Source organism: Manganibacter manganicus (genome assembly GCF_002075885.1).
GTDB classification, from domain to species: domain Bacteria; phylum Pseudomonadota; class Alphaproteobacteria; order Rhizobiales; family Rhizobiaceae; genus Mesorhizobium; species Mesorhizobium manganicum.
Map to the genome: position 1 here is coordinate 1 of NZ_MDET01000023.1, position 55,344 is coordinate 55,344.

Below are 55,344 nucleotides of genomic sequence, written 5' to 3' on the forward strand. Positions count from 1 at the left end.
CGCCTTTATCAACCAAAGACAGCAATATCGTTGTGATCCCGCACTTTTCATGCGATTCTTCCGGCTGGTCTGAAGGAGATGAAAATGCCTGAAACGATGCTTGCGGCGCTATCTAACATTCGGACCGTCGAAGACATGATTTTGGCGTTCCGTAGTGAAGATCATTGTCGTCGGCTGCTGGAAAGCATGGTGTGGCCGGATGGCAGGATTTGTCCCGCCTGCGGTTACAAGCGCTCGATCGCGATCGCCGGCCGGGATGTGGGTAAGCGGCGCGCCCGACCGGGGCTGTATCAGTGCTCGAGCGGCGACTGCCGGTTCCAATTCACAGTGACAACGCACACGCCTCTGCACTCCACGAAGCTTCCTCTACGGGTCTGGCTGAAGGCCATGTGGTTGATGCTGCAATCGGACAAGGGCATGTCCTCGGTGCGCTTGGCCGAAGCTCTCGGAGTGAGTCAGCCAACGGCCTGGCGGATGGGACATGCGCTGCGTCTCATGGTGGCGCGGGAGCATATGCTCGACGGTACGGTGGAGATTGATCATTTTCATCTTGGCGGAAGACCCAGAAAGCATCCCGATGACCAGCCTTCGGGAAGAGGCCGGAAAGGTCAGGCGAACACGCAGAAAACACCGGTGATGGCAATGGTGCAGCGATCGAGTGACATCACGCCGGGCACGCTTGCCGGTGACGCGCGTGCTGCGGTCGTTACCGGCCTCTCGGTGCGAGCAAGCGAACGCGTCATTGAGGCGCAGATCGACTTGGGATCTCATTTGATGAGCGACGAGTGGAAGGCATTCCTCGCTATTGGCCAGAGCTTTGCCAAGCATGAGACCGTGAAGCATTCCGACGGTGAATACGTCCGTGACGCTGTCCACGTCAATTCGGTTGAAGGGTTCAATTCTCGTGTCCGCCGTACTATCGTCGGCGTCTTTCATCATATCAGCCCGCAGCATGCCGACCTGTATTTCCATGAGATCGGCTTCCGCTGGTCGCAGCGCATCGTCATCGGCAATGCGGTCCGCAAAACGCGGCGTGGCCGCCAAACCATCCGGACACTTTGGTCACGCGTGCCGCCGGCACTGCAGTTAGCGAGCGTCTTTCGCGCCGCAACGGGACGTCAAATGCGCCGAAGCCCGGATGGCGGAATTATCATCAAATCAGCCGTAGCTGTCTTTGGTTGATAAAGGCGGAGCAATCGAACTAGAACATAGAGTGAACATTAGAGATCGCCATGAAACAGACTGGAAAACTCGATTATCTCGAACTGCCGGCGACGGGTGCTACACTGGATAGCGTCAAGGCGTTCTATAGCGAGGCATTCGCCTGGTCCTTCACCGATTATGGCCCGACCTATTCGGCTTTCAGCGAAGGCCTCGACGGTGGTTTCCAAGCCGATGGCGGCGAGGCGCCGCAAAAGCCCCTGCCGGTGCTTTACGCGCCGGAACTGGAAGAATGTCTTCAGGCGGTAGAACGCGCAGGCGGCGCCGTCGTGCGGCCGATCTTCAGCTTTCCGGGCGGACGGCGCTTCCACTTTGCTGATCCGGCCGGAAATGTGCTGGCCGTGTGGAGCGAGAAATAGGGCCAGCCGAATTACAACCTGACGGCATCCGGCGGCATCAATCGAAAATATGTGGAAAGCCGTGACGATTGATCAGCCGGAACGGCTTCCAGAGACGGAAATCGTAGTCTATAAGGCCGCCCTGTAATCGACTCGCCGTCGATCCGTTGGGGCGTCGCCAAGCGGTAAGGCAACGGTTTTTGGTACCGTCATTCCCAGGTTCGAATCCTGGCGCCCCAGCCATGCCTTAAAAACATAAGAAAAACAACGGCTTACACGAAAATCAATTTTCTGGTGTAGGGCATTCTAGGTCAGTCGTTTAGGTGCCCTAATTTGTGGAAAACCGGGTGTAGTCATGCCGCTTGTCGCCGGGCATCGACTTGTTCCAATTTCGTGCGCCTGTTTCACTGCTTATTAAGCATTCGCTGAGATACGGTTTATTCACCAAGGATTTTAAGAGGTCTGAAATTGCCCGTTGTTAGGTTGAGCCACGGTTCGAAAAGAGACCGTTGGTATTGACACATAGGGGCTTGGAACATGAACAACCTTCTCAATCGTTTTTTCAAAGATGAATCCGGCGCGACGGCTATTGAATATGGCCTGATCGCGACGCTGATCGCAGTTGCCATTATCACCGGTGCAACTGCGCTTGGCAGCGCACTTGGCACGAAGTTCACCGATCTCGGCACTTGTCTTGGTGATCCTACCAGCACCAACACTGCTTGTTAGTAAAGATTTGAATGCCCCTGCCCAGGGGTGACAACTGGGGGCTGCTTTCGGGCGGCCCCTCTTTTTTTGCCGCCATTCATTCCCCTGCCTTCGCCACCTCATAACTATTGCGCTTCGGCTTGATTTAATGCCGAAGGTCGTCAACATGACTTAACCTAAACCATTGAGGATTTCATGCCTGTTCGCCATCTCGTCGCCGTAGCTATTCCAGCTCTTGCACTAACCGCCTGCGTTCAAACGTCCGGGGTCATGCAGCTAGGGCCAAACACTTATTCCGTGGTCACTTCTGACGAGATTGGCGGCGTTATCGGAGCAAAAAAGTCTGGGTTGCAAGAAGCTGCCACCTACTGCGCCGGAAAGGGGCGGGAAATGGTTGCGATGCAGTCTAAATCCGATGTTCGGAAAGATTTCGTAGGCGACGATATTGGGCACCACGATCTGACTTTCCGGTGTCTCCCGAAAGGGATATCCCAAAAGCCTGTGGTTGGCGGGTATGAGGCCGCTCTTATCGTTCAATAGGTTCGCTTGAGTTGATGCTGGTCAAGCGATGAACGCGCAATAGTAAAAGCCCGCCGGGGTTAGCGGCGGGCTTTGGTAGATCGGCGGGGCCAATTAATAGGCGCTTAGAAACTCGCCGCCATCTTCGGCATAATCCGTCCAAGCTAGATATTCGTCTTTGAACGCCTGCAACGATGGTTCGGCCTTGATCGCATCGGCAATCCCGCGCCGGAGTTCATCACCGCCGATCTTGCCAGTTTTATAATCTTCAAGCGGCCACCGGAACGGAATCGGAATTTCTTTAGGCAACGTCATTATGCGGCCTCTCGCGTTTTCGGCATCACCGATTCTATTTCGATTGCATCGTCGTCTAGATACACCGCATCCACGACGATTTCGGCCTCGTTGCGCTCGCCGAAACAGGCCAAGGCATCTAACTTCTGGATTTCGAGTTTACCTATCACCCCATCAACACCAAATCGCCGAGCGAACCATTCCGCGCGGTCGCGATCAAGGGACCACGAATAACCGCCTATATGGTCTTCAGATTCGCAGCCGCGATAAATAGTCAGGACTTCCGGCAAGGCATCATAGGCGCGCCGGTCCGCCGCGCTCATTATGCCTCGAAGCCCTTTCCGAAATCCCCCATTTGGTGCGTAAGCGTGTGACCAAATTTCGGCCCATTCATCAAATGAGTCCAAAGGGCCTTCAGAATCACGCCACACGTCACCAACAAGTGACCATAGTTTCGAGATTCCAGCGGCCCGAATGATACGCAATAAAGCGTTCACTCGATAGGGTCGGTGATGGGTAAAAACGTATTCCCCCCATCGGCGATTATTCCATGCCTGCTCGGCAAATGCGGTTTTCTCTCGAATGGTAGCGTGTATGTGAGCAGGCCCTGCCGGCCAAATAGTGCCATCTGGGAACGTCAATTCTGGCCGCGCTAATGTAGCTTCGAAAGCAATGTCACGATAAAGAGGATGATCGAACACCATGCCCATTCTGCCATCCGCGACATACTCGTGAAGATCAGGGGCAAGGCCGGTAAGATCGGCATCGCGGGCGAGTATACCGCGAAACGTGTATGAATATGAATTGGACGAATTTGCCAGCGCGGCCGGCACAGTGCTATTATTGCTCATTGAGATATCTCCTTTGATTGAGCATTGACGGGGTTATTTCAAAAGCCTGCCGGGCGGTTGCAGCCGTCCGGTGGGCATTGTCATTTCGGGCTATTCGCCCGTCACCTTCCATTGCGGGAAGGGTCGCCGAACCTGTTTATCTAACTGGTCCAGCATCTTTTGAAGGCGCGCATGTTCCTTGAACGCCTCCGATTTCACGAAATGATCGTGAAAGTCGGTGTTCTCGATTTCGCGTATCCGGTCGGTGATCTCCTTTCGTTTGTAGCGGTTGACAAAATTGGCAAGGTTTGAACCCGCATCTATGAGCAACGCCGCCATGCGCTCCGCGCGGCCGATTGAGCCGCGATAGGGGCCATCCGATTCGGCGTCGTATTCAGGATCATTATCGGTTTCGAATGTCGGCAGAGCGTCCGGCTTGATGCCCGCCCATTCGAGCAAATAATGAACCTCGCTCTGAAACGAGTCCAAATTGTCCGCGATATATTCGCTGAACTTTTGCCGGGCGATCTTATCGGTCGGATCACCGGCCAGCTTTGCCGCTTCCGCTTTCCGTTCCCGATATGCACGCTGATATTCTGCGGGTGTCTTTGCCATGTCTCAATTCCATATTGAGCCATAGATATAACATTTAACTGTTAAATGTCAATAGCCAATCAAGCTGCCTCCACCATTGCCCTCGCCGGGAACACGCCAGCATCCCACAAGGTCCACTGGATTTGATCGCGCTCGTAAAGGCCGGTGTGGGGATCACGGTCCATTTCCGCCAGCCCCACTATCAGGCTCATTCCCTGCCGGCGCTTGGTGAAGGCAGGATCAAGGACGCGCCCGCCTTCGATCTTCGCGCACCAAAGGGCCGAAGCCAGATTGAATTGCAGGGTCGGGCTAACCGGGCGCTCCGGGTGATGGTCGGTCGGCTTGCCGGTATTGAGAATGGCCGTCAGCCGGGAAACGGTCGTGTCGTAGCAAGTGTCAGTGAGATAGATCGTGCTCATGTTTGGCCTCATAGGTTGTGTTACCCGCCAAACATGAATCAAACGATTCGTCGTTTCAAGTATGTTTTCAAATTAATTTCAAGTCTCAATCAGTAATGATTGAGATGTATTCTTGTTTTAGCGAAATCGTTATTTCGTTCTCTATAAGAAAAAAGCCGCCCATTTATGGGCGGCTTACACAACACATCATAAGAGATGAAAGGAAGGGAGGAATTACCTTCCTCATACTATTATAGCAATAAATTCATCGCTTGCAGGAATTTCTTGTAATTATTTTCGTCACCAATTACTCGGGCCTTCGGCCCTCCCACTCGCTTCGCTCGTGCGGGCGCTTACGCGCCCGGCTTTTTCTATCTTCTAGCCGGAAGAATCTTTTCTAATAATCATAATTATCTTTTTAATACATAATCCCCTGCGGAGATGACTTTCCCCCTTGTTCTAACGATCAAAAGAAAGACCTTTAGAACAAGGGGGAAAATTCGACGTCCTGCGTCGAAGTGTTGAAGAGAATAGGTTTGTTAGACCGGCTAGGAGGCATCCATTGCCCTAGCCATAACTCCGATTCCTAGCCTTTCGGCTAATGCGGTTAGAAGGGCGCGAAGCCCTTCCGCACCATGCGCGACTTAACTCCAATCGCCACATGGCCGGCGTTGTGGTTGCTCATCCTGTGAGCTTTTCACATAGCGCCGTCTTTTTATGGCATCCATTTATGCATCGGGTGACACATGGGCGATAACCAAAATGGGGCGTCCGACGTTCTCCGCCGGGGAGCGATCCATTCCGATCTTCCCTACGATCTGGCTATCTCATAGCGCCCGTCTAGATTCCGGGTATCGCCGTATATTTCTGGGCCAGTATTTAAGGCCACCCGATTAACGGTCGGGTGGCCAGCCCCTTGTGTCGCCAATATTATCGGCATTGTGAGCGGGGATTTCAAGAGATAATTAGAACAAATTCGCTCTATTGTTTACTAGCCTTGCCAATATCGGCAGTAAACGGCCACCAGCGAGCGTTCTAAGCTTTTCTGATAGAGAACACCGGCCAAGGGCAAATGACTCTCCACGGTCTTCTATGGCCTTTTCTGGCTATAAGCTTTTCCTTATAGCGCCACCGGGCCGCATTTGCTTTCTAATCTCATCATTGATGACACCGCGCATTGTCTGATCTAGCTGCTTTTGCATGCGCTTCGCCAAATCCTGATTTTGGGCGGGTGTGCCGGCGCTGCCTTCCACCGTGATCGGTGCGCTAATGCTGATGACAGAAGCGCGGGCGTTATCGTTGCTGCCGTGAATTTCGCGCATGGCATGGTGCGGGGCGCTGCCACCGCTGACATAGCCGCCGGCAGCATATCCGCGCTTGGCCGCTTCGTGTAGCTGGTCGAGGTTGCGAACGCCGAGCCGGCTAGTCGCTTCCTTGCTCATGACGAATTCGCCACGATGCACAACGCCGGCCGGCTGATACTTCCCGCCCTGCCCGGTGTAGCCGCCTTCGCTGAAACCGAAGATCGCGCCGAACAACCCACTACCGCCACCGAACAGGCCGGCCAATGGGCCTTTGCCGAGCAAAGCGGCTTGCAAGGTCGCGTCGATCAGCGAATTGATTAAGCTTCGCACGGCGTCGTTAAGCGACGTGGTGCCAGTCAGAAGGCCGGAAAGCGCACCTGTAAATTGCTGCCCGAAGAACTGCCCGGCCTGTTCAAGCTGCTGTTGCGAGGTCGCGGCCTGTTTGGTCTGCGCGTCAAGCTGGTCGGTGAGCGTGATCTTTTGGCGCATGCGCTGAATATCAGCATCGGAAAGCTGAACGCCGTCGCGCTTCGCCTGCGCAACGCGGTCGTAAAGCTCAAGCTCAATCCGCTGTTGCTGCGCCGACATACCAGAAATGCGCTGCTCGAACTGGGCACGGTTCAAGCCATCGTCTATCGCCTGATTCAGCCGTTTGCGGGCTTCCGTCTGTTGATTGAGCAAAGCCGTCTGCTTTTGTTGCGCGTCGGTCGGCGCCAGCTTTTGCGCTGCAATCGGGGTGCCGTTGTAAGCGTCGCGGATCGTGCCATCATCGACATTGCGAAGCCCTTCCCATTCATTGCGAAGGCCGGCCGGATCATTGCCACGGCGGCGCAACAGATAGCGGGCGATTTCGTCTTGCGTCTTCTCATCAAACAGGCGGTCGCCGGTAAGGTTCAAATCCTTCATGGCGTCTTTGAGGGTGCGGGCTACGATCTGGTAGCGCCCGACAGCCGAAGAATTGTAGGTGTTCTTCGGATCGGCGAGCATGCGCTTCTGAAGGGCCAGGACTTCGTTCAAGCTCATACTGGTGAGGTTCACCGCGCCGCCAGTGAACGCGCCATAGCCGAGCGTTTCGTTGTATCCCCTGCCCTTGTCGGTGCCTTCGGCAGCGCCGATCAAATCAAGAATATTGTCGTGCGCACCGAACCGGGCAATGGATTTGGCACGGTTCGCAATGTCGGCGGCGCGAAGCACCTCGCCCATTGTCTGCGCACTACCCGCCACCTTGCGGAAAGCAGCGTCAATGGCGTCCAACTTCGAAAGCTGGTCAAGCTCGCCTTTCAAATCGGGTGCCAGCTTTTTCAATTCCTCAAGGGCGGTTTTGAAGTTGCCGGCCATTGTGGCGGTGCTATCGAAGCTACCACCGGCCCGTTGTGTGATGGCTGAAAGCTCTTTCAAGCCCTGCTTTAGCTGGTCGCTGCCACCACCAAGGCTGATGATTTCCTCGCCGGTCGATGAAATCTGTTCCTCAAGGGCAGCAAGCGAACCCTTCAGTTCGCGGATTTCCAAATCTTTCGTGGCGAATGCCGGCCCGTTTTCGAGGTCGGAAATCTCTTTCAAGATGCCCGCCCGGCTCTTATTGAGGTCGGCGAGACGGTCGCGGGCCATGACAAGATCAAGGCTTTCCGGCTTCTGCATGCCGGCGTAAGGATCGGCTTTTCCGTAATTCGGATTCATCCGCCGAATGGCTTCGGCGATCTGCTGCGCGTAGCTGACGCTCTCTATAGCGGCCTGCTTGGCGTAAACCGTGACATTGCGCCAAAGCTTATCCCAATCGGCATCAATCTTTTTGGCGGCTGCAATCTGCTCATCGGTGAACGTCGCGGCCTCGCTGCGCAATTTCTGAATCTGTTCGACCGACAGGCCAAGGACTTTTGCAAGCTGTTCCGCGCCCGTGCCGCCGAAAAGCTCATCAATGGCGCGCGTCTGTGATGCTTGGTCAAGGTGCTGAATCTTGCCGATAAGCTCATCAAGCAAGCGGTTCGGGTCCTGAAGCTTCCGGCCCACTTCCTCCGCGCTGTAGCCGAGCCGGCCGAACCATTCCGCACCGCTGCCCTTGCCGGTCTTGGCAAACTCATCGCCACGAATATTCAATTCCTTTAAAGCGTCGGTGATGCCATCGACGCTCGCGCCCGTCGCGGTCGCGACATACTGCCATTGCTGCCATGTCTTCGCGTTCACGCCGGCTTTGCGGGCTTCCCTGTCCACTTCAGCGATGGAACTGGCAATCTCTTTCACGGCCATTGCAGCGCCTGCCACGCCAGCGAACATAACGCCACCGCGCAAGAACGGGCTGAACATGGATTCGAAGTTCTTGGCGAGCGATTGCGCGGCCCTGCCCGTCACCTTCTCGGTGTTGTCGGCGAACTGCTTGGTGCGCCGTTCTATGCGCTTATAATTGTCATTGGTGGCACGGCCGGCGCGGGCCATGTCCTTTTCGTATTTATCAAGCCGGGCCTCAAGCGAGACAACAAGGCGCTGGGTGTCATCCATTCGTGAGATTCCTATGCTACGGCTTCGGCGAAAAGCTCGTCGTATTCGTCGCTTTCGAAGATGGATTTGCGGTTGTCGTTGGCGGCGGCGCGCGACACCGCCATGACGGCAGCGACAGCGCCGTCAATACGGTCGGTCTTTTTGCCCTTGTGCATGCGCACAAGGCCGGTGTCGTTGCGCGATGCCACAACAGAATCAAAGTGATGCCGAAGGACGGGGTGCCCGTTGTGGCGTAAGGCCTTGCCGTTCACGACGCGCTCAAGCACACCAATGGCCGGTCCCATGGTAAGCGGGCCTTGCCTGAATTCGATGGCCGGCAATCCATCATCGAAAAGGCGTTGCATGGTCATGCGGGCAAGGTGCGGATCAAAGGCGATCTCGCGCACGTCAAAGCGGGCGCAAAGCTCGCGAATATGGCTTTCAACCTCGATCGGTTCGATCACCGGGCCGTCAATGACGGTGATAAGGCCATCGGCGGCCCATTCCTCATAAGGCACGCCGTCGCGTTCGGCCCGGCCCTTCAGGTCATCGCCGGGAACAAAGAACCAAGGGTATATGGCGATGGTGTCATCTGGTCGCCGCCATGCAGCGACAACGGCGGTTAGATCGCCATTCACCGACATATCAACGCCGATAAAGCACGGCAGTTCTTCCATGTCGGCAAGGTCAAGCGGGATCTTGCCGGCGTCATAGGTCGCCATGTCGAAAAGCGGGTCGCGGGAATGCGCCTGCCAGATATTGAGGTTGAACTGCTTGAAGGCGGCGCGGTCGGCCGGGCGGTGTTCCGCTTCTTTCGCCGCCGTGCGCAGCGCGTCGAGGTTCGGGAAGCCGTCCTTCAGGCCGGGATTGACGCGATGCCAAAGGGCTTCGTCCTGCCAATCGTTGTCGTTGGCCGCTTCAAAGATGATCGGCAGATAGGCCGGGTTCACGATCTCGCCGGACGCCACGCGCCGGGCATAGTCATACTGTTCGAACCCGATGTTTTCGGAACCGCGTCCGGCCGTGGTGGCGATCACCATAAGGGTGCCACTGGTCTTCACCATGCCGGACTTCAGCGCTTCCCAAAGGTCGCGGCCCTTCCAAACATGAATCTCATCAACCAGAACGAAAGCCGGGGTTTTGCCGTGCTGTGCAGCGCCATCGCTGGAAATGGCCTGAAGTTCGACGCCTTGCGCCTTGAAAACAATCTTCTTTGCACTGTTGTGAGCATCGTAAATGCGCGTGGCAGCGACAAGGCGCTTGTCCATCCGCACGATGTTCGCGGCTTCCTTGAAGCCAAGGCCGGCCTGTTCGCGGTCGGAAGCTGCAAAGATCACCTGCCCGGCCGGAACCTTCTCCGGGCCGATGGTGTGCAAGAGCGCAAGAGCCGCCGCCAAACTGGTCTTGCGGTTCCCGCGCGGGATCATCCAGAAAACAGTTTCCACCACGCGCCGGCCGTCATTGTGGCGCGGGCCGTATATCCGGCGCACAATGCGCTCTTGCCAGTCATAAAGCTGGAAAGCGGATTTCGGCGCGGTGCTGGCAGGGTGCTTCAGGCGGCGAAGGAATTGAACCGCCCGTTCACCGAAGCCGAGCGGGTCGTCAATCGGGCTGTTGTCGAATACCCACGCCGGATAGGTGCTTGCCATCACACCACCGAAAGCGGGTTGTCGTCGTCATTGTCGGCAGCTTCCATGACGGAAGCGCGGGAACGGTCTGAAGGTGTCAGGCCAAGCACCGACGCGCACCGCACCAGCAACAGTGAGGATTCTTTCAACACGCCATAGGCCGGGTTGCGCTTGCCATCTTCCATGATCAGGCCAAGGCGGTTGATTGCCCGCTCCGCTTGCTGGACCATGCCGACATGGGCGCAATAGGTCGCCAGCGTCGGAAGATCAGCTTCAGTCAGCACCTTGCGCTCTTTTACAAGGATCGGCGCGACCTTCCGCCATTCGGCTTTCGCCTCTTTCGATAGGTAGGCCGGTGCTGCCGGAACCTTCTGGACGGGCGAGGAACCGGCAACGATGGTCGAGGGCTTAACACCACGCGTCATGCTGCCGCCCTTTGAGCCTGGGCGAAATTCGCATTGAAAGCCGCACGCATGAATCCGACAGGCGTCACGCTCCGGGCGTTCGCTCGATTCTTGCCCTTGCCGGCCATATCGCGGATCACGTTTACCTGGGGCGCGCCTGGTAATGGTGCAACGGCGGGCATGATGAAACCGCCGCCCGTCCAGAGGCATGTTTTCTTCGTGTAGTGTTCGGACGGTGCAAGCTGCGAATAGTCGGACGGATTGAACGTGTGATCCGGCTTCCGCCAATAGGTCGAGATGGTCGAAACTGGATTCTCGATCAGATGCGGGACTTCGAAGAATTCCGCCCATTCGGCCGCGATGGCGAACAATTCCACGGATTCAGAAAGCTTGTGCAAACCCTTGCCGACAAACCAGCGGGAACCGGAAACGGCCAAGTGATCGCAAGGCGGGAATGCCGCGAAAAACCGGCAGCGCTGCACCATGTCCTTTGTCGGTTTCCAGTGTCGGGCATCGGCACGGATGAAATGCACATTGCCGTCGCTCCGGTCGGCCGGGTGCGCAATGTCGATGCAATAGCAATCCCATCCGGCCACCGCGAACGGTTCGGCAGACTGCCCGGAAAGCTCATAAAGGAAGATCGCAACGGGCTTCATGTCGTTGCCACCGCGCGAAGCTCAAGGCCACGTCGCCGGCCAATTTCCGTGACTTCCTTCAGGTCATACGCCTGCCCGGTGTAGCTCACGCGGTCGGCGGTCGTGATGCCGGCGAGGTATCGAATCCTGAAAACGATGGTGCCCGCTTCCGCCTCGCCGAAGCCGGTCAAGAATTCGGATGCCGATTGCGTCACGATCTCTGCCCGCACCGTGGCTAGATTCGTCCAGGCGGTGACTACGCTGCCGGATGGCGTCACCGTTTCGGTGAGCCGTTCTATCGATATGGTGCGATCAAGCTTGCCCGCGCGCATTACAAGCTCCACCGCATGACGCATTCGACGGTGAGAACGCCGTGCGTGTATGCAAGATCGGGGTCGGGGTCGCGCATCCACCGCACGGCCGGCAAGCTGAATTCATCGAAGCTGAAGCCGGCAGCGTCGGGCGCTTCCTTCAGCACATTGGAAACCGCGAAGCCGATGGCCTTGGCGGTATCCGCGCCGTCTTCAATCGCCCAAATATGCAGGTCGAGAAACACACGGGCGGTGTATTGCGAGCCAGCAGCGTTGCCGAGAAATTGCGTCTGCGCGCCGGCCATCATAATCGCCGGCAGCTTATCCGGGCGCGATGATCCTGCCCGGATATGATCGGCAGGCACAAGGGCGGTAACGGCCGGCGAGGAAACCAGCGCCGTGCGGATGGCTGTTTGAAGGGCGATTGTCGGTTCAATCATCGGCCGTTGAACCCCTCTTTCACGGCCTTCTTTGCAGCCCGCTTGATGCGGTTCTTGATGCGGTTTTTAAGCAGGCGATATGCGGGCCAGAAATACGGCTGCGCTTCGGCTTCTTTGGTTCCGTATTCGACAAGGTGCGCATAACGCACATCGCTGTTGCCGGCCGTGACGATGGCCTCCGTAGGGTTAGCCATGCGCAAACCGCCTTCCATTGAATAAGGCGGTGTCGATTGGCCGGGCAACGTCACGGTGATGCTATCGATCAATGCGCCGGTATCGCGGGAAGTTTCGGCAAGCGCCTTCTGTGCCGCTGCCAGTTCTTCAGCGGATTTAATCAGCGCCGGCATGATGATCTCGCGCGGTGCTTTCCGCGCCCGCTCGATTGCTGCCAGCGTGTTTGCAAGCCCGTTATCAGCCATCGGCCGGAACCTCGTCCTCGCCGAACCAGCGTTCACGGTATGAATCAGCGATGGAAATCACGCTGTAGGGTGCGACGTTCATCGCCACACCGAAGGCCACCGCCTCGCGGGCCTCATAGTGGAACGCTGCCAGCTTCAGGACAGCAAGCTTGAGGTCAGCCGGAAACGGTTCGATGGTGGCGAGGTCTTTACCGATGTAAGCGCCAAGCCAAGATTCAGCGGCATCAAGATAAAGCTCAATAAGCTCATCGTCGGCGGTGCCGTCGATGTTCATATGAGCTTTGGCGAGCGGAAGGGTGGTGATGTTCATGCGGGCTTATCCTGCAAAGTTATATCGGGAATCTCTTGTAAAGTGCTCCCCGCGCCGGTCCCCTCGAACCCCTCTAAATTGGAAGACACCCCCCGTGTGCGCTGGCAGCGAGGATCAGGCGGCATGGCGACGGCTTCAGCGAGGGTCCGGGTCTTCAGGCGCGTAACAAGGCCGTTGTAGGAAATACCGATATGATCGGCCCATTCCTCAAGGGTCTTGGCTTCCCCGTTCACCATATGTAACTGGGGTTGCCTACCAGAGTTGCCGGGGCGCATTTTATGGCCATCATTCATGGCGATAGCTTCAGCAAGGGTGCGGGTCTGCATCCGTTTAATAAGTGCGTGATAGGTGATGCCGAGATAATCGGCCCATTCATGAATCGTTCTCGTTTCACCATTGACGGTGTGTCGGTTCATGCAGCGGCCGGCAGGCATAGCAACGACTTCGGCGAGTGTGCGGGTCTTCAGCCGAGTGTGAAGCGTCTGATAGGTGATGCCGAGATGATCGGCCCAGCCTTGAAGGGTTCGGCTAACACCGTTGACGGTGTGCTGTTTGGCTTTGCGCCCCGCGTTTCGCCGTTTTTCTTTCTGTTCGGCCGGCATGTTGTGATGAATGATATTATCTGCCGTTAGCTCTATCGCTTGGACGCGCTCGCGTTCCTGTTGCTGGCGCTGTTGTGTATACTGAAGTGCACGGCTGCGAACGGCTTTGCATTCGGCCTCGAATTCCTGCTTGTCGATAAGGCGGGCGCGTTCGGCGGGCGTCATGGGCGCTGCCTCTTGAGCATGGCGCGCTCTTGGCGTTGCTTGACGCGGGAATGACAGGGTGTGCAAAGGGGTTGCCAATTCGAGCGGTTCCAGAACAAGGCGCGGTCGCCACGGTGCGGGAAGATATGATCGACGGTATCAGCGGGATTTCCGCACTTCCGGCAGTATGGATAAAGGGCCAGGAACAGGGCGCGCTCACGTTCCCAATGATGGTCATAACCACGTTCGCGGGCTGAAGGGCGGTTCTTGTCGTGGCGGGCCTTACGCTCGCGTTCTGCCTTTTTCTGGCAGGCACAAAGCAGGCCGTGCGGAACAGTGAAGCCGCAAGCACAAAGGCGGGGCGGTTTCATTGCTTGCCCCTACCCGCTTCGGCCTTCAGCTTGGCAAGGCCGGCGCGCACCTCTTCGGGTGAAACTTCCTCGCGCGGATCGTAAGGGCGGGCTGTATGGTCGGTGTTATCTTCGGCGTTGCCGTGAATGGCTTTAAGCCGCGCCATAAGGCCACGCTGGGCGGCGAGAATTTCGGCCGGTGTTGCGGCCCACGTATCGGCCGGGGTCCAGCCTAACCAGCCGGTGCCGATCTCGAAAAAGTCTTCGAGGGCTTTGGTAAGGTCGAAACCAAGGCCAGCTTGTTCGCGGGTTTCTGAATGATGCGGGGTGTTCGGATCATCATCGACGCCATAACAGGCAGCGAGAAAATCGGCGAAAGGCTGCTGGATGGATGCCAGCGCACGGCCGAAGCCGCCTGCAAACTTCCGGTCAATGATCTTGTCGGCGGTGATCGGATCACCGCATTCGTCGGCAATATTACGGATAATCTCAAGCCGACCTTCGTCTAACCCCTGCATGAGCCGGGTAAGACCATGCTTGCGCTGAAGACGGTATGCGGCTCGCAAAGTCGGGATCATGCGCACGGTGAGACTACCGTGCGCAATGATGATCTGGTCATGTGCGAGCCGCAAGGTCATGACGATTAGGCCGCAACCTTGAGCTTCAGGAAGCGGTCGGGGTTCGAAACGTCGCCACCAACACGCTTACGGGCATGGAAGCGCACGGTGCCCTTCGTAGCCTGTGAATACGGGTCGCGAAGCACCGACAGGCCGACACGATCAATAATCCGGTAGCCCGACAGGTCGCCGAACAGGATCGGATAGGCATTCGCTGCCACGTCTGGCATATCGACCATTTCGACAATCGGCCGGCCAAGCAGCGTGACAGGTGCGCCGGCCGTGATCGGGTCGAGCATGATAAACCGGCCGGTGCCATCCTTCAGGGTGCGAAGGGTGCCGAGCGTCTTGCGGTTCATCAGCCAAACGCCATTCTGTGCCACGATGGACGGGACAGAATGGAACATGCCGATAATGGTCGCGGCCGGATCGGTGCCGAGCGTGGCAGCGTTGCCGGTCTTAACTTCGGTGATGCCGGTTGCGGTCAAAAGACCCTTTGGCTTGCCGGTGCCGTCGCCGGAAACGAAAGCGGTCGCTTCGGTCTTGCCGAATGCTTCGCCAAGATCGGCGGCAAGCTCGCCTTCCAGATTGTAGGCGTTATCTTCCAGAAGCTGATTCGACACGTCCACAAAGGTCGCCAGTTCGAAGGGCGTAAACGTCGCCTGTTCAAACGTCATATCGGACTGGGTGCGGTCGTCGGTTTCACCTACCCATGTCGCGGCCGTGCCGGTGAGCTTGCGGGGAAGCTTGATTTCCGCCGAGCCGATCGACATGACGCGGGCGTAAGAGCGCACGGGCGAGAATTCGACGATCTTCTTGAGGATTTCAGCGCCAAAGACTTCAGGTGCGAGATAGCCGGCGCTCGCATCCGTCGCGACAGTCAGGGTTGCCGCTGCCTTCTGGTCCATGCGCTCGATACCCTTGCGGGCAAATTCGATGAACGCTTTGCGCTCGCCGTTGTCGTTGTCGCCGTTCGGATGGTTATTGTTGGCGGCAATCGGCGAATTGGCCTTCGCCTCGATCTTGTCCATCCGAGCCTTGAGGGCGTCGAATTCCTTTTTCTCAATCACCGGATCGGCCTTAACCTCCGGCTTGTTTTTAAGTTCGTCTTCCATGGAATTACCTTTCATGTGGGTTGCCGTGCCATCGGCGGCCTTAATCGAAGTGATTTGCGCGGCCGGATGGCACGGAACCGCGACAACTGAAATTTCGTGAAGGTCGAGCGCCGTAATGGTTCGGCCGTTCCGGCGTGGCGTGGCGCTCTTGGTGACAAAGCCGATTGAAAGGCCGGTCGCGGCCTTACTGCGGATCATGGCGCGCACTTCGCGGGCGCGCTCTAAATCATCAACCAGAAGCCGGCCTTTGACGGTCAAACCTTCGGTCGTTTCCGCGATCTGGTCCCACACGCCGACAACTTGAGATTGATCGTGCGCGAACAGGATCGGCAGCGTTGCCGGTGCGGTGATCGCACCTTTTTCGATCACGTCACCGACACGATCAGGGGAACCGAAGGGCCATGCGATGCCGGAAATCTCGCCGGTATCATCGACGTCAAAGGCTGCTTTGATTTCGAGCCGGTCGCTCATGCGGGCGAGTCCTCATTCGTGGTGTCTGGTTCGACGCGCCCGCTCCACTTCGCTTCCAAAATGTCGAGGGCAAGCGGGAAGGTTTCGAGGATCGGCCGGGGCTTGGCGTAGGCATCGACAAGCGCCAGTGCTTCGGCCGGTGCCATGCCGCCACCGATCAAGCCGAGCCGCAAAACCTCTATGATGTCGATGAAATGGAATTGCCCGGCCATGAACCGCTGATAGAACGCGCCAAAGCCGATGCCGGTCTTGCGGTCGAGTTCGATAATGATTTCGGGCGTAAGGTCGAAAATCTTCTCGCCGTCGCCGAAGAAAGCGGTGTGACCGGTAAGGCTCATTTGCCCGCGCTCCCCTCGATAGCGGCGAGGATACGGCGGGCGATTTCACGCTGCGGGGCGTTGTTAGAGGTATGGAAAGCGGGTGCCAGGACATTCTTTGACACGGCCCGAAGCAGCTTCAAGCCGGCGCTTGCCTGTTCGGAAACATGGCCGTGCTGGTAGGCGTTTTCATAACCGGCGAGTTCGCCAGCGACGGCGCGCAAGATTCTTTCGTTCATGGCGTATCTTTCTTCGGTGCCGTCGCCGGCCCGGTCGTGGTCGTGGTGATGTATGGATTTGATAGTTCGTCACCGCCCGGCATCGCCGGCAGGTTCATAGCGGCGCGAACCTCGTTCGGTGTCATGGCGCGCATGGCGACAAGCTTGCCGAAGATTTCCGCCCTGCCCGCTGCATCGGCGCGCTGAAGGTCGTCAATGACGAATTCGGGATAGAGCGTTTCCTGTTCGTCTTCGGTAAGCAGGCAGGTTGTATAAGCGTCCTGCCAGCGGTCGAGCCAAGGGCGAAGGCACAATTGCAGGAACGTCGCGCCCATCTGTTCGGCGTTCGACCATGTGGCGCGCGACAGTTCGAACAGCATGTGTGGCGGAACGCCGAAGACGCGAGCGATCTCGCGCACCTGTTCCAGCCGGTTTTCAAGAAACTGTGCGTCGGTGCTGGTCATGGCCGGCTGGTCAAACTTCCAGCCGCCATCCAAAATCAGGGGATCACCGTTGGCGCTTTCCTTCCAGCGCCGGAACGATTTCAAAATTCTGCCAGTAACCGTTGCGCCGTGGTCATTGTCGGCAATCACCGGCTTTTCGTTCCAGACGATGCCAGAAGGCCGAGCGCCCGAACCGAAGAACTGCGAGCCGTGGCGCTCAAGGATCAAGGCTAGGCCGATGGCTTCCTTGCCGAGCGTGACAGGCGAGACGCCACCGAAGGCGGGCAGGTAAAGAACATCGCGGAAGGACAATCGAACCTGTTTGCGGTTCTTGTCCGTCACCAAATAGAACGGCTCGCCGCTATCCTCGAACTGCCGTTGAACGGTGCCGGGTGGCAGTCGGCGAAGGAAGATCGGCCGGCCGTCGCTGGCACGATCTACAACCGCATAACCAGCACCGTGCAAAAGGGCGTCGGCGGTGAGTTCGGCGCGAAGGTGCCCGGCGCTGGTCCATTCGTTCGCACGATCATGAACAAGTTTATAGCCGGGGTGCGTCTTCGCGGCTTCCTTGTCGCCGTCTGAATCTGAATAGAGTTTGCAGGGGAGCGAGCCGACAGTTTCGGAAATAAGGCGCACGGCCTGCAGAACGGCCGGGACTCGAAGCGCGTTGCTTGCTGTGACAGAAACGCCGGAAGCGGTTGGAACCGAACCAAAGATTTCGAGAATTGCAGGATCGGTGAGCGATGCCGATTTCTTTTCGACAACGCCACCAATCAACGCTTTTACAGAACGGAATATGCTCAAAACACCCTACTCGATTACTCGAATAGGAAAATTGTCTCATGAGGCGATTCTTCGCGTCAACACTTATCTTTCAATTTTATTGAATAAATATCAGTAATCGTTTCGTCATCGTGAACAATACGACAAGTAAAACTTCACCTAAACCGCTCAATCTGCAAGATGATCTATTTTAAGGCCGGGATAGGCGATTGAGTTCACCAAATCGACGCGCTGTTGCAACATGCCTTGAGGCAGAACACCATAACGGCCGGTCATTGTGTGACTTGTATGGCCAAGGATAAACCCGAACTGTTCATCTAAGTGCCCTGCCCTGCGCAATGCGTCGGCAGCACCATGGCGGAAGCTGTAAAGCGATACACCGCGCCCGCTCTTGATCTTGATCCTTGTCAGGTAGCGGCCAAAGTCGCGGGAGAAATCCGCCACCATTTGCCCGCGCTTGTTTCTGGTCGCGTTCGGGAAAAAGCGAGTCTCGCCAGCTTCCTTTATAGCCGCGTGATACTTCAAGAAGCCGAGCCGAACCAATTCAGGATGGATAGGCACGACGCGCATAGAGCCTTTGGTTTTCACGCTCTTGTCGCCGTCGCCTTCCTCCGTAATGTGCATGATCCAAATACCGTGCTCTTGTCGAACATCGGAAACGGCAAGCTGTGCAATCTCGCCGGGCCTCGCACCAGAAAACAGCATGACAAGCGGAATCCAGAAACGATGATCGCGGATCATGTGATTGCCGGGCTTATGCCAATCGTCATCATTCTGGCATCCGGTGAACAGCGGCGAGGCGAACAGCGTGTTTAGCTGATCGGTCGTGAAAGGAACCGTGCTGCGCTTGGTCTTATCGATGGATTGATGCAAGCCGGTAACAGGGTTCCGCTCAAGATATCCGCGAAGCACAAGCCAATCACAAAACGCGCCAACGGCCGAAAGGTATCGGTTGACAGTGCGGTCGCTAATCGTCGGTTTCTTCACCGTCTCGTTTTTCTTAATGGTCTGGCGCATGGTCATGCCACGGAAAGCCGCTATCTCCGCTGCCTTCACCGGGTATTGCATAAGCAGGTCTTTCCACTCGCCGACATGCCGGCCGGTAATCTTTCCCGGCGGTATGTTGCCGATGGTGTCGGCGAATAGCTTCACGTCGCGCCGGGCCTGTGTCAGCGTGTCGGCGCTAATGCCCTTGGCATTCTCACGCGCATAGCGGTCGTAAAGATCGATGATCGTTTCGCCCTTCGGTGCCTTTTCAGGTTCGGGCGTGGCGCTGGCAATCGTCGGGTGTGACGGCTTCCCGTTGAAATCACCTTCGGCTCGTTCTGCTTCCCGTGCCATGGCTTCATAGCGGGCTGCACATAGGTCTTGTGCGAGCGCCCGCCATTCCGGGCTGTTCGGGGCGTAGTCGTGATGCCCTACCGTCCTGAAGCGCTCTATACGGTCGCCAACAAGTTCGGCGAGTTCATCGTTGGATAGCCGGCCGGCGAAGCCATCGCGGAAGCGCCGGGCCTCATCAGCATCGATTTCCGCGATGGCGTAACGGTGATCCTGCTTGCGCAATTCAGCGTCGAGGGCGGTTTCGGATTTATAGACCCTCGCTGCCATCTGCGCATTGGTGAGCGGCCGGCGCTGTTCCTTGACGATGGTAATACCGCGCTTCGCATCATCGAACAGCCGATGCCATTCCTTCAGCACGTCCGGCAACAGGCGCTTTGCCTCTTGCGGGTCTTTGGTGCGCAAAGACCGGTCCATGGTCTTGCGGCCAAGGATGGTTTGAACGTCCAGCGGGACGGCAATTTGCGCGTAATAGGTCGAGCCGCGCCGTTTGATATGTGAGGTCATTTTGCCCTAGAAACCCCTGCAACTTAGGTCAGCATTCTAGGTCAGTCTTATTCCGAAAAGGTCAATAAATGCAATATCTTATTTGGAAATCAATCGCTTAAAAGAGGTTGGATTACTGTCCTGGCGCCCCAGCCATGCTTCTGAGAACGTGCCACTACACAGTGGCTGATCGTGAACGCAGCCGCGAAGGGCTCAAGTCTTCCAATCAGATCGATACCAATCGACGAAGCGCTTCAGCCCGTCCTCGATGGAAACGCGCGGGCGGAAGCCGAAATCCTTCTCCAGCGCGGTCATGTCGGCAAAGGTGCGCTCCACATCGCTTGCCGGCATCGGCTCATAGCGCCGCTGCGCCTCAACCCCGAGCAGCTTTTCCAGCACATCGATGAAATCGCCAAGCCGCACCGGGTTGTTGTTGCCGATATTATAGATGCGGCAGGGCGGTGTGGCATCCGTCGGCGGGCGGTCGAGCACGGCCACAACGCCATCGACGATGTCATCGATATAGGTGAAATCCCGCCACATCTCGCCCCGGTTGAAGACACGGATCGATTTGCCGGCCAGCATCGCCTCTGTGAACATCCAGTAAGCCATATCGGGCCGCCCCCATGGCCCGTAGACGGTAAAGAAGCGCAGGCCCGTCTGCGGAATGTTGAACAGATGCGCATAGGTATGGCTCATCAACTCGTCGGCCTTCTTGGTCGCGGCATAGAGTGAAACCGGGTGATCGACGCGGTCATCCTCCGCGAACGGCACCTTGCGGTTGCCGCCATAGACCGAACTCGACGACGCATAGACCAGATGTTTGAGGCCTGATTCTGATCGGCAGAATTCGAGAATTTCCAAGTGCCCGGCGACATTGGAGCGCACATAGGCGCGAGGGTTTTCCAGAGAATAACGCACCCCTGCCTGAGCCGCGAGATGAACGACGCCGGTAATGCCGCGCCCACTGCACAGCTTGGCGACGGCGCCCTCCTCGGCGATATCGGCCTCTTGGAAGGTAAAGCCCGGCTTGCCGGACAGTCCGGCCAACCGCGCCCGTTTCAGGGCCGGATCGTAATAGGCATTCAAATTATCAATGCCGATCACTTCGTCGCCCCTGCCAAGCAGACGCTGGCAAACATGAGAGCCGATGAACCCGGCCGCGCCGGTGACAAGAATGGCCAAGTGCCCCTCCAGAAGAGTATCTGCCTCCAATAACGGCAAGAAAGCATTTATCTCAAGAGCCGAAGCAGCAGCACAAATAGCGACAATACAACCGCCTACAACCAGTTTTAGCATTTTCCGGCAAGCATGGCTGTGTTAGAGCGCCTTGAGGATTGGGGATTCATGGACCAGGAAAAACACGCGCAGGCCATTCGCAAGGCTATTGCCGATCGCAATGCGCAAACGCCCGAAGAGCGCGAAAGAATCTATGCCGCAGCTCGCGCCGCAGTCGGCAAAGGCGGCAACGGCACCCCTTCGGCTATGGCTGCGCTTGATTCGACCATCCGGGCGATTGAAATGTCCTATGCACCGAAGCCGGTGGCAGTGCCCACTTCTTTCAGCACGGGGAGCAAATGGAAAGCCTACCTGCCGGCACTCGCAGCCGGCATGATCCTGGGCGCGGTGGGGGCCGTGCTGGTTATGCCGAAGCCATTGCCAGCCCTGCCGAAAGGCGAAAAGGCGCTGGCGGTTCTGGAACACAAATATGTAAGCGCGCTTCCACAGATACCGATTGCCGTGGATTTCCTGAACAAGGTTTCCGACGCCGTTATCGCCATGCAAAAGAAAGACCGGGCAGGGCTGGAAGCCAAAGCCTCCAAGACCTTCATCGGCCTGCGAACCCTCGATCCCGAATTGGCGAAGCAGATGCCAGCTTCATTGCCGGCAGGCAGTACCGTGATCGTGCGCGCCGACGGTTTCAACTTCAAGATCCTGTTCAACTGGACGCTTTGCGGCGCGATCCAAATCGCCCGGCCGGAAATGATCGACCACGTTCGTGACCGGGTCAACGGGCTCGGCTGCCCATATTTCGGCCTGTGGACCTCCGGCGGGGCGAACTGGTAGCCAGCGCACCGCATCGCCCGGTCAGCTTGCCTCGCGCATGTCCTCGGCAGCCTTTAGATCAACCGAGACGAGTTGGCTGACGCCCTGCTCTGCCATGGTGACACCGAACAGCCTGTTCATGCGCGCCATGGTGATCGGGTTATGGGTGATGACAACGAAGCGGGTTTCCGTCGAGCGGGCCATCTCATCCATCAAATTGCAGAAGCGTTCGACATTGTGATCGTCCAGCGGCGCATCGACCTCATCCAGCACGCAGATCGGCGCCGGATTGGTCAAAAACACCGCGAAGATAAGCGACATTGCCGTCAGTGCCTGCTCGCCGCCGGAAAGCAGCGTCATGGTCTGCGGCTTCTTGCCCGGCGGGCGAGCGAGGATTTCGAGGCCGGCCTCCAGCGGATCTTCGGATTCGATCAGTTGCAGTTCCGCCGTGCCGCCGCCGAACAGATGAGCGAACAGGCGCTGGAAATGGCCATTGACCACGTCGAAGGCAGCCAGCAGCCGCTCACGCCCCTCGCGGTTGAGGCTCTGGATGGCCTGGCGCAGCTTGCGAATGGCCTCAATAATATCCTCACGTTCCGAAACGATGGTTTCCAACCGCTCGGATAGTTCGCGTTGTTCCTCCTCGGCGCGCAGATTGACCGCTCCCAGCCGCTCGCGCTCAATCCTGAGCCGCTCCAGACGCCGCTCGGTATCAGCCATGTCAGGCATCGCCTCGTCGGCGCCGAGCCCGGTGTGGCGGATGACGAGATGCGGCGGGGTGTTCAGAGCCTCCTGGATACGCGCCTCGACCTCCTTGCGGCGCTCGTCAGCCGCCGTCAGCCTTTCTTCGGCGCGGGCGCGCGCTTCCCGCGCCTCGGCCAACGCCTGAATTGACGCCGCCGCCGCCTTGTCCAGACCGGACTGGCGTGTTTCGGCTTCCTGCAGCCGGTCGCCGGCGGCCTTGCGCAAGGTCTCGGCCTGCGAAAGCTGCGATAGCAACGCACGCCGCTGCGCATCGATTTCGTCCGGCGCGTCGGCGAGCTTTTTGCGCTCGGTCGCCGCTTCCGCCTTGCGCTCGCCAAGGGCTGCGATCTGCGAGGCGGCATTTTCGGCCCGCGTCAGCCAACCGCTGCGCTCGGTGCCGATAGTAACCAGACGGCGAGCGCGGCTTTCGGCCTCGCGCTTCAATCCGTCATAGACGGCACGAGCTTCGGCAAGGGCGCCCCTGTCCTGCGATACATGCGCCGCCGCCTGTTCAAGCCGCGTCTGAAGATCGCCGAGGTCCGGCGCGCCGAGCAGCGAGGCTTCAGCCTCGGCGAACGCCGCCATTGCTTCCTCATGCCCTTCGAGGATGTGCTGGCGCGACTCGCCCAGCGCAGTGCGGCGGCTGGCCAATTCACCCGCCGCCCTTTCCGCTTGTGCCGATGCGGCACGGGCTTCGTCTACCGCCCGCTGCGCATCGCGCCACGCCTGCCGCGCCGCGCGCTCGGCCTCGCCACTGTCTCGCAGCCTTGTCTCGGCCTCCGCCAAGGCCGCCTCGCAGCCTCTCAGCGTTTCCGTCGCAGCCACGGCTTCGGCGTCGAGTTCAGCCAATCGGTTCTTTTGCGCCAATCTCAGTGCGGCGGCTGTCGGCGCATCGGCACTTGCCGTCAATCCGTCCCAGCGCCAAAGCGCGCCCTTGCGGCTGACCAGGCGCTGACCTGTCGCCAGTTGCGATTGCAGGGCCGCCCCCTCGCCATCATCAACAATTCCGATTTGCGCCAACCGCCGTGCCAACTGATTGGGTGCGCGCACCACGCTGGCAAGACTCCTGACGCCGCCAGGCAGCGCCGGGTCGGCGGGCAGCACCGAGCTTTCACCCCAATGCACCGGGGCGCTGCGGTCGAGCGGGACATCCAGATCTTCGCCGAGCGCCGCGCCCAGAGCGGTTTCATATCCTCGCTCGACGCCGATCTGCTCCAGCACCGCCGGAAAGAGATCACCGCCACCGGCATTGAGAATTTTGGCCAGCGTGCGCGCTTCCGTCTCGATGCGCGCCAGTTCCGCCTTGGCTTCCTGCAGCGGCCCGCGCGTGGCCGATTCCGCCGCCCGCGCCGCAATAACAGCCTGTTCGGCCTGCGTAGCAGCCTGCTCGGTCTCGGCAAGCCTGGCCTCGGCAGCCTCGACCAGAAGCTTCTTTTCGGCCGGATCGGCCAATCTGGCGATCCGTGTGGCGATGTCTGCCAGTTCGCGATCCATGTCGGCAAGCTGGCGGGCGAAACGATCGCGCCGCTCCGCCAGGTCGCGCAGATTGCGCTCGATCTGACTGCGGCCAGCAGCGGCTTCAGCACGTTCCGCTGTCAATACCGCCAGCTTTTCCTCACTTCCCGCCAAAGTTGCCGTGGCCTGCTCGAATGCGGCGCGTTTATTGGCCTCGCGTTCACTCGCACCGGCATTCTCGGCATTGAGCGTCGTCTCCTCGGCAGCGAGCCGTTCCAGCACATCGGCATTGTCGCGCACCATGCGCTCCTCGCGCGCGATATCGGCGTCGAATTGTTGCAGCCTGCGGTCGAGTTCGCCCTGGCGCGCGCTGATGCGCGATGCCTCCTCCTCGATCTGTGTTTTGGCAATGGAAAGTCGCTGGAACGCGGCCGCAGCGGCGGCCTCCGCCTCACGCAATTCCGGCAGATGATGCGCGCCTACGGCCTGATCCTTGGCCGCACTCATCTGGGAAGAGGCCCGCTCACCGACAAGCGATGTCGCCACTGCGAGCGCCGAGCGCGCCTCCGCCTCCTGCGCCTTGGCCTGCGTCCAGCGCAGATGAAAAAGCGTGGCCTCAGCCTTGCGGATATCGGCAGACAGGTTCTTGAAACGCGATGCCTGCCGCGCCTGGCGCTTCAGGCTCTCGATCTGGCTTTCCAGCTCGCCGACCACATCGTCCAGCCGCTCCAGATTTTGCTCCGCGCCCCTGAGTCTGAGTTCGGCCTCATGACGGCGCGTGTGCAGACCGGAAATGCCGGCGGCCTCCTCCAGAAGCGCGCGGCGCGCCTGCGGCTTGGCCTGGATCAGTTCGCCGATACGCCCCTGCCCGACCATGGACGGCGAACGCGCGCCGGTGGACTGATCGGCAAACAGCAGCTGCACATCCTTGGCGCGCGCTTCCTTGCCGTTGATGCGATAGATCGAGCCTGCTTCGCGCTCGATACGGCGCGACACCTGCAATTCGTCGGCATCGTTGAAGGATGCAGGTGCCGTGCGGTCACTGTTGTCGAGGAAAAGCGTGACTTCGGCCGTGTTGCGCGCGGGGCGCGTGTTGGAGCCGGAGAAGATCACGTCGTCCATGCCGGACGCGCGCATGTTCTTGTAAGAGCTTTCGCCCATCACCCAGCGCAGCGCCTCGACAAGATTGGACTTGCCGCAGCCGTTCGGCCCGACGATTCCGGTCAGGCCACGTTCGATAACGAATTCGCCGGGCTCGACGAAGGATTTGAAGCCGAGAAGGCGCAGGCGCGAAAATCTCATGCGCCCACACCAATGCATTCACCGGCGCAGGATAGAACCGATGCGGTGAAACGATCAGAGAAGAGGGTCGATAATCGCCGACACTTCCTCAATCGACATGGCCCCCTTATAGGTCTTTCCGTTGATAAAGAAGGTCGGCGTCGAGTCGATCTTGAATTCATCGGCGCCGCGCCGCTGCACAGATCTGATCTGGTCCAGAAGTTTCTGGTTGGTCAAGCAGGCGTTGAAGGTCTCCTGTGTAAAACCTGCCAGTTTGGCGATCTGCAGAAGCGCCTCCTTCGCATTGTCGGCCGCAGCCCAGGTCTGCTGCTGCTTGAACAGCACATCGACCATGGGGAAATAATTGTCATCGGCGCAGCGCGCCAGCATGAAGCCGGCCTCGGCACGCGGATCGAAGGGGAATTCGCGCAGGATATAACGCACCTTGCCGGTGTCGATGTATTTTGTCTTCATCTCCGGGAAGGTGGTTTCGGCGAAATGCGCGCAATGCGGGCAGGTCATCGAGGCATATTCCACCACCGTCACCGGTGCGTCGGCCTTGCCCATGCTCTTATCCGGCAGGGCGCCGGGCTTGAGCAGTTCGGCCATATCGACGGTGCCCGTCGACTCGGGCGCCACTGCCGCCGTCGTCGTGCTGTCGGTTGCCGGCTTGGCGTCGGCGGCCTTTGCCTCCTCGCCGGAATCGCTGCAGGCCGCGAGAAACGCGGCTGCGGGGGCGACGGCAAGCGTGGACAGAACGGTTCTGCGAGACAGGGAACGAAGCATGCGAATCACCCGATTATGGTTGGATTTTGCAACAATAAGTCACATGAAAGCGAGAGTTGGCGCGAATTAAGACATGCTTGCCGGTAATCCAATCGCCAAACCTCGCAAATATAATCACGAATACGCGAGTTTCTACTTTCTTTGCCCCAGAACGGTGGCCCCCAGCCGTTCCAGCGAGGCGCGCAGACCGTCATCTTCGATCTTGCCGACAACACCCGATAGCCGGACCGCCTCCGCGCCGTTCAGCGGCCTTGGAGCCGGTGCACGCTTTCTCGCCGCCGCCGTCAGCGGCTTCTGCACGATGCGAATGCGGCCGATCGCATTGAAGCCAAGAAAGGCATTGGCGCGCGCAATGATCTCACCGGTTTCGTGCTGGACATGAAGCGCGGCGGTCCCCTCGCAAGCAATGACCAGCGTGGCGGGCTGAAACGGATCGTTCTCCTGAAGACGACGCGGCCACTGGATTTTCTCCGGCCGACTCATCGCGGCAAGCCGGGTTCCGGCAATTTCCTCCCAGGACTGGACGAGACCAAGCGACATGCCGGCACGCCGGCGCAGCAAAGGGTCCAGCACTCCGGCGGCGAGATCGCTGACCGGAACAGGATTGCGGAAGGGGCTTTTCCCTGCCATGGCTCTTTCCAGCCGCTCCTTGTTTTTCACTGCACAGCACCGCCCCGATCAATGACATTGCCAGTCAAGGCCCGCAACCCCGATCAGGACGACCGATACGACATCGCAGGCCGATTGCTGTCCTGGTACGACGTCAACCACCGCGATTTGCCGTGGCGTGTGCCGCCGCATGAACTAGCGCGTGGCGTACAGCCCGATCCCTATCGCGTCTGGCTTTCGGAAATCATGCTCCAGCAGACAACGGTCGAAGCGGTCAAAGCCTATTTCCGCATATTCATCGAGCGCTGGCCGACGGTCGAGGCGCTGGCAGCGGCACCGTCCGATGATGTGATGAAGGCTTGGGCAGGGCTCGGCTATTATTCACGCGCCCGCAACCTCAAGGCCTGTGCGCAAATAGTGGCAAGGGCCGGCGGACAGTTTCCCGATACGGAACCGGAACTGCGCGCGCTTCCGGGCATCGGCCCGTACACGGCCGCGGCCATCGCGGCCATCGCCTTTAATCGACCAGCGGTGGTGGTCGATGGAAATATCGAGCGCGTCACCACCCGGCTGTATTCCCTGGCTACACCACTGCCGCAGGCGAAGCCTGAAATCCGCGAGATTGTCGAACGCCTCGTGCCTGGCGAGCGCCCCGGCGACTTCGCTCAGGCCATGATGGACCTTGGCGCCACCATCTGCACGCCGAAGCGACCGCGCTGCATGTTGTGTCCGCTGCGCGAGGATTGCAGCGCACTGGCAAACGGCGATCCCGCGCTCTACCCTGTGCGCAAGCCCAAGCCGGAACGACCCATGCGTCGCGGTGCCGCTTTTGTCGCGGTGCGCGACGATGGCGCGATCCTGCTGCGCAAACGCACCGAAAGTGGCCTGCTGGGCGGCATGAGCGAGGTACCGACCACAGGTTGGACAGCGCGCAAGGACGGCGAAACCGGCACAGTGGCCGCGCCCTTTGCCGCCGATTGGCAACACATGGGACGGATCAGCCATGTGTTCACGCATTTTGGGCTGGAACTGGAAGTCTACCGGGCAGGTTCGGGTGACGAGGCACCACATGGCCATTTCTGGTCCGCGCCGGATGACATTGCCGGTGAAGCCCTGCCGACGGTGATGAAAAAAGCCATCGAAGCGGCGATCCCCGGCGCTACTAAAAAAAAGGGCGTGCCCAAAAAAAGGCACCTTCACACAATGGAGAAACCATGAACGAAATCAGGCATATCGTCTTCGATATCGGCAAGGTTCTGATCCATTACGATCCCGACATTCCGTTCAGCCGTCTCATTCCCGATGCGGAAATGCGCAAATGGTTCTTCGACAATGTGTGCACCGGCGCCTGGAACATCGAGCAGGATCGCGGCCGCACATGGCAGGAGGCCGAGGCGCTTTTGATTGCCGAGCATCCCGACCATGCCGAAAATATCCGCAATTTCCGCCGCCATTGGCATGAGATGGTGCCGCATGCCTATGAGGACAGCGTCGTGCTGATGGAGCGGCTGATCGCCGACGGCCATGACGTGACGATGCTGACCAACTTCGCCGCCGATACGTTCGCGGAAGCACGCAGCCGTTTTCCGTTCCTGCAGAAACCGCGCGGCGTGACGGTGTCGGGCGAAATCGGCCTCATCAAACCTGACCACGCCATTTACGATCATCATGCGCGGGCGTTTGGCCTCGAACCGGCAGCGACGCTTTTCATCGACGACAGCCAGAAGAATGTCGACGGCGCAAAGACCGCCGGCTGGCAGGCCGTGCTGTTTACCGATGCGCCGACGCTCAAGTTTGACTTGAAGGCTTTGGGGATAGCGGTTTGAGTTGAATCGCTTGGCGGCGAAGGCTCAAAATCCGATTCAACCGCGCAATCGCCGCCGCCGCACCGCCACTCTGCGCCGTCATGCGCCGGCCCGCTCCATGCCAAGCCGGGCAATGCGGCGCAGCTCGTCGATGGGGGAGAGGCCGCCGGCGCGCTCATAGTGCCAGAAAGTCCAGCCATTGCAGGCGTCCAGCCCTTGCACCTGCGCGCCGACGCGATGGATCGAGCCGGCGTGCTCGCCGCTGGACAAGGTGCCGTCGGCACGGACCTTGGCACAAAAGCGCCGCTTCGAATCGTGAAGCATGGTGCCCGGCGCCATCAGGCCGGTATCGATCAGGCTGACAAAAGCAACGCGCGGCTCGGCCCGCTTGCCAGTGAGCACCGTGAGGTCGGCGCCGGTAAGCGGCTTGATCGCGTCGATGCGTTGGCGCGCCGCGTCGATATAGGCCTGCTCGCGCTCGATGCCGACAAAATGCCGCCCAAGCCGCTTGGCTACCGCCCCCGTCGTGCCGGAACCGAAGAAGGGATCGAGTACGACATCGCCGGGCTTCGTCGAGGACATCAGGACACGCGCCAGCAGCGCTTCGGGCTTCTGTGTCGGGTGCACCTTGTCGCCATTGTCGTCCTTCAGCCGCTCGCCGCCGGTGCAGATTGGAAACAGCCAGTCGGAGCGCATCTGCACGTCGTCATTGGCCGCCTTCAGCGCCTCGTAATTAAAGGTGTAGCCCTTGCTCTTCTGGTCTCGCGAAGCCCAGATCATCGTCTCGTGCGCATTCTGGAAGCGGCGGCCGCGGAAATTGGGCATCGGGTTGGTCTTGCGCCAGACCACATCGTTCAAGATCCAGAAGCCGAGATCCTGCATCTTGGCGCCGACGCGGAAGATGTTGTGGTAGGAGCCGATCACCCAGATCGTGCCATTGGGCTTCAACACCCGCCGGGCGGCGAGCAACCACGCACGGGTGAAGGCGTCATAAGCCTCGAAGCTGTCGAACTGATCCCACGCATCGTCCACCGCATCAACCTTCGACTGGTCGGGGCGATGCAGATCGCCATCGAGTTGGAGATTATAGGGTGGGTCGGCGAAAATGACGTCCACCGATTTCTCCGGCAACCGGTCGAGCGCCGCCACGCAATCGCCTTTCAGGATCGTGTCGAGCCATTCGGATTGAAGCGGAGCATCGGAAAGCTCGTTGAGAAGACGCACGGCAGACATATTCACACCCAGGGCACGCGTTACTGTTCACTCTTCGTTATGGTTACCGATCAGCGTAAATATTCGGTGAAGCTGGGAAATAGCCGTATTTGCGCAGTTGCGGCGGCTGGTGTAAGCCGAGGCCGCAGCCCGCCAGGGCATTTCCCGTCCAAACAGTTGGAACCGCCATGCCTGCCCCCGACCTTGTTATCTTCGACTGCGACGGCGTGCTGGTCGATTCCGAGATCATTGCCGCGCGTGTCGAGGCGGACCTCTTGACCTCGGCGGGCTATGACATTTCGGCGGAAGAAATTTCCGAGGCCTATGCCGGCCTTACCTTCAAGGACATCCTCATCAAGATCGAGGAAAAATCGACCATTCCGTTTCAGGTCTCGATGATCGACGAGGCCGAAGGATTGATCGACCGCCGGCTGAAGAGAGAAATCCGTGCCATAGAAGGCGTTCACCAGGCCGTCGCGGCGGTGACAGAGCCGCGATGCATCTGTTCGAACTCACGCACGGAACGCATCGAATTGATGCTGGAAAGAACGCGGCTGCTTCCCCTCTTTGCCGGCCGTATCTTTTCGGCGCTCGAAACCGCGACAGGCAAGCCCAAGCCGGCGCCGGACGTGTTCCTGCATGCCGCTGAAACACTTGGCGCCGACCCGGCAAACACCTTCGTCATCGAGGATTCGGTACATGGCGTGCAGGGCGCCAGGGCCGCCGGCATGCGCGTGATCGGCTTTACCGGGGCGGCGCACACCTACCCCGGCCACGCCGACATGCTGACCGAAGCCGGTGCGGAGACGGTGATTCGCCGCTGGGCCGATCTCAACGGCGTTCTGGCCGCCCTGTCGGAATGGTCAGTGGACGCTTGAGCGAGACCAGCCGCCCCCTGTTATTTAACGCGGAATGTCCGATATGGAACTCTGCGAACCTTTTGGCTTGGCAGGCGCTTCCGGTGCGGGCTTTTTCACCACGCGGCGAACCTTTTTCTTGACGGGCCTGGCAGCAGCTTTCGCAGCATTGATCGGGCCTTCGTCAAAGCCGACGAGGACCTGATAACCCTTGTCGCTGGGTTCCGGCACGCTGACGGATGGGTCAGTGAACACAAACTGCGTGGCGGCCGAAGTGTCCGCCACCTGCACCTGGTCCTTGTGCAGTTTGGTGTAGAGAACCTCGTCTCCATGCGTGACCACCACACGAATCGGCATGGTAATGGCGCCCGGCTTGCCAAGCGGGCCGGGGACAATCTTGCCGGCCACGCCGACTTTCATCGTCAAGGTGCCGTTTGCGCGGCTGCAATCGCGCGAGACTTCAGTAATGGCGGCTTGATAGATCAGTTTGGCAGGATCGTCCTGTCCGCCACGGGCATAGGAATTGAAATAGGCCGTGCCGTCGCGAAGCGTCACACGCGGGCAATAGGCGAGCAAGTCGCTGGCCTTCACCTTGTCGGACGGCGGAGGCGGAACCGGCGTCTGCTTGCCGTCAACATCCAACACATTCTTGTTGCCACCGCTGGATTGACAGCCGGCCAAAGCCAGCATCAGGCCAGACAACGCCAGAGCCGCAAAAAAACGACCGTTGGACGGACGAAACATCATAGACTGCCCTTCCCTCTCGCAAAGCGGCTGACGTATATCAACCGCGCGGCAAAAATGCGACAAGCACGGCGCAGAAAAATGCCGCGCAGGTGCGACCCGGCAGCAAGGAACACACGCCCATGCACTATGTAAGCACTCGAGGCGAAGCGCCCGCGCTCGGCTTTGCCGATACGGTCCTGGCCGGGCTGGCTCATGATGGCGGCCTTTACGTTCCGGCTGAATGGCCGCAATTCTCGCCCGCCGAGATCAGGGCGATGCGCGGCCTGAGCTATCAGGACATCGGGCTGCGCGTGCTTGCACCCTATATCGGCGGCGAAATTGCCGCGCCGGTTTTTGAAAGGCTGGTGCGCGAGGCCTACGCCACATTCAGGCACGATGCGGTCTGCCCGCTGGTGCAACTTGGCCCCAACAACTTCGTGCTCGAACTTTTCCATGGGCCGACACTCGCCTTCAAGGACGTGGCGATGCAATTGCTGGCACGGGTGATGGATCATGTGCTGGCCGAGCGCGGCCAGCGTGCAACCATCGTCGGCGCAACCTCCGGCGACACCGGCGGCGCGGCCATCGAGGCGTTCGGCGGGCGCCAACGCACGGATATCTTCATTCTTTTCCCGCATGGACGCGTCTCGCCGGTCCAGCAGCGGCAAATGACCACCTCGGGCGCGGTCAATGTACATGCGCTGGCCATCGAAGGCAATTTCGACGATTGCCAGGGCATGCTCAAAGACATGTTCAACGATCATGCCTTCCGTGACCGTGTTGCATTGTCGGGTGTCAACTCGATCAACTGGGCGCGCATCATGGCCCAGATCGTCTATTATTTCTCCTCGGCTCTCTCTTTGGGCGCACCCGACCGCCCGGTCTCTTTCACCGTACCGACCGGCAATTTCGGCGACATCTTCGCCGGCTATGCCGCCAAGCGCATGGGATTGCCGATCGAACGCCTCGTCATCGCCACCAATGCCAACGACATCCTGGCGCGCACGTTCAAAAGCGGCGAATACAAAATGGAAGGGGTGGTCGCCACCACCTCGCCCTCGATGGACATCCAGGTATCATCGAATTTCGAGCGTCTGTTGTTCGAGGCCTCCGGCCGCAAGACCGAAACCGTGCAGCGCTACATGGCCAATCTCAAGCAATCCGGCACGTTTACCATCGACGCCGCCGGCCTGGACGCGATCCGCGCCGAGTTCGACGCCGGGCGTGCGACCGAGCCGGAAATAGCAGACACCATCCAGTCCACTCTCAAGCGCAGCGGCTACCTGCTGGACCCGCATACCGCCGCCGCAGTCCATGTCGCCAAAGGGTATCAAGATGCTGCGCCCATGGTTATCCTCGGCACCGCGCATCCGGCCAAATTTCCGACAGCGGTGAACGCTGCCTGCGGAGTGTTGCCGGCCCTGCCCTCGTGGCTTTCCGGCCTGATGGAACGGGAAGAAAAATATACGGTACTTCCATCGGACCTTAAAATGGTGGAAGATTATGTCAGCCGCCACACGCGGGCGGCACGATAGCGTAAGGAGTTTTAGCTATATGGGTGTTGAGGTAAGCCGTCTGTCGAACGGCCTGACAGTCGCCACCGAAACCCTTCCAAGCATCGAATCCGTCGCTCTCGGCGTGTGGGTCAAGTCCGGGGCTCGCGACGAACGTGACGAAGAGCACGGAATGGCCCACCTTCTTGAGCATATGGCGTTCAAGGGGACGCGGCGGCGAAGCGCCTTCCAGATCGCCTCGGAGATCGAGGATGTAGGCGGGGAAATCAACGCGGCGACCAGCGTCGAGACGACGTCCTTCTATGCGCGGGTGTTGAGCGCCGACGTGCCGCTGGCCGTCGATATGCTTGCCGACATCCTGCAGGAATCGCTATTCGATCCAGACGAACTCAGCCGTGAGCAGCATGTCATCCTGCAGGAGATCGGCGCCGCGCACGATACACCCGACGATATCGTCTTCGACAGATTCACCGAAACAGCCTTTCGCCACCAGACACTTGGCCGCTCCATACTCGGCACGCCGGAGACGGTGAAATCCTTCACCTCGAAGCAGTTGCACGATTTCATCGAGCGCCAATACGGCGCCGACCGCATGATCGTGGTGGCCGCCGGAGATATCAGGCACGACGATTTCGTGCGCGAAGTGGAGGCACGCCTCGGCGGCTTTCGGGCAAAATCGACCGGCACCACGCCGCAATATGCCCAATATGTCGGCGGCGATTTTCGCGAAAACCGCGACCTGATGGACGCGCAGATCATCCTCGGCTTCGAGGGCCGCGCCTACCATGTGCGCGATTTCTATTGCAGCCAGGTGCTTTCGATGATCCTCGGCGGCGGCATGTCGTCGCGCCTTTTTCAAGAGGTGCGCGAAAAGCGTGGCCTGTGTTACTCGGTCTACGCCTTCCATTGGGGCTTTTCCGATACGGGAATCTTCGGCGTGCATGCCGCGACCGGTCAAAGCGGCATGGCGGAACTCGTACCGGTCATCATCCGGGAACTGGAAAGAGCGGGAGAATCCATCGGACAGGTCGAACTCGACCGCGCGCACGCGCAATATCGTGCCGGGTTGATCATGTCGGGCGAAAATCCGGCCAGCCGCGCCTCGCAGATCGCACGACAACTGCTCCTGTTCGGGCGCCCTGTCCCGAAAGAAGAATTGATGGAAAGACTTGCCGCACTCACGGTCGATCGTCTCACGGATCTTTCCGGCCGGCTGTTTTCGACGAAGCCGACGCTCACCGCTGTCGGACCGGTGGGCGCGCTTGCACCTTACGAATCGATATTGGAAGCCTTGCCGAATGGCACGGGCATGGCCCGCAAGCTGGCAGGCTAGTTCACCGGGGTTGGGGCGAAGCGTGTTTGCGCAGTCCTTCTTTCGCCGCGATACACCGGCACTGGACGGAACCAAAGTCCGGCTGCGCGCGCCGCTTGCCAACGACTACCGCGAATGGGCGGCGCTGCGCGGCGAAAGCCGGGGCTTTCTGGAACGTTGGGAACCACGCTGGATGCCCGACGAACTGGAGCGGTCGGCCTGGCGCCATCGCATCAGCCGCTACCGCGAGGACCACGTACGCGGCACCGCCCTTGCCTTCTTCATCTTCGAGCGCGAAGGCGGCAGGCTTTGCGGCGGCATTACCATCGGCAATATTCGTCACGGCGTCTCGCAAAGCGGACATATCGGCTACTGGATTGGCGAGCGCTACGGCGGGCGCGGACTGATGACAGATGCGGTGCAGGTGCTGACCCGCTTTGCCTTCGACACGATGCGGTTGCACCGGATCGAAGCTGCCTGTATTCCCGACAATAACCGTTCGATCCGGGTACTTGAAAAAGCCGGATTCCAGCGCGAAGGACTTCTTCGATCCTATCTCAGGATCAACGGTATCTGGCAGGATCATCTTCTCTACGCCAAGATCGCCGATGACATTTCCGGCGCTCGATCAAAGGGCTGATTTTGACCAATTTTCCGCGAATCAGATCGCTTCTCGCATGTGTCCTCGCGGCAATCGTCATGCTGTCTTCAATCGTCTCGACCTATGCGGTCGAGCCGATCAAGATTTCGCGCGACGACGTCGCGCTCGATCTTTCCGGCGCGGTCCAGATCTATCGAAACCAGGGTGAGAATTTTCAGGTTTCGACGGCCCCTGGTGCGGACGGTATCGTGCGGCGCATCGAGGTCGAGGCGAAGGACGCGCGTTCGACCGGCGACTGGGCGGTTTTCGCACTGGCCAATTCGACCGATCAGCAGATCGATCGGTTGATTGTGGCGCCGCATTTCCGGCTGGTGGATTCCGGCCTGTTCTGGCCGGACCTCGGCTCAACCCGGATCGCCTCCATTACGCCCTCGGAGGGTTTTGCACTCGATCGCCAGGCGAGTCCCGATGCCGACGTGTTCAGGGTGACGCTAAACCCCGGCACGGTGGTGACATTCATCGCCGAACTCGCCGCGCCGAAATTGCCGCAGGTCTATCTGTGGGATCCCGAAGCCTACAAGGACTCGGTCAATTCCTACACGCTCTACAGAGGCATCGTGATCGGCATCGCCGGGCTGCTGGCCCTGTTCCTGACCATCCTGTTCGTCGTCAAGGGAACCTCGATGTTCCCGGCTACCGCGGCTCTTTCATGGGCGGTGCTTGCCTATATCTGCGTCGATTTCGGCTTCCTCAACAAGGTCATCGAGATGTCGCCGGGCAGCGAACAGATATGGCGGGCAAGTACCGAGGTCGGGTTGGCGACCACTTTCGTGGTCTTCCTGTTCACCTATCTCAACCTCAACCGCTGGCACGGCCATTTCAGCTATGGCGCGCTTGTCTGGATTCTCGGTCTCGCACTGATGGCAGGTGTCGCCATCATCGATCCGGCAATTGCCGCCGGCATCGCGCGGCTTTCCTTCGCCGCCACCGCGCTGGTCGGGCTTGGGCTCATCATCGTGCTCGGTCTGCGCGGCTATGATCGCGCGATCATGCTCATACCAAGCTGGGTCATGGTCTTGTTATGGCTCACCGGTTCTTGGATGGCGATCACCGGCATACTCGACAACGACATCGTGCAGCCGGCGCTCGGCGGCGGCCTCATTCTCATCATCCTGCTCATCGGCTTTACCGTCATGCAGCACGCCTTTGCCGGCGGCGCCCTGCATCAGGGTCTGTTCTCCGACCTGGAAAGACAAGCGCTGGCAGTGGCCGGTTCCGGCGACGTGGTCTGGGACTGGGACGTGCTGCGCGACTGTGTGATCACAAAGCCCGACATCAGCGCCCAACTCGGACTGGCGCCGGACAGCCTGACGGGTGCCGCCCGCAACTGGTTGCCGGCGCTGCATGTCGATGACCGTGACACATTCCGCACGACGCTCGATATCGTACTCGAGCACCGGCGCGGAAAGGTGGCGCAAAACTTCCGCCTGCGCGGCGCGGATGGCCACTATCATTGGTTCGCCCTGCGGGCGCGCCCCGTCATCGGTTCCGACGGCGCAGTTATTCGTTGTGTCGGCACCCTGGTGGATGTAACCGAGCAGAAGAAGGCCGAGGAAAGGCTGCTGCACGACGCAGTGCACGACAATCTCACCGGCCTTCCCAACCGGGAACTGTTCATGAACCGGCTGGAGACGATCATCTCCATCGCCCGCACAGAGGAAAAAGTGCGGCCAACCGTCTTCGTCATCGATATCGATCGCTTCAAGCAGGTCAATGACGGGCTAGGCATTTCAGCCGGCGACACAATCCTGCTCACCATAGCACGGCGCCTGCACAGGCTTTTGAAACCCAGGGACTCGCTGTCGCGCTTCAGCGGCGATCAATTCGCGCTGATGTTGCTTTCGGAACAGGATCCGGCCCGCATTGCCGCTTTCGCCGATGCGCTCAAGCACGCCATCAATGCCTCCATCACCTTTGCCAAGCGCGAAATCGTATTGACCGCTTCGGTCGGTCTCATCACCTGGACCACGGACCAATCCTCGGCGGAGGACATGGTCAAGGATGCCGAGCTTGCCATGCATCAGGCCAAGCGCTTCGGCGGCGATCGTATCGAGCCTTTCCGCCCGGCCTTCCGTACCGCCGGGACGGATAGGCTGCAATTCGAATCCGATCTCAGGCGGGCGCTGGAGCGCCGCGAATTCACACTCGCCTATCAACCCATCATACGGCTGGAGGACAACAGCGTTGCCGGCTTCGAGGCGCTGCTACGCTGGGACCATCCGCGCCGCGGCATGATCCCGCCGGCCGATTTCATTCCGATTGCCGAAAGCAGCGGGCTGATCGTGCAACTCGGCCTGTTCGCCATGCAGAAAGCCGCCGAAGACCTCGCCGGATGGCAAAAGCAGGTCGGCAACGTGCCGCTGTCAGTCTCCGTCAATCTTTCCAGCCGCCAACTCATCCGCCGCGATCTCGTCAGCGACGTCCGTTCGGTCATCGCGCGCGCCAACATCAAGCCGCGCTGCTTCCGGTTGGAACTCACCGAATCTCTCGTTATGGACAATCCCGAACAGACTGCGCATGTCCTGACCAAGCTCAAGCAGCTTGGCATCGGCCTGTCGCTGGACGATTTCGGCACCGGCTATTCCTCGCTTGCCTATCTCACGCGCTTCCCCTTCGACACGATCAAGATCGACAAGAGCTTTGTGGACGACACCACGCCGAAACGCGCGGTGCTGATCAAATCCATGGTCAGCATGGCGCATGAGCTTGGCCTGTCAGTCGTGGCCGAAGGCGTCTCGGATGAAAGAGACGCCCTGGAATTGCGGCAAATGGGCTGCGAATATGTGCAGAGCTTCATGTTCGGTCCGCCGGTTGGCGGCGATCAGGTGCTGAGGATGCTGAAAGAACAATATCCGCTGACGCAAGCCTGAGATTTCAGTCCCTTGCAATACGGTCAGGCGTGGCCGGCAGCCATGCTGAGCCGAACGGGATCGATTCCCATCGACGCAAGGATGCGGTCGTATTTGCGCTCGATATCGGCATCGAATAGAAGTTCAGGCGTCGCCGGACAGGTCAGCCAGCCGTTCTCGGCTATCTCGGTTTCCAGTTGGCCGGCGCCCCAGCCCGCATAACCCAGCGCCATCAACGCCTGGCGCGGACCACGGCCTGCCGAAATGGCGCGCAAGATATCCACTGTGGCGGTCAGGCAGATGTCGTCTGAAACGTCGAGGGAAGATTCCACCCGGTAGTCACCGGAATGCAGGACGAAACCGCGACTGCGGTCCACCGGGCCGCCATTGCGCACCACGAAGTCGCGCGTATGCGCCGGCAGGCGGATAGCCTCCTGCTCCTTCAGGATGCCAAGCTGGACAAGCAGGTCGGGAAACAGCATCTGTTGCGTCTGATTGATGATGAGGCCCATGGCCCCTTCGTCGCTATGGGCACATACATAGATCACCGCACGCGCGAAGCGGTCGTCCTTCATGGCCGGCATGGCGATGAGGAACTGGTCGTCGAGGAAGCCGCGCCGCGTGGCCGAACTCTTGTTGTGCAGCAGGTCCATGCTTGAAGCCTAACGCTTTTTCCGCGCACACGAAAGATGCACCATAGTCGCGGCTCGTTCAACGGCAGGGCTAGGCCGCCGTGTCACGCAAATATGATGCCCGGTTGCGCGCAAAGTGAGTTGCAAGGCCGGAACTGGGCAGCCAAACCAACATCATGAAATCTGTTTCGGCACTTTTGTCCTGTTCGCTCGTGCTCGCCTTCGCCGGCGCCGCGCCGGCATTCGCATCTTCGTCGGACTGGCATGCCGGCCAGGGTGGCCGGATCCGGCTTGTCACCGCGGGCGGCGCCGACGCATCGGGGCGCATGCAGGGCGCGCTGGAGATTGCTCTCGACCCAGGCTGGAAAACCTACTGGCGCGACCCCGGCGACAGCGGCGTGCCGCCGCAGATCGACATTTCGCCAAGCACCAATATCCAGAGCATCAGTCTCGCATTTCCGGCACCACGCCATCATGACGACGGCTATGGCGTGTGGGCGGGCTACGATCATTCCGTTTCTATTCCCGTGACCTTCACGCTGGCCAAGCCTGCCGCCAAAGCCCTGGTCGAAGCCGATGTCTTCCTCGGCATCTGCGAGACCATCTGCATTCCGGTGCAGGCCAGATTGACGGTCGATCCGGCCAAGGCACCCGACAATGCGGCCGATGCCGAACTGGTCAAAGCTGCGTTCGCAGCCCTGCCCGCGCCCGAACGGGCGGATTTCAAGATCAAGGTCCTGCGCGGCGACCATGAGACCCTGCACGTCGAGGCCATCGCGCCGGGCGATCCGGCATCGGTGGATTTCTTCGTCGCCGGCGAAAAGGAATATATGTTCGGGCCACCAAAGCGCCGTGAGAAGGACGGTGAAATCACGTTCTCGGTGCAAATCCTCGATCGTCCGACGACAGCCCCCGGCGAAGGCGGATTACACTATACGCTGACCAGTTCGGAAGGCGCGGTCGCCGGCCTCATCCCCTATCCCTGATAGTTTCCCATGGTTGCGAGGAAGACGGTCGTCAGCTATCGCTGCGGCATAATTTCCATCGATGAGGAACGACATGACGATTTCCGTTGGCGACAAACTGCCCGAAGCGACATTCAAGACAATGGGCGCGGATGGTGCGAAAGCCATTACCACCGGCGAAATCTTTTCCGGCCGCAAGGTGGTTCTGTTCGGCGTGCCCGGTGCCTTCACGCCGACCTGCAGCAACAACCATTTGCCGGGTTATCTGGAAAACCACGACGCACTCAAGGCGCGCGGCATCCACACCATCGCCGTGGTTTCGGTCAACGACGTCTTCGTCATGAACGCCTGGGCGCGCTTCACCAATGGCGAAGGCAAGATCCTGTTCCTTGCCGATGGCAATGGTGATTTCGTCGAGGCTGCCGGCCTCTCGGCCGACCTGTCGGGCGGCGGCATGGGCACTCGTTCGAAGCGTTTTTCCATGCTCGTCGACAATGGCGTCGTCAAAGCGTTGAATGTCGAGGATGCCCCCGGACAGGTGACGACATCCAGCGCCGCCGGAATACTCGAGCAGATTTAGTCACTTTACCTCCCGGCAACGCGCGCCTTGCGCGGTGCCGGTCCGCCTGCGGCGGCAGCAACTTTCGGCTTTTTCTTGAAAGGCGCCATGCCCTCGCGGGCAAGTTCGTCCGCGCGCTCGTTCTCCGGATGGCCGGCATGGCCCTTCACCCAATGCCATGCTACCTGATGACGGCGGTGCGCTTCGTCCAGAGCCTGCCAAAGCTCGGCATTCTTGACCGGCTGCTTTGAAGCAGTCTTCCAGCCATTGCGCTTCCAGCCTTCGATCCAACCCGAAATGCCATCCTTGACGTAGGAACTGTCGGTATAGAGATCGACCGTGGTGCCTTCCTTGATGGCGTTCAGCGCGCTGATCGCGGCCATCAACTCCATACGATTGTTGGTGGTCTGCGCTTCGCCGCCCTTGAGTTCACGGATCGCACCGTCATTCGCACCGTCGCTGCGCAGCCGCAGCACGGCACCCCATCCGCCGGGGCCGGGATTGCCGGAGCATGCTCCGTCGGTGAAAGCCTCGACGCGCCTCACACTGCTGCCCTCTCGCTCTTGAGCCCATACTCGGCGGCCGACCGCACTTGCCGATGAAAGCGCATGCGGCGCAGATATTCGACCGGGTCCTTCTTCACCACAAGGCTGCCGGCCGGCGTATTGAGCCAGTCGTAAAGGCGGGTCAGCATGAAGCGCAGGGCCGCGCCATGCGCCAGGATCGGCAAGGCATCGGCTTCCGCCCGCGACAGCGCCCGCACCCCGACATAGCCTTCGAGCAGCGCCATTCCCTTCGTCAGATTATAGCTGTTGTCCTTCTCGAAGCACCAGGCATTGAGGCACACGGCCACGTCATAGGCCAGAAGGTCGGTGCAGGCGAAATAGAAGTCGATCAGGCCGGAAAGCCGTTCGCCGAGGAAAAACACATTGTCGGGGAACAGATCGGCATGGATGACGCCGGCCGGCAGGTCGCGCGGCCAGTTGGCCTCGAACAAGGCCAGATCCCGTTCCACTTCCGCCGCCAGACCCGGCTCGACCTCGTCGGCGCGCGCGCGCGCCTTTTCCCAGAGCGGACGCCAACCTGAAACCGAAAGCGCGTTGGGACGCTCAAGCGAAAAATCCTGGCCGGCCAGATGCATCCCGGCCAGGGCGGCGCCGACGGCGCGGCAATGCTCGACGGTCGGCCGGCGCATCCACATACCTTCAAGGAAAGTGACGATAGCTGCCGGGCGTCCCGCCAGTTCGCCCGTAGTCGCCCCGTCTTTGCGGGAGAGCGGCAGCGGGCAACTTATGCCCTTATCGTTCAGATGCTGCATAAGACCGAGGAAAAACGGCAGGTCGGCGGGGTTCACGCGCTTTTCGTAAAGCGTCAGGATATAGGCGCCGTTCGACGCGTGGATGAGGAAATTGGAATTCTCGACGCCTTCGGCGATACCCTTATAGGAGAGCAGTTCGCCGACCTCATAATCCTTCAGAAACCGCGCAAGCTCGCCTTCGGCAATATCGGTGTAAACCGCCATGCTTACGCTCCGTTGACGAAGGCCATGTCGGCCGCGGTCAACTCGACATCGCGCAGCACGCGCATGACCGGAAAATCGGCGGTTTCCGTTGCCGTTATCGCAAGTTCGACGGAAACGTCGAAGCGGGCACGAAAGGCATCGATGATCTCGTCGACAATGATTTCCGGCGCGGAGGCGCCGGCCGAAAGGCCCAGTGTCGCAATCGCGCCGATCCGCTCCCAAGGGATTTCAGAAGCCCGCTGGACCAGTAGCGACATCCTTGCCCCGGCACGTTCGGCGACCTCGACCAGACGCCGCGAATTGGAAGAGTTCGGCGCGCCGACCACAAGGAACAGGTCTGCCCCATGCGCCGTTTCCTTGACCGCCTCCTGGCGGTTCGTGGTGGCATAACAGATCGATTCGGCGGCCGACGCCTGAAGGTCGGGGAAACGCTTCTGCAAGGTGCGAATGATGCCCGCCGTATCCTCGACCGAAAGCGTGGTCTGGGTAACAAAGCCGAGTGCGGTCGGGTCGGCCGGCATGAATGTCAATGCATCGGCTTCCGATTCGATCAGCGTGACCGCACCTTCGGGAAGCTGCCCCATGGTTCCGATGACTTCGGGATGTCCGGCATGGCCGATCAAGAGCACATGACGGCCAAGCCGCTGGTGGCGCATCGCCTGCTTGTGAACCTTCGACACCAGCGGGCACGTCGCATCGAGGTAAAACAGGTTGCGCGCCTCGGCATCGGCGGGAACCGATTTCGGCACGCCATGGGCGGAAAAAACGACCGGGCATTCGCGGTGCTCAGCCGGGATTTCATGCAGTTCCTCGATGAAGACCGCGCCGAGATTCTGCAACCCCTCCACGACATAGCGGTTATGGACGATCTCATGACGGACATAGACCGGAGCGCCATATTTCTTCAGCGCCAGAACGACGATCTGGATGGCACGGTCAACACCGGCGCAGAAGCCACGCGGCTGGCAAAGGCGGATCGTCAAGGGCGGTTTTGCAATCGTCGTCGGCATGGTTCGGGATGCTCGCTTTCCTGCGACATGCGGTTCATCGGCGGCCCTGTCAAGGCGGCGGCGCTATTCGGCTTTCAGCCTGCGCAACAGCGATATCAGCAGCACGCCGGCAAGCGCGGCCGCCAGGCCATACCAGGTGATCGCATATTGCAAATGATTGTTCGGCAAATTGACGATAGTGACGCCGCCGACCGGCAGGCCACCGGGATTGGGAGTCTTGTCGGCATCGAGCAGAAACGGCACGAGCGTGTAGCCGGCCGGCAGACCGGCAGTCGCCGCCATGGTATCGCGGTCTTTCCAGTAGAAGATGTTTTCCTTCGGCTCGTTGTCAGGAATGATGCGCGAGGGTTTGGCACTGAGCGGATTGCGAGCCAGGCCGGTGATCGTGACCGGCCCCGTCACCTGCCCTTGAGGCCGGGTGGCCGGGTCTTTCCTGTCGTATGGGACGAAACCGCGATTGACCAGGAGATAGCGCCCATCGTCCAGACGCAGGGGCGTATAGACGTCGAAACCGGATTGACCTTCCCAAGTCGAGAAGAAATGCCGCTCGCCCTGATTGAAGAAAGTCCCTGAAACCGTGACCGGGACATAATTGACATCGCCCGTCTCGGTGAAACGCATCTCGGCGTCGGCCAGCGAAATCGGCGCCGAATGCATGCGCTGTTCGATGGTGTGAAGGAGGTCTTCCTTCCAGTGCAGGCGCTGTACCTGCCAGGTACCGAGCCCGAGAAGAATGACGATCCCGATCGGCCCCAGCACCAGCGCCAGAATCAAACGCCGGCGCGACCTCGCGCCGGGAACCCGAGAGGCCTCCGCAGCGTCGGTCATCTTTTAGTGTCCAGCCGTCCCTCGGCGGCTTTGTTGCGGTATTGCAAAGTAACCAGCACGCCCTTCATCAACCTGAGCGCCGTCAGGCACAGCGCCACAGCCAGAGGGATCCACAGCAGAAAGTGCAACCAGAGCGGCGGGCTGTAAGAGACTTCCATCCACAATGCCAGACCGACCACGACAAAGCCGATGATCAGGATGACGAAAACCGCCGGGCCGTCACCGGCATCGGCGAAGGAATAGTCGAGCCGGCAGTTGCCGCATTCCTTGCCGACCGTCAGGAACCCGGGAAAAAGCCGTCCCTCGCCGCAGCGGGGACAATGGCCGCGCAGGCCCGCCTGGATCGGATCGACCGGTGGCCAGATCGCCTTGTCTTCATTCATGGTGCAATCCTATCAGCAATCGCGCCTAAAATATAAGGCGGCCACGTTGCCGCAGCCGCCTTATGGCATTTGGAGATTGTTCTCTCAGACCATTTCGATGGTCGCGCCGGACGAAGCCCATACATAGATCGCGCCAAAGAGGAACAGCCACACCACGTCAACGAAATGCCAGTACCAGGCAGCGGCTTCGAAGCCGAAATGCTGCTTGGGCGTGAAGTCGCCTTTCATGGCACGGATCAGGCACACCAGCAGGAAGATGGTGCCGATGATGACGTGGAACCCGTGGAAGCCGGTCGCCATGAAGAAGGTGGCGCCGTAGATGGAATCGCGGAAGCCGAACGGCGTGTGCATATACTCGTAAGCCTGCACGAAGGTGAAGAGCATGCCGAGGCCCACCGTCAACACCAGGCCGTTGATCAGGCCCTTGCGGTCGCCCTTGAGCAAGGCGTGGTGCGCCCACGTCACCGTCGTGCCGGAAAGCAGCAGGATGATGGTGTTGTAGAGAGGCAGGTGGAAAGGATCGAGGACCTCCATGCCCTTGGGCGGCCAGATGCCACCGGTAAAGGCGGTGCGGGCATATTGCTGCGCTTCGCCGGGAAACAGGCTGACGTCGAAGAATGCCCAGAACCAGGCGACGAAGAACATCACCTCGGAGGCGATGAACATGATCATGCCGTAGCGCAGATGGAGCGAAACGACGCGCGTGTGATGCCCTTCATGCGCCTCCTTGATCGTGTCCGACCACCACGAGAACATGGTGTAGAGCACGATCAGGACGCCGATGAAGAACCCCCACGGATGAGCAAGATTCACCCCGAACAGGTCGAAAGTGTTGCCCTTCATGTCCTGCATCCAGCCGACACCGCCAATCGCCATCACCAGCGCGCCGATGGCGCCGATGAACGGCCACGGGCTCGGGTCGAGGATGTGATAGTCGTGTTGCGGTTGTGCGTGCGCGTGCGCGTCTGCCATATCAGCCCCCGAGCTTGTTTTCGGTGTCAGTATTGCTATTGACCGGCGCCGAAGCGACCGGCTTGCTGCCCTCTACCGGGAACATGGTATAGGACAGGGTGATGGTTTTCACATCCTTCATTTCCGGCGAATCCACAATGTCCGGATCGACATAGAAGACGACCGGCATGTCCGCGGTCTCGCCGGGCTTCAGCGTCTGGTCAGTAAAGCAGAAACATTCCACCTTATCGAAATAGGCGCCGGCAAGGTCCGGGGTGACGTTGAAGGTCGCGCGACCGGTCGAGGGCTCGTTGCTCATATTGGTCGCCGTGTAATGCACCTGTGCGGTCGCGCCGATCTTGATCTTGATCGAGCGCTGCGCCGGTTCGAACTTCCAGGGCACGCCGGTCGTATTGGCATCGAAACGAATGGTGATTTCGCGATCCAGCACGCGATCAGCATATTGGGTGGTGCGTTGCGTCGTGCCGCCATAACCGGTGACCTGGCAAAACACCGAATAAAGCGGCACGGCCGCATAGGACATGCCGAGCATGCCGCCGAGAAAAGCCAGACAAACTCCGACCACCACACGATTGGAGTTGCGCTTGCCCTTATCGTTTGCCGGCTGGTTGCTCATCTTTCCCGTGCCTCACTGTCCAATGAAACCGCTGCCGGATTTGGCAAGCGTCGCAACGTAAAAAATGATGACGAGAGCGGCGAGAGCCAGGCCGATCGCGATCGAGCGGTTGCGGCGCGCCTTCTTTTGCCTCTCGGTCAGCGTAACAAGTTCAGGCTTTTCCATGATCGGCCCTACACCCCGCCCAGCACAAGAGCGCGGCCGATGACATTGTCGGCGAGATAGGCGGCGAAGATCGCGAAAAGATAAAGCAGCGAATAGCCGAAAAGCGCCTTTGCCGGCTTCATCGCGCGGTCCTCGTCGCGCATCAGCAGGACCTTCCAGGAATACCAGACGAAGCCGAGGCCAAGCAGCAGCGCCGCAACGCCGTAACCGGCGGTGGTGTAGCCGAACAACCCGGGAAGAACGCCGACCGGGGCGAGCAGCAGCGCATAGACAAAAATCTGCTTGCGGGTCGAGGCCTCCCCGGCAACATTCGGCATCATCGGAATGCCGGCGCGCTCATAGTCGCCTGCCTTGAACAGCGCCAGCGCCCAGAAGTGGGGCGGCGTCCACAGGAAGATAATGAGAAACAGGATGACGCTTTCCAGGCTGACCGTGCCGGTCGCCGCGGCCCAACCGATGACTGGGGGGATAGCACCCGCAGCGCCGCCGATGACAATGTTCTGCGGCGTCCAGCGTTTCAGCCACATGGTGTAGATGACCGCGTAGAAGAAGATCGTGAATGCCAGCAGCGAGGCCGACAGCCAGTTGACCAGCACGCCGAGCGTCATCACCGAAAGCACCGACAGGATCAGCCCGAAGCTCAGAGCCTCGCCGGCCGAAACACGGCCTGAAGGCACGGGGCGCGTAGCCGTCCGCGTCATGATCGCGTCGATATCGGCATCGTACCACATGTTGAGCGCGCCCGATGCACCCGCACCGATGGCGATCGCCAGGATCGCGATGACGGCCAGCAACGGATTGGGCACGCCCGGCGCCGCGATCAGGCCGACAAAGGCGGTGAACACCACCAGCGACATGACGCGAGGCTTGAGCAGGGCAAGGTAATCGCCCGCCGTCGCTTCCGACATGCGAACTGCCGTCTCCTCAATATGTCTGTCGTCGATCAGGGCCATGCGTAGTCGAAATTCCATTCGTTCCGTCGGCTGAAACCGCCGAACAGGTCGGCGGTTTCGAAATTCGGCAGCCGCTTACTTGATGCGCGGCAGTTGCTCCCACTGGTGGTAGGGCGGCGGGGATGGAAGCTGCCATTCGAGGGTTGTCGCACCTTCGCCCCATGGGCTGGCGCCGGCAACACGCTTCTTGGCAAAGGCTTCCGCCACACCGAACAGGAAGATCAGGAGGCCGAAAGCCGAGATGTAGGAACCGATGGACGAGATATGGTTCCAGCCGGCGAAGGCGTCCGGATAGTCGATGTAGCGGCGCGGCATGCCGGCAAGCCCGAGGAAATGCTGCGGGAAAAACACCAGATTCACGCCGATGAACGTGACCCAGAAATGGGCGCGCGCGATCACCGAGTTGTACATGTAGCCGCTCATCTTCGGAAACCAGTAATACCAGCCGGCGAAGATCGCGAACACAGAGCCCAGCGACATCACATAGTGGAAGTGAGCGACAACATAATAGGTGTCATGCACGGAACGGTCGAAGCCGGCATTGGCGAGCTGGACGCCGGTCACGCCGCCGATCGTGAACAGGAAGATGAAAGCGATCGCCCAGAGCATCGGCGTGCGCAGCGTGATCGAGCCGCCCCACATGGTGGCGATCCAGGAGAATATCTTAACGCCCGTCGGCACCGCGATCACCATGGTCGCGAACACGAAATAACGCTGCGTGTCGAGCGAAATACCCGTGGTGAACATGTGGTGCGCCCAGACCACGAAGCCGACGACGCCGATGGCGACCATGGCGTAGGCCATGCCGAGATAGCCGAAGACCGGCTTCTTGGAGAAGGTCGAGACGATATGGCTGATGATGCCGAAGCCCGGCAGGATCAGGATGTAAACCTCCGGATGGGCGAAGAACCAGAACAGATGCTGGAACAGGATCGGATCGCCACCGCCCGAAGGCTCGAAGAAGGTGGTGCCGAAATTGCGGTCGGTCAGCAGCATGGTGATGCCGCCGGCCAAAACCGGCAGGGACAACAGAAGCAGGAAGGCCGTGACCAGGACAGACCATGCGAAAAGCGGCATCTTGTGCAGCGTCATGCCCGGCGCACGCATGTTGAAGATGGTGGTGATGAAGTTGATGGCGCCGAGAATGGAAGAGGCACCGGCGATATGCAGCGACAGAATGGCCAGATCCATAGCCGGTCCGGGCTGGCCGGTGGTCGAAAGCGGGGGATAGATCGTCCAGCCGCCGCCCACGCCGTAAGCGCCGGGGGCGCTCGGCACGAACATCGAGATGATGAGCAGGGTGAGCGCAGGCGGGAGCAGCCAGAACGAGATGTTGTTCATGCGCGGGAACGCCATGTCCGGCGCGCCGATCATGATCGGCACCATCCAGTTGCCGAAGCCGCCGATCAGCGCCGGCATCACCATGAAGAAGATCATGATCATGCCATGGGCGGAGGTGAAGGCATTGTACATGCTCCGTCCGCCGGCCTCGGCCGCGCCGGGATCCATGCCATAGACCATCTGCGCGAGACCGGTGAATATCTGGACGCCCGGCTCGGAGAGTTCCATGCGCATCATCACCGACAGGAAGCCGCCGATACAGCCCGCAATGATCGCAAAGATCAGATAGAGCGTACCAATATCCTTGTGGTTGGTCGAATAGACCCACCGGACCCAGCCCCTATAAGGCGCCCGGTGTTCACTATGAACTGCAGCCTCTGCCATGTTCCGCTCCGTTCCCTGATACTTACTGGCCGCGGCATCAATTGCCGGCAGCCGCTACCTTGTTCGAATTGGGCTTGTCCACCTCAGCCATCAGAGCCTTGTCGGCAGCATCCACATCTGTCTTGGCGGCAGCGAACCACTTATCGTATTGCTGCTGCGAGACGACACGGATGGCGATCGGCATGAAGGCATGGTCCTGCCCGCACAGTTCGGAGCACTGACCGTAGAAAATGCCCTCCTTCTGCGCATTGAACCAGGTCTCGTTCGTCCGCCCTGGAACCGCATCCACCTTGATGCCGAAGGACGGCATGGCGAAGGCATGAATCACATCGGTCGCCGTGACCAGGACACGAACCATCGTGTTCACCGGCACGACCATTTCATGGTCGACAGCCAGCAGGCGTGGATAAAGGGCGCGGTCTTCCTTGCCGGCGTCCGCACGATCCTCATCGTGAAGCACCGCCGAATTGAAGGAAAGCGGCTCCGCAGTATCAGCGGTCTGGTATTCGTAATCCCAGTTCCACTGGTTCGCGGAGGCCTTGACGGTGATCTTGGCTTCCTCCTCGGGCGTATATTGCGCCGTCAACAGTTGGAACGACGGCACCGCGATGAACAGCAATATCAGAACCGGGCCGACAGTCCAGATCACCTCGATCAGCGTATTGTGGCTGGTGCGGGAGGCGGTCGGATTGACGCTCGCCCGAAACTTGATGATGCAATAGACCAAAAGCGCGAACACCAGTAGCACGATCGGACCGATGAACCAAAGCGTATAGTGCTCGAACCAGGTGATCTGGTGCATGATACCGGTAGCGGCCGGCTGGAAATTCATTTCCCACTCGACCGGCTGGGCCGCATAAGCGGAGGCGCTCGTCGCCAAGACGGAGATCGCCCCAAGGCCCGCAAGGAATTTTCTCATCGCCCTCTTCATCTCCCTGTCCCCCCGCAGCCCTGCCGCAGGAATAGCTATAAATGCCAGGGACGGGAATCCCCGGCACTCCAAGTTCGGTTCAAACCATACTCCTTTCCCAACCGCAAGGAAGGAGCCGCAGAAGTCGTGCGGCATTTTTGCGCGCGCCCCATGGCCACAGCCTGCTCCTTGCAGTGCAATTACAGGCTTCAACCGCTCTTTAGCCGGGCGCCAGTCGGCAAAGATCGTGCCAACGCCAAAAAAACAGCTTGAAAACCGCATTCTTGCCGTACTCGCAACCGAATGAGCGCGCACGCGTCCTTTCACTTGAGCCTGGCGCGGCTTAAAGTGCCGTGATTCGACAATGGAGCCATTATGAACGCCTGGCTTTGGAAAAACTGGGGAGTGGCCGCCTTCTTCGCTGTCTTGAGCGTCGGCGTCCTGTCGTGGACCGTCGCAGCCGACGCCGCGCAGCCGAGCGGTACGGTGAAGTCGAAGCATGGCGCATGGTCGATCATCTGCGACACGCCAGCGGGCGCGACCTCCGAACAATGCGTGATGATGCAGAACGTCGTGGCCTCCGACCGCCCCGAAATGGGGCTTTCGGTCGTCGTGCTGCGCACCGCCGACAACAAGGCTGAAATCCTGCGCGTGCTGGCGCCGCTGGGCGTGCTGTTGCCAAACGGTCTTGGCCTCAATGTCGATGGCAAGGATATCGGTCGCGCTTATTTCGTGCGCTGTTTCCAGGACGGTTGCTACGCCGAAGTTATCCTCGAAAAACAACTGCTCGATACGCTCAAATCCGGCAAATCCGCCACCTTCATCGTCTTCCAGACCCCGGAGGAAGGCATTGGAATCCCGGTCGACCTGACCGGCTTTGCCGACGGTTTCGCGGCACTTCCCTGATCCGGTCGCCGGCCCGCAGCCTGCTCTTGGCCTTGATCGTGGCATTGCCTAAGCGCGCGCCGGTGCCTAAATCGGAGAAAACCGCCTCCGGAAAGGACCCCTGCGCATGACCAGCCTCATTGGCCAGTTCGATATTTCCGAAGACCGCATCAAGCGGCTCGTCGCGGATACGGTCGAGGGCGCGGACGACGGCGAGCTTTTTCTTGAATATCGCGAGAGCGAGTCGCTGATGTTCGACAATGGCCGGTTGAAAACCGCCAATTTCAATACCGACCAGGGCTTTGGGCTGCGCGCGGTGGCCGGCGAGGCCACGGGCTATGCGCATTCGAGCGAATTGTCGGAGGCATCGCTGCTGCGCGCCGCCGATGCCGTTTCGGCCGTCAAGGGCGGCTATTCGGGCACGCTGGCGGCGGCTCCCGCCCGCACCAATCGTCATCTTTACGGTGACGAGAACCCGATCCCCTCGCCCGGCTTCGAGGCCAAAGCGAAACTGTTGCAGGAAATCGACGCATGGCTGCGCGACAAGGACCCGCGCGTGCGGCAGGTCACCGCCTCGCTCGCCTCTTCGTGGCAGCATGTCGAAATCCTGCGCGGCGACGGCGAAGTGGTGCGCGACATCCGCCCGCTGGTGCGAATCAATGTCTCGGTGGTCGTCGGCGACGGCGAGCGGCAGGAAAGCGGCTCCCACGGCATGGGCGGGCGCGCCGGGTTCGGCGAATTTCTCGTGGAGGACAGTTGGAAACATGCCGCCGACGAGGCGCTGCGGCAGGCGCTGGTCAACCTCGACGCCAAGCCCGCTCCGGCAGGTACATTCGACATCGTGCTTTCGAGCGGCTGGCCGGGCGTCATGCTGCACGAGGCTGTCGGTCACGGGCTGGAAGGCGATTTCAACCGCAAGAAGACGTCGGCCTTTGCCGGCCTGATGGGGCAGCAGGTGGCCGCCAAAGGCGTCACGGTGGTCGATGACGGCACGATTGCCGAGCGGCGCGGTTCGCTGACCGTGGACGACGAAGGTACGCCTTCGGGCCGCAACGTGCTGATCGAGGACGGCAAACTGGTCGGCTATATGCAGGACCGCCAGAACGCGCGGCTGATGGGCATGAAGGCAACCGGCAACGGCCGGCGCGAATCCTACGCGCACCAGCCAATGCCGCGCATGACCAACACCTACATGACCGGCGGCGACATGGAGCCGCAGGAGATCATCGCCTCGGTCAAGAAGGGCATCTATGCCGTGTCCTTCGGCGGCGGCCAGGTGGACATCACCAGCGGCAAGTTCGTGTTCGGCTGCACCGAGGCCTATATGATCGAGGACGGCAAGGTGACACAGCCGATCAAGGGCGCGATGCTGATCGGCAACGGCCCGGACGCGATGCACCGGGTGACAATGGTCGGCAACGACATGAAACTCGACACCGGCATCGGTATGTGCGGCAAGGGCGGCCAGAGCGTGCCGGTCGGCGTCGGGCAGCCGCATCTCAGAATGAACCAGATGACGGTAGGCGGCACGCAGGTGTGAGCCTAGAGCGGTTCATAATTTAACGGGATCGTTGAACCCCTCTATCTGCTTGTTTTAGCCGCATTTCCGAACGCAAAACCGCTCACACTTTTGCTGGAAATGCTCCAGAGCGCCGTGCGTTCAATTGAACGCACAAAGGACGCTCTGACGCTTTGATGGAGCATCGGAATAACCCGAAAACCGGTAACCACTTTTCGGTCCGATGCGCTAGCCGATTACAGCCAGGAAGCCGGCGTCATCGGCAGACGGTGTTCAGGGTCGATCACCGTCAGGCGCGGTGCTGTCGCGTCGTTCCAGCACCATAGCGCCACGCAGGTGCCGCCGGGCGACATGACCGACGGATAGACAACCCCATGCCGGCCTTGTGCAAGAAGGCGCTCCGCCAATTCATGCGTTTGCGGCACTACGCCACGGTCCATGGCGTCGCGCCACTGGCAACGGTGGATTTCTTCATCAATGCCCAGTTCTTCAAGCGCCGCGCCATCCGTCAGATCCACCAGGTCGGCTCCGGATAGTTCAAATTGCGCGATCAGCGCGGGGTGCTGCACAAAGCCCTGATTGTATTCGGCCCAAGCGGTGGAAAGTTCCCGCGCGGCATAGATGGCCGGCTGGCCGACCGGGTTCCAGCGGCCGCCGAAACGAGCCGCCCCCTCACCTGACAGCGGCAGATATGCCCAGCGCGGCACGAAAGCGCGCCAGAGCGTGAGCGCTTGCTGTTCAGGCATAGACGCCGGAGCGCACGGCCTCCAGATAGGCAAGCACCTTGTCGGCCTTGCCTTCGTGGACGAGATCATAGGCGGTCTTGCCGGCCCAGCCGGGGATAGGCTGGTGCTTGAACCAGATCGCCGCGCGCTGCTCGTCGCCCGCCATCTCGCCGGCCATGGAAAGGATTCGCACGACTGGGCTCAGCGCCGCATCGACCTTGCGCGCACCGGATTTGGCGACCAGCGTGTTGCGAGCAACGCCGACCAGCCCAGCCAGTTCGGACAGCGTGACGCCGAGCAATTCGGCCACGCGCCGCGCCGACAGGAATGGAGCACGCTCCTCACCGAAACGAGAGGCAGGTATTTCAAGGATCGCGAAGGTCATTCGATCATCTCCCTTGCACGTTTTGACACCTTTCGATCAAAATAGGGTCAAAATACGCGCAATTCAAGAGCAGGAAGGAAATCGGAAACGGCGACCCGATGCAAGAGCGCCACTTACCGCCGCTTGCGTGGCTTCTCCAGCAGGGCCACCGCCTCGACATGGGCGGACCACAGGAACTGGTCGAGCGGCGTGACGCTTTTCAGGCGATAGCTGCCGGCAAGCAGGATCGCCAGATCGCGCGCCAGCGTGACGGGATTGCACGAGACGGCGGCAACGAAAGGCACATCAGATTTCGCAATCTGCTTGGCCTGGTCTTCCGCGCCGGCGCGCGGCGGATCGAACACCACGCCGTCGAAGGCGGCAAGCTCCTTGAATGTCAGTGGGCGGCGGAACAGGTCGCGCTTTTCCACCGTGAGCTTTTTCAGGCCGGTGGCATAGCGAAAGCCGCGATCGAGCGCGGCAAGGGCAGCCGCATCGCTTTCGACAGCATGGACCTCGGCCCCGGCAGCCAGACGAAGCGCGAAGCTGCCGCAACCTGAAAACAGGTCGGCGACACGCTTGGCTCGTGAAAAATGCTGTCCGACCAAATCGGCCATGATCTGCTCGGCTTCCGCGGTTGCCTGAAGGAAAACGCCGGGCGGCGGCGCGACCGGCACGTCGCCGAACATCACCACCGGCTTTTTCGGCTCCACCACGATCTCGCCATCGACCGAGAGCCGGGCAAAGCCTTCGCGAATCGCAAGATCGGCGGCGGCGCGGCGCTGCTTGTCCTCCATGCGGCCCGAGCCCTGCGCGGCCACGTCCAGCCCCGAAGCCGTGGCCGTGACGGCCAGATGGAACGGGCCGCGCGTGGCACAGATCGCGCCCGCAATCGCCCGCAGCCGGCCAAATGCCGATACGATCTCCGGCACCGTCACCGGGCATTCTTCCAGCGGAATGATTTCGGCCGACAAATGGCGGTTGAAGCCAAGCAGCATGCCGGCCTCGGTTCTGCGCGCGGTGAAGGTCGCGCGCCGCCGGCTGTGCGGCCGGCAGGGGACGATCTCGCCGACCTCGCAGGCAATGCCCTTCGATTTCAACGCATGCACGACGCGCTCGCGTTTCCACTGGCGATAGGCCTCCGGCTGCATGTGCTGAAGCGCACAGCCGCCGCATTCGGTAAAATGCCGGCAGGCCGGCTCGACCCGAAGCGCAGAGGCTTCCAGAACGGCGATCAAAGCGGCGCGATCCTTCTGCCTTGCGGCGGTGACGGTCTCGCCCGGCAGCGTGAAGGAGACGAACACCTCCCTGCCCTCGTCGGAGGCGATGCCGTCGCCCTGCGCGCCGAGCCTTTGGATCGAGAAGCGTGAATTCATCTGTCTTTCACTCCGCCCAGCAGGAATTCGCGATTGCCGTCGCCGCCTTCGATGGGCGAGGCATGCAGGCCGGCGGCACGCCAGCCCGGCAAGGCATCGAGCCACTGGCGAAGCTCTTCGGCAACCCTGTCGGCCTCGACCGGATCGCGCAACAGGCCTCCCTTGCCGATAGCCTCGCGTCCCGCCTCGAACTGCGGCTTGACCAGAAGCACCGCCTTTGCACCCGCTGCGGCCAGCGCAAGAGCCGGCGGCAGCGCCAGTTTCAGCGAGATGAAGGAAACGTCGCTGACGATGAAATCCGGAATGCGGCCGTCAAGATCGGCGGCGGACAGGTCGCGCGCATTCAACCCCTCCATCGCCGTCACGCGCGGATCGCCGGCGATGCCCGGATGCAACTGGCCATGACCGACATCGAGCGCGGCGACATGCACGGCGCCGCGCTCCAGCAACACCTGCGTGAAGCCGCCTGTCGAGGCACCGATGTCGAGGGCTTCGCAACCGATGGGATCGAAGCCGAATCGGTCGAGCCCGGAAATCAGCTTCAGCGCCGCGCGCGAGACATAGCCCCGCGCCGGATCGTCAACGACAACCGCTGCGCCTGCCCGCACAGCCTGGCCGGGCTTGAGGATGACCGCGCCCTCTACCATTACCGTGCCGCGCCTGACCGCATCGGCGGCGCGCGAGCGGCTGGAAAACAGGCCGCGCGCAACGAGCAGATCGTCGAGACGCTGGCGGTCGCTGGCTGTCTGGTCGGGCTTCATCGCCCTTCATTGACGAAAGCCGCGCTTGAAGGCAACGCCTCAATGCGCCTTGCCATCCCGATTGTCGTCTTCGGCCATCGAGGTTTGCACCAGAACGACAAAGCGCGGCTTCTGGTCGAAGGCAAAGCCACCGCGAATATCGCCAATCTTCCCGGCAACGATTTCGGCCGCGGCCTTTTCCAGTGCATGATCGTAACGGGGCGTGTCAGTGCCGGCCACAGCCACGCCGATCGGCATGGCGACCAGCGCCAGCACGACATTCAAAAGCATTCTCATTTTTACCCCCTGCCTGACCTTTCATAGCGCAGGGACGTTGAGAAAGGGCCAAGGGAGACGGTAAGCGAATGGCAAAGTAGGAGCGTAAACAGAATGTTAGACGCTCCTCCGGTCAAAACGATTCCGGAAGTTCAGATTCCGATTCAAGGCGCCGAGGCGTTGGATCAGGCGCGGTGCTCGACATCCATGCCGCGCCCGAGCGCCGCGAAGACCGTGCGCACGATGCCGTGCGCATCGAGACCGGCGGCGGCAAGCATCTTTTCCGGCTTGCCGTGGTCGGTGAACTGGTCGGGCAGCACCAGCGGGCGCACCCTCAGGCCGCTTTCCAGCAACCCCTCATGGGCAAGGAAATGCAGCACTTGGGCAGCAAAGCCGCCAATGGCGCCTTCTTCGACCGTGATCAGCACTTCATGCTCGCGCGCGAGACGCCGCAGCAAATCCTCGTCCAGCGGCTTGGCGAAGCGCGCATCGGCGACCGTAGTTGAAAGACCCGCCGCACCCAGTTCCTCCGCCGCCAGCAGGCAATCGGCCAGCCGCGTGCCGAAGGACAGCAGCGCGATCTTGGTGCCCTCCTTCACGATGCGGCCCTTGCCGATGGCCAGCGGCGAGCCGCGCTCCGGCAGATCGATGCC

60 protein-coding genes, 1 tRNA gene and 1 pseudogene (1 of these 62 only partly in view) are annotated in these 55,344 nt (G+C 60.1%); 17 read left to right on the forward strand and 45 right to left on the reverse strand.

Annotated features, from left to right (window positions below):
• Window positions 1-84: 84 nt before the first annotated feature.
• The 4 genes from BFN67_RS14275 to BFN67_RS14290 all read left to right on the forward strand — a co-directional run bounded on the left by BFN67_RS14275 (window position 85) and on the right by BFN67_RS14290 (window position 2,288).
• Entirely contained in the window at window positions 85-1,182 is a 1,098-nt protein-coding gene (locus BFN67_RS14275) for an IS1595 family transposase (protein WP_080919639.1), read from the forward strand.
• Between the two features lie 50 nt (window positions 1,183-1,232).
• The gene (locus BFN67_RS14280) at window positions 1,233-1,580 is read left to right on the forward strand and encodes a VOC family protein (RefSeq protein WP_080920238.1); all 348 of its coding nucleotides are present in this window, start codon (window positions 1,233-1,235) and stop codon (window positions 1,578-1,580) included.
• 147 nt (window positions 1,581-1,727) lie between these two features.
• A tRNA-Gln gene (locus BFN67_RS14285) sits at window positions 1,728-1,802 on the forward strand.
• 294 nt (window positions 1,803-2,096) lie between these two features.
• Window positions 2,097-2,288, forward strand: coding sequence for a Flp family type IVb pilin (locus BFN67_RS14290; protein ID WP_080920239.1), 192 nt, complete (start codon window positions 2,097-2,099; stop codon window positions 2,286-2,288).
• Between the two features lie 612 nt (window positions 2,289-2,900).
• Here BFN67_RS14290 and BFN67_RS14300 read toward each other — a convergent pair.
• The 5 genes from BFN67_RS14300 to BFN67_RS14320 all read right to left on the reverse strand — a co-directional run bounded on the left by BFN67_RS14300 (window position 2,901) and on the right by BFN67_RS14320 (window position 8,450).
• The gene (locus tag BFN67_RS14300; RefSeq protein WP_080920241.1) at window positions 2,901-3,101 is read right to left on the reverse strand and encodes a hypothetical protein; all 201 of its coding nucleotides are present in this window, start codon (window positions 3,099-3,101) and stop codon (window positions 2,901-2,903) included.
• Entirely contained in the window at window positions 3,101-3,931 is an 831-nt protein-coding gene (locus BFN67_RS24040; RefSeq protein ID WP_139789181.1) for a hypothetical protein, read from the reverse strand. Before BFN67_RS24040 ends, BFN67_RS14300 begins: the two co-directional genes overlap by 1 nt.
• Window positions 3,932-4,021: 90 nt before the next feature.
• The gene (locus BFN67_RS14310; protein WP_080920243.1) at window positions 4,022-4,525 is read right to left on the reverse strand and encodes a hypothetical protein; all 504 of its coding nucleotides are present in this window, start codon (window positions 4,523-4,525) and stop codon (window positions 4,022-4,024) included.
• Between the two features lie 59 nt (window positions 4,526-4,584).
• The gene (locus tag BFN67_RS14315; RefSeq protein ID WP_139789182.1) at window positions 4,585-4,923 is read right to left on the reverse strand and encodes a hypothetical protein; all 339 of its coding nucleotides are present in this window, start codon (window positions 4,921-4,923) and stop codon (window positions 4,585-4,587) included.
• Between the two features lie 1,085 nt (window positions 4,924-6,008).
• On the reverse strand, window positions 6,009-8,450 hold the full coding sequence (locus tag BFN67_RS14320) for a hypothetical protein (protein ID WP_139789183.1): 2,442 nt from the start codon (window positions 8,448-8,450) through the stop codon (window positions 6,009-6,011).
• 81 nt (window positions 8,451-8,531) lie between these two features.
• Between BFN67_RS14320 and BFN67_RS24360 the strand changes: the two genes are divergently transcribed.
• Window positions 8,532-8,705, forward strand: a complete 174-nt coding sequence (locus BFN67_RS24360; RefSeq protein WP_158083517.1) for a hypothetical protein — start codon at window positions 8,532-8,534, stop codon at window positions 8,703-8,705.
• A 5-nt stretch (window positions 8,706-8,710) separates the two neighbouring features.
• On the opposite strand, the gene BFN67_RS14325 is transcribed toward BFN67_RS24360, so the two are convergent.
• From BFN67_RS14325 to BFN67_RS14400, 17 genes and pseudogenes are all read right to left on the reverse strand, one after another.
• Window positions 8,711-10,327 carry a terminase large subunit gene (locus BFN67_RS14325; RefSeq protein ID WP_080920246.1) on the reverse strand — a complete coding sequence of 539 codons (1,617 nt, stop codon included), beginning with the start codon at window positions 10,325-10,327 and terminating at the stop codon, window positions 8,711-8,713.
• Window positions 10,327-10,731 (reverse strand): phage terminase small subunit P27 family, encoded by a 405-nt coding sequence (locus BFN67_RS14330; protein WP_080920247.1) that lies wholly within the window; start codon window positions 10,729-10,731, stop codon window positions 10,327-10,329. Before BFN67_RS14330 ends, BFN67_RS14325 begins: the two co-directional genes overlap by 1 nt.
• Window positions 10,728-11,366: a hypothetical protein gene (locus BFN67_RS14335; protein ID WP_080920248.1), complete on the reverse strand. Its 639-nt coding sequence runs from the start codon at window positions 11,364-11,366 to the stop codon at window positions 10,728-10,730. The genes BFN67_RS14330 and BFN67_RS14335 overlap by 4 nt, the downstream gene beginning before the upstream one ends.
• On the reverse strand, window positions 11,363-11,677 hold the full coding sequence (locus BFN67_RS14340) for a phage head closure protein (protein ID WP_080920249.1): 315 nt from the start codon (window positions 11,675-11,677) through the stop codon (window positions 11,363-11,365). The genes BFN67_RS14335 and BFN67_RS14340 overlap by 4 nt, the downstream gene beginning before the upstream one ends.
• Window positions 11,677-12,096 carry a DUF3168 domain-containing protein gene (locus tag BFN67_RS14345; protein WP_080920250.1) on the reverse strand — a complete coding sequence of 140 codons (420 nt, stop codon included), beginning with the start codon at window positions 12,094-12,096 and terminating at the stop codon, window positions 11,677-11,679. Before BFN67_RS14345 ends, BFN67_RS14340 begins: the two co-directional genes overlap by 1 nt.
• Entirely contained in the window at window positions 12,093-12,515 is a 423-nt protein-coding gene (locus BFN67_RS14350; protein ID WP_080920251.1) for an HK97-gp10 family putative phage morphogenesis protein, read from the reverse strand. Before BFN67_RS14350 ends, BFN67_RS14345 begins: the two co-directional genes overlap by 4 nt.
• On the reverse strand, window positions 12,508-12,825 hold the full coding sequence (locus tag BFN67_RS14355; protein ID WP_080920252.1) for a head-tail connector protein: 318 nt from the start codon (window positions 12,823-12,825) through the stop codon (window positions 12,508-12,510). The genes BFN67_RS14350 and BFN67_RS14355 overlap by 8 nt, the downstream gene beginning before the upstream one ends.
• Window positions 12,822-13,592, reverse strand: a complete 771-nt coding sequence (locus tag BFN67_RS14360; protein WP_080920253.1) for a hypothetical protein — start codon at window positions 13,590-13,592, stop codon at window positions 12,822-12,824. Before BFN67_RS14360 ends, BFN67_RS14355 begins: the two co-directional genes overlap by 4 nt.
• Window positions 13,589-13,942, reverse strand: a complete 354-nt coding sequence (locus BFN67_RS14365) for an HNH endonuclease signature motif containing protein (protein WP_080920254.1) — start codon at window positions 13,940-13,942, stop codon at window positions 13,589-13,591. Before BFN67_RS14365 ends, BFN67_RS14360 begins: the two co-directional genes overlap by 4 nt.
• A complete protein-coding gene (locus BFN67_RS14370; protein ID WP_080920255.1) occupies window positions 13,939-14,559 on the reverse strand; it encodes a phage tail assembly chaperone in 621 nt (206 codons plus the stop codon). Before BFN67_RS14370 ends, BFN67_RS14365 begins: the two co-directional genes overlap by 4 nt.
• Before the next feature lie 5 nt (window positions 14,560-14,564).
• A complete protein-coding gene (locus BFN67_RS14375) occupies window positions 14,565-16,124 on the reverse strand; it encodes a phage major capsid protein (RefSeq protein ID WP_080920256.1) in 1,560 nt (519 codons plus the stop codon).
• Window positions 16,121-16,462 (reverse strand): gene transfer agent family protein, encoded by a 342-nt coding sequence (locus tag BFN67_RS14380; RefSeq protein WP_080920257.1) that lies wholly within the window; start codon window positions 16,460-16,462, stop codon window positions 16,121-16,123. The genes BFN67_RS14375 and BFN67_RS14380 overlap by 4 nt, the downstream gene beginning before the upstream one ends.
• Window positions 16,459-16,680, reverse strand: a complete 222-nt coding sequence (locus BFN67_RS14385) for a hypothetical protein (protein ID WP_139789185.1) — start codon at window positions 16,678-16,680, stop codon at window positions 16,459-16,461. The genes BFN67_RS14380 and BFN67_RS14385 overlap by 4 nt, the downstream gene beginning before the upstream one ends.
• Window positions 16,677-17,906: a phage portal protein gene (locus tag BFN67_RS14390; protein WP_280951333.1), complete on the reverse strand. Its 1,230-nt coding sequence runs from the start codon at window positions 17,904-17,906 to the stop codon at window positions 16,677-16,679. Before BFN67_RS14390 ends, BFN67_RS14385 begins: the two co-directional genes overlap by 4 nt.
• A gap of 147 nt (window positions 17,907-18,053) precedes the next feature.
• Entirely contained in the window at window positions 18,054-19,448 is a 1,395-nt protein-coding gene (locus BFN67_RS14395; RefSeq protein ID WP_245295268.1) for a tyrosine-type recombinase/integrase, read from the reverse strand.
• A 153-nt stretch (window positions 19,449-19,601) separates the two neighbouring features.
• Window positions 19,602-19,730: pseudogene (locus tag BFN67_RS25225) on the reverse strand (DUF6538 domain-containing protein); the annotation flags it as partial.
• A gap of 192 nt (window positions 19,731-19,922) precedes the next feature.
• Window positions 19,923-20,894 (reverse strand): NAD-dependent epimerase/dehydratase family protein, encoded by a 972-nt coding sequence (locus tag BFN67_RS14400; RefSeq protein WP_245295270.1) that lies wholly within the window; start codon window positions 20,892-20,894, stop codon window positions 19,923-19,925.
• Window positions 20,895-21,056: 162 nt separating this feature from the next.
• Between BFN67_RS14400 and BFN67_RS14405 the strand changes: the two genes are divergently transcribed.
• Window positions 21,057-21,776, forward strand: a complete 720-nt coding sequence (locus BFN67_RS14405; protein ID WP_080920261.1) for a hypothetical protein — start codon at window positions 21,057-21,059, stop codon at window positions 21,774-21,776.
• Window positions 21,777-21,797: 21 nt separating this feature from the next.
• Here BFN67_RS14405 and smc read toward each other — a convergent pair whose 3' ends face one another.
• From smc to BFN67_RS14420, 3 genes are all read right to left on the reverse strand, one after another.
• Window positions 21,798-25,256, reverse strand: a complete 3,459-nt coding sequence (smc, locus tag BFN67_RS14410) for a chromosome segregation protein SMC (RefSeq protein ID WP_080920262.1) — start codon at window positions 25,254-25,256, stop codon at window positions 21,798-21,800.
• Window positions 25,257-25,310: 54 nt separating this feature from the next.
• A complete protein-coding gene (locus tag BFN67_RS14415; protein WP_080920263.1) occupies window positions 25,311-26,021 on the reverse strand; it encodes a DsbA family protein in 711 nt (236 codons plus the stop codon).
• A gap of 132 nt (window positions 26,022-26,153) precedes the next feature.
• Window positions 26,154-26,651 carry a DUF721 domain-containing protein gene (locus BFN67_RS14420; RefSeq protein WP_080920482.1) on the reverse strand — a complete coding sequence of 166 codons (498 nt, stop codon included), beginning with the start codon at window positions 26,649-26,651 and terminating at the stop codon, window positions 26,154-26,156.
• Between the two features lie 51 nt (window positions 26,652-26,702).
• Here BFN67_RS14420 and mutY point away from each other — a divergent pair, with 51 nt between their 5' ends.
• Both mutY and BFN67_RS14430 read left to right on the forward strand, forming a co-directional pair.
• Entirely contained in the window at window positions 26,703-27,848 is a 1,146-nt protein-coding gene (gene mutY / locus BFN67_RS14425; RefSeq protein ID WP_080920264.1) for an A/G-specific adenine glycosylase, read from the forward strand.
• Complete coding sequence (locus tag BFN67_RS14430) at window positions 27,845-28,456, forward strand: HAD family hydrolase (protein WP_080920265.1); 612 nt, start codon at window positions 27,845-27,847, stop codon at window positions 28,454-28,456. Before mutY ends, BFN67_RS14430 begins: the two co-directional genes overlap by 4 nt.
• Window positions 28,457-28,534: 78 nt before the next feature.
• Here the strand turns inward: BFN67_RS14430 and BFN67_RS14435 are convergent, their stop codons facing one another.
• On the reverse strand, window positions 28,535-29,668 hold the full coding sequence (locus BFN67_RS14435; protein ID WP_080920266.1) for a site-specific DNA-methyltransferase: 1,134 nt from the start codon (window positions 29,666-29,668) through the stop codon (window positions 28,535-28,537).
• 167 nt (window positions 29,669-29,835) lie between these two features.
• On the opposite strand from BFN67_RS14435, the gene BFN67_RS14440 reads away from it, so the two are divergent.
• Window positions 29,836-30,525 carry an HAD family hydrolase gene (locus BFN67_RS14440; protein ID WP_080920267.1) on the forward strand — a complete coding sequence of 230 codons (690 nt, stop codon included), beginning with the start codon at window positions 29,836-29,838 and terminating at the stop codon, window positions 30,523-30,525.
• Window positions 30,526-30,549: 24 nt separating this feature from the next.
• Here BFN67_RS14440 and BFN67_RS14445 read toward each other — a convergent pair whose 3' ends face one another.
• Window positions 30,550-31,251, reverse strand: coding sequence for a hypothetical protein (locus BFN67_RS14445; RefSeq protein ID WP_080920268.1), 702 nt, complete (start codon window positions 31,249-31,251; stop codon window positions 30,550-30,552).
• Between the two features lie 119 nt (window positions 31,252-31,370).
• Between BFN67_RS14445 and thrC the strand changes: the two genes are divergently transcribed.
• From thrC to BFN67_RS14465, 4 genes are read left to right on the forward strand one after another with little or no spacing between them, the layout of a single operon-like run.
• On the forward strand, window positions 31,371-32,765 hold the full coding sequence (gene thrC, locus BFN67_RS14450) for a threonine synthase (protein ID WP_080920483.1): 1,395 nt from the start codon (window positions 31,371-31,373) through the stop codon (window positions 32,763-32,765).
• A gap of 19 nt (window positions 32,766-32,784) precedes the next feature.
• Window positions 32,785-34,077, forward strand: coding sequence for a M16 family metallopeptidase (locus BFN67_RS14455; RefSeq protein ID WP_080920269.1), 1,293 nt, complete (start codon window positions 32,785-32,787; stop codon window positions 34,075-34,077).
• A gap of 22 nt (window positions 34,078-34,099) precedes the next feature.
• Entirely contained in the window at window positions 34,100-34,696 is a 597-nt protein-coding gene (locus BFN67_RS14460) for a GNAT family N-acetyltransferase (RefSeq protein ID WP_080920484.1), read from the forward strand.
• 2 nt (window positions 34,697-34,698) lie between these two features.
• Window positions 34,699-37,587 carry an EAL domain-containing protein gene (locus BFN67_RS14465; protein ID WP_080920270.1) on the forward strand — a complete coding sequence of 963 codons (2,889 nt, stop codon included), beginning with the start codon at window positions 34,699-34,701 and terminating at the stop codon, window positions 37,585-37,587.
• 23 nt (window positions 37,588-37,610) lie between these two features.
• On the opposite strand, the gene BFN67_RS14470 is transcribed toward BFN67_RS14465, so the two are convergent.
• A complete protein-coding gene (locus BFN67_RS14470; protein ID WP_080920271.1) occupies window positions 37,611-38,219 on the reverse strand; it encodes a YqgE/AlgH family protein in 609 nt (202 codons plus the stop codon).
• Window positions 38,220-38,374: 155 nt separating this feature from the next.
• Between BFN67_RS14470 and BFN67_RS14475 the strand changes: the two genes are divergently transcribed.
• Window positions 38,375-39,184: a protein-disulfide reductase DsbD domain-containing protein gene (locus BFN67_RS14475; protein ID WP_080920272.1), complete on the forward strand. Its 810-nt coding sequence runs from the start codon at window positions 38,375-38,377 to the stop codon at window positions 39,182-39,184.
• 73 nt (window positions 39,185-39,257) lie between these two features.
• Window positions 39,258-39,743, forward strand: a complete 486-nt coding sequence (locus tag BFN67_RS14480) for a peroxiredoxin (RefSeq protein WP_080920273.1) — start codon at window positions 39,258-39,260, stop codon at window positions 39,741-39,743.
• Between the two features lie 5 nt (window positions 39,744-39,748).
• Here BFN67_RS14480 and rnhA read toward each other — a convergent pair whose 3' ends face one another.
• The 11 genes from rnhA to coxB all read right to left on the reverse strand — a co-directional run bounded on the left by rnhA (window position 39,749) and on the right by coxB (window position 48,815).
• A complete protein-coding gene (gene rnhA / locus BFN67_RS14485) occupies window positions 39,749-40,267 on the reverse strand; it encodes a ribonuclease HI (RefSeq protein ID WP_080920274.1) in 519 nt (172 codons plus the stop codon).
• Entirely contained in the window at window positions 40,264-41,244 is a 981-nt protein-coding gene (locus BFN67_RS14490) for a homoserine kinase (protein WP_080920275.1), read from the reverse strand. Before BFN67_RS14490 ends, rnhA begins: the two co-directional genes overlap by 4 nt.
• Before the next feature lie 2 nt (window positions 41,245-41,246).
• A complete protein-coding gene (ispH, locus tag BFN67_RS14495; RefSeq protein WP_080920276.1) occupies window positions 41,247-42,254 on the reverse strand; it encodes a 4-hydroxy-3-methylbut-2-enyl diphosphate reductase in 1,008 nt (335 codons plus the stop codon).
• 63 nt (window positions 42,255-42,317) lie between these two features.
• Window positions 42,318-43,082 (reverse strand): SURF1 family protein, encoded by a 765-nt coding sequence (locus tag BFN67_RS14500; RefSeq protein ID WP_080920277.1) that lies wholly within the window; start codon window positions 43,080-43,082, stop codon window positions 42,318-42,320.
• On the reverse strand, window positions 43,079-43,465 hold the full coding sequence (locus BFN67_RS14505) for a DUF983 domain-containing protein (protein ID WP_080920278.1): 387 nt from the start codon (window positions 43,463-43,465) through the stop codon (window positions 43,079-43,081). Before BFN67_RS14505 ends, BFN67_RS14500 begins: the two co-directional genes overlap by 4 nt.
• An 84-nt stretch (window positions 43,466-43,549) precedes the next feature.
• Window positions 43,550-44,437: a cytochrome c oxidase subunit 3 gene (locus BFN67_RS14510; RefSeq protein WP_080920279.1), complete on the reverse strand. Its 888-nt coding sequence runs from the start codon at window positions 44,435-44,437 to the stop codon at window positions 43,550-43,552.
• 1 nt (window position 44,438) lies between these two features.
• The gene (locus tag BFN67_RS14515; protein WP_080920280.1) at window positions 44,439-45,053 is read right to left on the reverse strand and encodes a cytochrome c oxidase assembly protein; all 615 of its coding nucleotides are present in this window, start codon (window positions 45,051-45,053) and stop codon (window positions 44,439-44,441) included.
• Between the two features lie 12 nt (window positions 45,054-45,065).
• On the reverse strand, window positions 45,066-45,218 hold the full coding sequence (locus tag BFN67_RS24565; protein WP_192856845.1) for a hypothetical protein: 153 nt from the start codon (window positions 45,216-45,218) through the stop codon (window positions 45,066-45,068).
• An 8-nt stretch (window positions 45,219-45,226) separates the two neighbouring features.
• Entirely contained in the window at window positions 45,227-46,171 is a 945-nt protein-coding gene (locus tag BFN67_RS14520) for a heme o synthase (protein ID WP_080920281.1), read from the reverse strand.
• Window positions 46,172-46,246: 75 nt separating this feature from the next.
• A complete protein-coding gene (gene ctaD / locus BFN67_RS14525) occupies window positions 46,247-47,896 on the reverse strand; it encodes a cytochrome c oxidase subunit I (RefSeq protein WP_080920282.1) in 1,650 nt (549 codons plus the stop codon).
• A gap of 37 nt (window positions 47,897-47,933) precedes the next feature.
• Entirely contained in the window at window positions 47,934-48,815 is an 882-nt protein-coding gene (coxB, locus tag BFN67_RS14530; protein WP_080920485.1) for a cytochrome c oxidase subunit II, read from the reverse strand.
• A gap of 366 nt (window positions 48,816-49,181) precedes the next feature.
• Here coxB and BFN67_RS14535 point away from each other — a divergent pair, with 366 nt between their 5' ends.
• Both BFN67_RS14535 and tldD read left to right on the forward strand, forming a co-directional pair.
• On the forward strand, window positions 49,182-49,712 hold the full coding sequence (locus BFN67_RS14535) for an invasion associated locus B family protein (protein ID WP_080920283.1): 531 nt from the start codon (window positions 49,182-49,184) through the stop codon (window positions 49,710-49,712).
• Window positions 49,713-49,818: 106 nt separating this feature from the next.
• Window positions 49,819-51,231: a metalloprotease TldD gene (tldD, locus tag BFN67_RS14540; RefSeq protein WP_080920284.1), complete on the forward strand. Its 1,413-nt coding sequence runs from the start codon at window positions 49,819-49,821 to the stop codon at window positions 51,229-51,231.
• A gap of 215 nt (window positions 51,232-51,446) precedes the next feature.
• On the opposite strand, the gene BFN67_RS14545 is transcribed toward tldD, so the two are convergent.
• The 6 genes from BFN67_RS14545 to dxs all read right to left on the reverse strand — a co-directional run.
• Entirely contained in the window at window positions 51,447-51,956 is a 510-nt protein-coding gene (locus BFN67_RS14545) for an RES family NAD+ phosphorylase (protein ID WP_080920285.1), read from the reverse strand.
• Entirely contained in the window at window positions 51,949-52,320 is a 372-nt protein-coding gene (locus tag BFN67_RS14550; RefSeq protein ID WP_080920286.1) for an antitoxin Xre/MbcA/ParS toxin-binding domain-containing protein, read from the reverse strand. Before BFN67_RS14550 ends, BFN67_RS14545 begins: the two co-directional genes overlap by 8 nt.
• Window positions 52,321-52,433: 113 nt before the next feature.
• Window positions 52,434-53,675 (reverse strand): class I SAM-dependent RNA methyltransferase, encoded by a 1,242-nt coding sequence (locus tag BFN67_RS14555; RefSeq protein WP_080920287.1) that lies wholly within the window; start codon window positions 53,673-53,675, stop codon window positions 52,434-52,436.
• Window positions 53,672-54,436, reverse strand: coding sequence for a TlyA family RNA methyltransferase (locus BFN67_RS14560; protein WP_080920288.1), 765 nt, complete (start codon window positions 54,434-54,436; stop codon window positions 53,672-53,674). The genes BFN67_RS14555 and BFN67_RS14560 overlap by 4 nt, the downstream gene beginning before the upstream one ends.
• 39 nt (window positions 54,437-54,475) lie before the next feature.
• On the reverse strand, window positions 54,476-54,712 hold the full coding sequence (locus BFN67_RS14565; RefSeq protein ID WP_139789188.1) for a hypothetical protein: 237 nt from the start codon (window positions 54,710-54,712) through the stop codon (window positions 54,476-54,478).
• Between the two features lie 164 nt (window positions 54,713-54,876).
• A protein-coding gene (dxs, locus tag BFN67_RS14570; protein WP_080920290.1) for a 1-deoxy-D-xylulose-5-phosphate synthase crosses the window boundary here: on the reverse strand, window positions 54,877-55,344 show its 3' end. 1,449 nt of this gene lie beyond the right edge of the window; only the last 468 of its 1,917 coding nucleotides appear in the window; its start codon lies off the right edge, out of view; its stop codon occupies window positions 54,877-54,879.

Bases quoted from the DNA above. Each gene is read 5' to 3' on its own strand.
- BFN67_RS14275 (WP_080919639.1), top strand. From the start codon at position 85: ATGCCTGAAACGATGCTTGCGGCGCTATCTAACATTCGGACCGTCGAA.
- BFN67_RS14280 (WP_080920238.1), top strand. From the start codon at position 1,233: ATGAAACAGACTGGAAAACTCGATTATCTCGAACTGCCGGCGACGGGT.
- BFN67_RS14290 (WP_080920239.1), top strand. From the start codon at position 2,097: ATGAACAACCTTCTCAATCGTTTTTTCAAAGATGAATCCGGCGCGACG.
- BFN67_RS14300 (WP_080920241.1), bottom strand. From the start codon at position 3,101: ATGACGTTGCCTAAAGAAATTCCGATTCCGTTCCGGTGGCCGCTTGAA.
- BFN67_RS24040 (WP_139789181.1), bottom strand. From the start codon at position 3,931: ATGAGCAATAATAGCACTGTGCCGGCCGCGCTGGCAAATTCGTCCAAT.
- BFN67_RS14310 (WP_080920243.1), bottom strand. From the start codon at position 4,525: ATGGCAAAGACACCCGCAGAATATCAGCGTGCATATCGGGAACGGAAA.
- BFN67_RS14315 (WP_139789182.1), bottom strand. From the start codon at position 4,923: ATGAGCACGATCTATCTCACTGACACTTGCTACGACACGACCGTTTCC.
- BFN67_RS14320 (WP_139789183.1), bottom strand. From the start codon at position 8,450: ATGGCCGTGAAAGAGATTGCCAGTTCCATCGCTGAAGTGGACAGGGAA.
- BFN67_RS14325 (WP_080920246.1), bottom strand. From the start codon at position 10,327: ATGGCAAGCACCTATCCGGCGTGGGTATTCGACAACAGCCCGATTGAC.
- BFN67_RS14330 (WP_080920247.1), bottom strand. From the start codon at position 10,731: ATGACGCGTGGTGTTAAGCCCTCGACCATCGTTGCCGGTTCCTCGCCC.
- BFN67_RS14335 (WP_080920248.1), bottom strand. From the start codon at position 11,366: ATGAAGCCCGTTGCGATCTTCCTTTATGAGCTTTCCGGGCAGTCTGCC.
- BFN67_RS14340 (WP_080920249.1), bottom strand. From the start codon at position 11,677: ATGCGCGCGGGCAAGCTTGATCGCACCATATCGATAGAACGGCTCACC.
- BFN67_RS14345 (WP_080920250.1), bottom strand. From the start codon at position 12,096: ATGATTGAACCGACAATCGCCCTTCAAACAGCCATCCGCACGGCGCTG.
- BFN67_RS14350 (WP_080920251.1), bottom strand. From the start codon at position 12,515: ATGGCTGATAACGGGCTTGCAAACACGCTGGCAGCAATCGAGCGGGCG.
- BFN67_RS14355 (WP_080920252.1), bottom strand. From the start codon at position 12,825: ATGAACATCACCACCCTTCCGCTCGCCAAAGCTCATATGAACATCGAC.
- BFN67_RS14360 (WP_080920253.1), bottom strand. From the start codon at position 13,592: ATGACGCCCGCCGAACGCGCCCGCCTTATCGACAAGCAGGAATTCGAG.
- BFN67_RS14365 (WP_080920254.1), bottom strand. From the start codon at position 13,942: ATGAAACCGCCCCGCCTTTGTGCTTGCGGCTTCACTGTTCCGCACGGC.
- BFN67_RS14370 (WP_080920255.1), bottom strand. From the start codon at position 14,559: ATGACCTTGCGGCTCGCACATGACCAGATCATCATTGCGCACGGTAGT.
- BFN67_RS14375 (WP_080920256.1), bottom strand. From the start codon at position 16,124: ATGAGCGACCGGCTCGAAATCAAAGCAGCCTTTGACGTCGATGATACC.
- BFN67_RS14380 (WP_080920257.1), bottom strand. From the start codon at position 16,462: ATGAGCCTTACCGGTCACACCGCTTTCTTCGGCGACGGCGAGAAGATT.
- BFN67_RS14385 (WP_139789185.1), bottom strand. From the start codon at position 16,680: ATGAACGAAAGAATCTTGCGCGCCGTCGCTGGCGAACTCGCCGGTTAT.
- BFN67_RS14405 (WP_080920261.1), top strand. From the start codon at position 21,057: ATGGACCAGGAAAAACACGCGCAGGCCATTCGCAAGGCTATTGCCGAT.
- smc (WP_080920262.1), bottom strand. From the start codon at position 25,256: ATGAGATTTTCGCGCCTGCGCCTTCTCGGCTTCAAATCCTTCGTCGAG.
- BFN67_RS14415 (WP_080920263.1), bottom strand. From the start codon at position 26,021: ATGCTTCGTTCCCTGTCTCGCAGAACCGTTCTGTCCACGCTTGCCGTC.
- BFN67_RS14420 (WP_080920482.1), bottom strand. From the start codon at position 26,651: ATGGCAGGGAAAAGCCCCTTCCGCAATCCTGTTCCGGTCAGCGATCTC.
- mutY (WP_080920264.1), top strand. From the start codon at position 26,703: ATGACATTGCCAGTCAAGGCCCGCAACCCCGATCAGGACGACCGATAC.
- BFN67_RS14430 (WP_080920265.1), top strand. From the start codon at position 27,845: ATGAACGAAATCAGGCATATCGTCTTCGATATCGGCAAGGTTCTGATC.
- BFN67_RS14435 (WP_080920266.1), bottom strand. From the start codon at position 29,668: ATGTCTGCCGTGCGTCTTCTCAACGAGCTTTCCGATGCTCCGCTTCAA.
- BFN67_RS14440 (WP_080920267.1), top strand. From the start codon at position 29,836: ATGCCTGCCCCCGACCTTGTTATCTTCGACTGCGACGGCGTGCTGGTC.
- BFN67_RS14445 (WP_080920268.1), bottom strand. From the start codon at position 31,251: ATGATGTTTCGTCCGTCCAACGGTCGTTTTTTTGCGGCTCTGGCGTTG.
- thrC (WP_080920483.1), top strand. From the start codon at position 31,371: ATGCACTATGTAAGCACTCGAGGCGAAGCGCCCGCGCTCGGCTTTGCC.
- BFN67_RS14455 (WP_080920269.1), top strand. From the start codon at position 32,785: ATGGGTGTTGAGGTAAGCCGTCTGTCGAACGGCCTGACAGTCGCCACC.
- BFN67_RS14470 (WP_080920271.1), bottom strand. From the start codon at position 38,219: ATGGACCTGCTGCACAACAAGAGTTCGGCCACGCGGCGCGGCTTCCTC.
- BFN67_RS14475 (WP_080920272.1), top strand. From the start codon at position 38,375: ATGAAATCTGTTTCGGCACTTTTGTCCTGTTCGCTCGTGCTCGCCTTC.
- BFN67_RS14480 (WP_080920273.1), top strand. From the start codon at position 39,258: ATGACGATTTCCGTTGGCGACAAACTGCCCGAAGCGACATTCAAGACA.
- BFN67_RS14490 (WP_080920275.1), bottom strand. From the start codon at position 41,244: ATGGCGGTTTACACCGATATTGCCGAAGGCGAGCTTGCGCGGTTTCTG.
- ispH (WP_080920276.1), bottom strand. From the start codon at position 42,254: ATGCCGACGACGATTGCAAAACCGCCCTTGACGATCCGCCTTTGCCAG.
- BFN67_RS14500 (WP_080920277.1), bottom strand. From the start codon at position 43,082: ATGACCGACGCTGCGGAGGCCTCTCGGGTTCCCGGCGCGAGGTCGCGC.
- BFN67_RS14505 (WP_080920278.1), bottom strand. From the start codon at position 43,465: ATGAATGAAGACAAGGCGATCTGGCCACCGGTCGATCCGATCCAGGCG.
- BFN67_RS14510 (WP_080920279.1), bottom strand. From the start codon at position 44,437: ATGGCAGACGCGCACGCGCACGCACAACCGCAACACGACTATCACATC.
- BFN67_RS14515 (WP_080920280.1), bottom strand. From the start codon at position 45,053: ATGAGCAACCAGCCGGCAAACGATAAGGGCAAGCGCAACTCCAATCGT.
- BFN67_RS24565 (WP_192856845.1), bottom strand. From the start codon at position 45,218: ATGGAAAAGCCTGAACTTGTTACGCTGACCGAGAGGCAAAAGAAGGCG.
- BFN67_RS14520 (WP_080920281.1), bottom strand. From the start codon at position 46,171: ATGGCCCTGATCGACGACAGACATATTGAGGAGACGGCAGTTCGCATG.
- ctaD (WP_080920282.1), bottom strand. From the start codon at position 47,896: ATGGCAGAGGCTGCAGTTCATAGTGAACACCGGGCGCCTTATAGGGGC.
- coxB (WP_080920485.1), bottom strand. From the start codon at position 48,815: ATGAGAAAATTCCTTGCGGGCCTTGGGGCGATCTCCGTCTTGGCGACG.
- BFN67_RS14535 (WP_080920283.1), top strand. From the start codon at position 49,182: ATGAACGCCTGGCTTTGGAAAAACTGGGGAGTGGCCGCCTTCTTCGCT.
- tldD (WP_080920284.1), top strand. From the start codon at position 49,819: ATGACCAGCCTCATTGGCCAGTTCGATATTTCCGAAGACCGCATCAAG.
- BFN67_RS14545 (WP_080920285.1), bottom strand. From the start codon at position 51,956: ATGCCTGAACAGCAAGCGCTCACGCTCTGGCGCGCTTTCGTGCCGCGC.
- BFN67_RS14550 (WP_080920286.1), bottom strand. From the start codon at position 52,320: ATGACCTTCGCGATCCTTGAAATACCTGCCTCTCGTTTCGGTGAGGAG.
- BFN67_RS14555 (WP_080920287.1), bottom strand. From the start codon at position 53,675: ATGAATTCACGCTTCTCGATCCAAAGGCTCGGCGCGCAGGGCGACGGC.
- BFN67_RS14560 (WP_080920288.1), bottom strand. From the start codon at position 54,436: ATGAAGCCCGACCAGACAGCCAGCGACCGCCAGCGTCTCGACGATCTG.
- BFN67_RS14565 (WP_139789188.1), bottom strand. From the start codon at position 54,712: ATGAGAATGCTTTTGAATGTCGTGCTGGCGCTGGTCGCCATGCCGATC.